Here is a 56,456-nt window from a genome sequence, read left to right as displayed (position 1 = left end):
CCCTCAAATGAGATAACACATCATAGTTATTCATGAAGAAGTCAGCAATTTCAGCAGCGGTATGTTCTGTTCGACCGTCGTTTTGCCACCCTTCCAAAATCTTATCAAGAACGGCCTCGGTCAGGTCAATTTTGTCATGAAAATAACGGTAAAAGGTACTGCGCTTTATAAATGCTGCTTCACAGATCTGAGTAACTTCGATGTTTTCAATCCGGTGAGTTTTTAATAAGGTCAGCATTGCCATCGTTATTTGATTACGAGTTCGCAAGCGTGCATATGAGACCATCATTTGACCCCCTTGGGTAATTTTATCCTCAAACTTTGTTAGTTAAATTTTATAACAAGCTATGTACAACTGTAAACGCTAACGTCTCCAAAATCACCATTATATTGGTACACTCATCATTATGTGCAATCAGTGTGAACAACAAATAATTTATGTATCTTTTATTCAAAAAATATAAACGTGGATAACACAGGTTTTCGTAACATTTACACAAACTTTACGCATTTCAAATACGGACTTTACAGCAGCCCCGTAAACTTAGTTAAAACAGAAAGTTACAACGGAGGAAATCTGTCATCGTGATTGAGATTATTCAAGCCATCATTTTAGGAATCATCGAAGGTGTCACCGAATTTTTACCAATTAGCTCCACTGGTCACCTTTATTTAGCCAATGAATTTGTCAAACTCAAGGAACCCACCGCGTTTATCAATATGTTTATGGTCGTCATACAACTCGGGGCTATTATGGCAGTTGTTGTCATTTATTTCAATAAATTGAACCCTTTATCTTTCAGCAAGACCGTATTTGAACGTCATCAGGTTTGGGTGCTATGGGCTAAAGTGATCGTTGCAGTGCTCCCATCAGTGATCATTGGGCTGCCACTGAATGATTGGCTGGACGCCCACCTAACTAGTTGGCAAGTCATTTCGGTAACGTTAATCGTTTATGGGGTGTTGTTTATCCTCATTGAAAAACTTAATCAGCATCGATTACCGCGGTATTCAGAGCTGACCCATTTACCCATGACAACCGCTCTTTTAATTGGTATTTTTCAAATTCTATCACTGATTCCCGGTACTTCCCGTTCCGGCGCAACCATTTTGGGTGCCATCCTAGTTGGCACCTCAAGATACGTGGCCACGGAGTTCTCATTCTTTTTAGCCATTCCTACCATGTTTGGCGCGTCTGGTCTAAAAATCGTCAAATACTTCATGCATGGCAACTCTTTTACCGGTATCCAATCGGCAGTGCTGTTAACTGGCGTACTGGTTTCCTTCATTGTGGCCTACCTGTCAATTAAGTTCCTTCTTGATTATATCAAACAAAACGACTTTAAAGTGTTTGGATGGTACCGAATTATTTTAGGCATCGTGGTTATTGCTTATTTTGGACTAGTTCACTAATCGTTCACTGCTGCATTGATCGTGCACAATTGATTTTGCCTTCCCCTCAGCGTACACTGCTAGCTAAAAGGAAGTGTTACCCAATGAATGAAATTACAATAACGCCCGCTGTCGTTGACCTGTTAAAGCACAAACAGCTGCTATCCAAAACCCTGTTGTTGATCACTGATGACGCCGGCGGTAAGTACTCACTTCAAGGTGGTGCCTGCAGTATCGGTACCAAGTTCACCATTGTGGTCTTAGATCAACCGGATGCTGAATATCACGTTGCGCTTAAAAACAATGCTGGTCTGTCACTTTATACCTCTGATTACGATGTCTACTTCTTAGGTCAGGGCTTGAAATTAGATTATCAAAAGGCCATGCTCAGCCTCACTAACAACGGTCAATTACTGGATAACAACGTCCAAATTGCTGACGGTAAGGCAATCTTAGCGGCCTTTAAACAAGGTATTTTCGTAAACAGTGGTAATTGCTAACTTAAATTTTAAGTAGATACACGCCAAAAGCCCATAGAACAGGCATCAAAATGCTTGTTCTATGGGCTTTTATTATCTGAATTTATTTAACTGCTAAGATTCCTTGCTTGAGACGGTTTAAACCATCCATCAGCCGTTCTTTAGGACAGGCAACGTTCATTCTTAAGAATTCTTGACCATCACCACCGTACACCGTACCGTCTGATAAGTACAGTCCAGTCTCCTGTCGAATAAATTGTTCAAGTTTGTCGGAAGCCATGCTAATTTCACTGGTATCCAGCCAGACCAGGTAAGTAGCATTGCCGGCAACGGCCTTCACGCCCGGCACATTTTCAGCCACAAACTTAGCAACGGTCTGTTTATTGTTTTCAATGTAAGCACGCATCTCGTGAACCCACTGATGTCCCTGAGTGTAGGCCGCAATCGAGGCTGGAATCGCAAATGAATTAGGTTCGGCCAGTTCATCCGTATTGAGCCCCCGCTCCACAATTGCATGTAACGCTGCGTTAGGAATAATCACCGTAGCGGCGTGCAAGGCTGCCACGTTAAAGGTCTTGCTGGGCGACACCGCAGTCACACTATTTTGTTCATTGGTTTTATTCACTGACGCAAATGGCGTGTAACCCTTATCCGGTGCCGTAATATCACCATGAATTTCATCTGATAAGACCACCACATGGTGCTTAGCTGCCAGTTCACCGATCCGTGCTAGGGTTTCCGAAGACCAGATCATGCCAACTGGATTATGCGGATTACATAGGATCATCAAAGTCGTCAATGGTTCGGCCATTTTGGCTTCCAGATCGTCCCAGTCAATGTGATAAGTCTCTTGATCATCCAAAACGAGGTCACTAGAAAGGACGTGCCGACCGTTATTTAAAATAGAGTTGTAGAAAATATTGTACACGGGGGCTTGGATCAACACGTTGTCGCCAACGTTGGTTAACCGTCTGACTGATGACGAAATCGTGGGCACTACACCAGTTGAAAAAATCATCCAATCGGTATCTGGCCGCCAGTTATGTTCACTGGCATACCAGCCTTGGACAGCATCAAAATAGTCCTGTGGCACTTCTTCATAGCCGAAGATGCCACTTTTAGCCCGTTTCTGAATGGCATCCGTGATTGCAGGAAGCGTGCGAAAGTCCATATCGGCCACCCACATCGGCAGTTCGTTATCCTTAACGTCCCACTTCACTGAATTAGTATGCCGCCGATCAATTAATTCTGAAAAATCTGTCATGCCGATTGTCCCCCTACGTTAATTTTAATCGCTGACTTGTCAATGTCCGGGTCATCTTGAATGACCTTGCCGATTGCTGGTGCGTTGATCACGCCACTAATCGGGTTTTTCACGCTATCGATCGTGGTGGTCACATCCGCGTTAATAGCCGTACAATATTCAAACGCCAAATCAGTATTCACTAATGAACAGTTCTCCAAGGTCAAATCGTCCACGTAACACAGTCCCTGGTCACTTTCAATCCAGCAGTTCACAAACCGAATGTGCTTGGTATTCCAGGCGAGATATTCGCCAACCAAAGTTGAATCGTACACGGTGACATTATCGCAATTCCAAAAGGCATCGTGGGTCTCAAAGGTGGAATTGTGCACTTCAATGTTCTTACTGCCGTCAAAGGCATAGTTACCGCTTAATTTTAGATGGTCAACGACAATGTTTTCACAGTTTTTGCCAAAATAATCACCGGTGGCCGTAATGTGATCTAGCTTAACATCGTTGCACCACCACAGGGTTTCAGCCGCGTTACTCATGGTGATATTTGACAACTGAGAGTGACTCATATGACGGAACGTTTTGGTGGCTTCCACCATCACGTTATCCATTGTCAGGTTCTTGGTGTACCAAATACCGGCATGGGCTTCTAGCTTGATAGTACTTTGGGTCACGTTAATGTTGTCGGCATACCACAGCGGATATTTCCACTTGAAAATATTATGTTCAATGTTCAGATTTTTGCTGTGCTTTAACGGTGATTCACCGTTTTGAAACGTACTGTTTTTAATGTTGAGGTCGTGGGCTTTAAATAGCGCTCGTTCACCTTCAAAGACTTCCTGGTTGATTTCTTTCACAATAGTATCCTTCCAAATTCTTGTCGTATAGTTATAGTTTAGTTTTAAACCTTGATGATGTCTAATATCCATTAGAGGATCAATTTTAAAATTGTCATGAATCAATCATACAACTTAAAGTCCACTCGAAGCCAAGGAAAAGTTCGGTTTTCCTCAATGGAAACATTTTTAAGCTATCAAAAGAGGCCGTGACATAAGTCTATATTGGTAAGTATTTTAACTGTCTTCTTAACTGAAAATAGCAAAAAAATGATCATTTGTTCAATACTTCAATATAGTCTAATCGTGTTCTAAAACTCAGATTCCGGCCATTTAACTCAAAAAAGCCTGTTCCGACAAAGTTCGCCGGAACAGGCTTTTTTGAGTTAAATTCTGGAATCTACCGAGTTTTATCACACACTCTTTAAAAATCTATCAAAATTGTGATTAACCTGCAGCGTAAACCTTATGCACATTGATTCGCATTGGCATGGCAGCCATTAAACTGATGATATGATCATGATTTTCATCAATGGTATCATCATCGAAGTGACGTTTGAATGACGCTGCATCCTTGTAGAACTCAAGCGCGTATAAGGTATCGGGATCATCCTTTGGTCGGCACATGATCCAATCCGTTGGACCATCGGGATCCTTTGAAGTCGGGTCATCAACGGTCTTCATGTAATGCAGCTTGTTGGTGAGTTCAAATAATTCGTCACCCTTACCAGGCTTGGCTTGAAACTTTAACATGGTCGCTGGTTGTGAAAGATCAATGTCCGCGAAACTGCCTTTTTGCGTGTTGGAATAGACCGGGTAAACAAAACTCCGCATTGGGGCGCCACCCATGACACCGATAATATCATCGTGGTTTTCGTCAATCACTGGGTCGCTAAAGTGACGATTCATTGAGTCATCATCCTTGTAAAATTCCATTGCCCACAAAACATCTGAATCATCATCCGGTCGGCATAGAATCCAATCAGTTGGGCCATCCGGATCTTTTTGCGTTGGGTCAGCCAACGTCTTCATGTAATGTAATTTATTGGTGAGTTCAAATAAATCATTACCCTTACCAGGTTGTGCTTGAAATTTCAAAACGGTACCAGGTTGAGTCGTTTTAGCCAGTTCTTTAATGTTTTCAGTCATGTTAATTGCCTCCAAATATTGGTTTGTAATTGTGTGTGTTTATGCGTTTCTAACAGCGAGTTTCTTTAAAATTCGAATGTAGTCTTTAGCGTCTTCTTCGCCTAAATAGTCAACTAAATCAATCAAATCATTATATCGATTCTGACTTAGTTCAGTGACTTTTTGCTTACCAAGATCAGTTAACGCAAAGATAAATTTGCGTTTGTCTGCCGGGTTGATGGTTCTGGTAATAAGCTGTTTGGCTTCTAAATGTTTTAATACAGTGGATACCCGCGCAACGGTAATATTGAAACGCTGACTAATTTCACGGGGCGTCGCGTTGTCCGGGTGCTCACCAAGATAGGTCAAAATGAAGTTTTCGGTACCCATAAAGGCCTGTGATCTTTTTGCAGACGGATTGTTTTTCTGTGATGCGATAGTTGCTAGCAGCTGGTCAGCTAATTGTTTGGAATTAAATGCGATATGACCGCCCTCTTTCTTAATGAAGTTGATATTAAACCCTATTAAATAAAATAGCAAGTGAAATTTGGCAATAAATTTAAAACGTGTGCTGATTGCCTATATATCAGCAATCAGCACACGTTCAATTTTAAAATTCTTATTTATTTCGGGTCAAACGGTGCACAATCAGACTGATACCCTCATGAAAAACACCTGGGTGATTTCGCGCGAAACGTGACACCATTCTGTCCGTTAAAGAGAAGTAATAGCGTCGCTTCGGATGCCGATCCGTGGCTGCCCGGTAGAAGACCTTCGCCAAATCTTCGGAAGTCGCTTCGGAATTAGTCAGCATCCCATTAAGCAGCTTCCGCGTGCCTTCTACTAATGCTGTATAGGGTGAATTTGGCGTTAAATTATGAAGCGCATTGTCAACTGCAATATCCGTCCAAGCTGATTGAGTACCACCGGGTTCAATGATCACTGAACGCAAGCCAAACTGGCGAATTTCGGTATCCAGTACATCTGACCAAACGTTCAAGCCGCGTTTAGTGACGTAGTACCAACCACCCAGCGGTGAGTAGATATCGCCACCAATTGAAGAATTATTGATGATTCGGCCAGTACCCTGCTGCCGCATCTGCGGTAAAACTAATTTGGTTAGTTCAGAAGCACCGACTAGATTAGTATCTAATTGCTTATGAACCTTATCAACACCAACTTCTTCCAGTGGTCCAAATTCACCGTAGCCAGCGTTGTTGAGCAATACATCTACCCGCAGCCCATCTGCCAGGGAAGCTTCAACAAACTGTTCGCGAGAATCGGCATCCGTCACATCTAACCGCATTGGGTGAATTCCTGCACCCGTTGGAATTTTTTCAACCCGCCGAGCACCGGCATAAACTTTCCAGCCATGGCCGGCAAATAATTTTGTAGCAGCGTAACCCATACCACTTGAGGCACCGGTAATAAATACGACCCGCTTTGACATACCTAACGCTTCCTTCCAAATTGAAACCGCTTTTAAGTTATACTTTAAAGCTTTATTTTAAGAAATACAATCATTATCAGCAACCATGATCAGCCCCGAACACGCTGATCAGTTGCCTGCCAAGTTTCTGGATTCAGTCGATCACTGTCATGATCTGCCAGATCTTCTTGATACATCTGCACTTTTTGATTTAAGAATTTCATCCGTTGCTGGGCAGCTTCTAATTGGCGCTTGGCATCTTGCTGCTGCGCTAAAACGATCTGGTAGCGTTCAGTAATCGTACTTTCGCCTTCTAGACACATACTGACGTATTTCTTTAACTGTTTGATCGACATCCCCGTATTTCGGAAACACAGATCCATTCTTAACCAGTTAACGGCATCTTCATCAAATAGCCGCTGGTTTTGAGCGTTACGTTTCACGGCTGGCACTAGTCCCTGATCGGTGTAATAGCGCACGGTGTACGCGGTTATGTTTAATAATTTAGCAACGTCTTTTACTAACAATTCCGTCTTGGTTTCTCTGATCATCTTAACCGCCCCTTCTCGTTCACAGATCCATCTGAAAGCTAATCTTAAACTTTTAATTTAAATCCTACAAGTTAATTTTCTACTACTAATGCCAGCCGCTATGAGACTAGCATTTCAAAAAAAGTTTCAAAATTCAGTTTACAAATTATGAAAAGATGATAAGATACTGATTAGAGATTAAAAAACGTAGGAAAGACAAGTAAGTTAAGTCAACCTGTCAGTGAGTTGGGAAATGGTGTGAACCCAATCAGTGTTTGGCTTTTCTGAATAACACTTTCTCAGTTGCGGGCTGAACCAGTATGAAGTAAGCCTCGCCGTCACCGAAACGTTACCATCGGAGCGTATGTTTGTACGTGTGAGGTGGCTTATCTACGGATAGGCAACTTGGGTGGTACCGCGAAATGAAGTCTTTCGTCCCTTGATTATGGGATAGAAGACTTCTTTTTTTATCCCAAATCTAATCTAGAGGAGCGGTATCATGCATTTAATTATTCCAAAATCTTATGAACCAAAGTTGACGGTTCGCGAAACTCAAACGGCAATCAGATACATTCGGGAAACTTTCCAGGATGAATTCCGTAAGCAATTAAACCTGTCACGGGTCTCAACCCCCATGTTTGTTGAAAAGAAGACTGGTCTTAACGATAACTTGAACGGTGTTGAAAAGCCCGTTTCATTTACCATGAAAGACATGGGCGACGAACCAATTGAAATCGTCCATTCACTGGCAAAGTGGAAGCGAGTTGCTTTGAAGCGCTACGGTTTCAAGCTTCACGAAGGCCTCTATACCAACATGAACGCCATCCGTAAAGACGAGGCATTGGATAACTTCCACTCCGCTTACGTCGATCAATGGGACTGGGAGAAGATCATTACCAAAGATGAACGGACTGTTGATACGTTAAAAGCCACTGTCCGTCAGATCTTCAAAGTTATCAAGCACATGGAACACGAAGTCTGGTACAAGTTCCCACAATCCGTTTATCATTTACCAGATGAAATTCACTTTGTCACCACGCAGGAACTTGAAGACCGTTGGCCAGACAAAACACCGATGGAACGCGAAGATTTGATTGCTAAAGAACTTGGCTGCGTCTTCATCATGCAAATTGGTGGTGCCTTAAAGCGGAGCGGCAAGCGTCATGACGGCCGTGCCCCTGACTATGATGACTGGAAATTAAACGGTGATATCATCTTCTGGTACGAACCACTCAACCAAAAGATTGAAATCTCCAGCATGGGTATCCGGGTCGATGCTGAATCCATGAAGAAACAACTCAAGATTGCCGGCGCTGAAGACCGTTTGAAATTACCATATCACCAAATGGTCCTCAACGAAGAAGTCCCTTACACCATTGGCGGCGGCATTGGTCAATCACGGCTGTGCATGCTGTTATTAGGTAAGGTCCACGTTGGTGAAGTGCAAGCCTCACTCTGGCCTCAAGATATGATTGATAAGTGTGAAGCGGCAGGGATACATCTGCTGTAAGATGTGGAATCAGGCGGTTAGAGACTGGAACCTAAGTCTCTGCCTGCTGGAACCCGTTTCGACTATATAAAATGAAAAGAATCAAAAACTGATTTGCCATTAAAAGTGTACCCTCAGAAGTCATAATCAACTTCTAAGGGTACATTTTTATGCTTTAAATTATGAGCTTCCGCCCATTCCGTTTCGCGAAACCGGCCACTCGTCGTGGGGTCGCTCCGGAGCTAGCCCCCGCGCTTCGCTTGTGGCGGATCTCCTCCGTCTCCCGTAGTTATAGGCAAGCAAAAAACACTTGCCAACAACTACTCTCACCACGATTGGCCAGTTTCGCTCCACTTCATTTACATTAGTCCATTATTACTACCAAACTTGCTGGTTGCTGTCGCAAATGATTCTATATCAAGAAATCGTTACTGCAACATTTTGCTTTTCTCAATCCGTGTCCGAATCTCATCTCTCACCTGACGAAACGCACGCAGTTTAGTTTCCTCATCCCCCACAGCCTGTGCTGGATCTGGTAGTGGCCAGTGAACTCGGTGAACCTGTGGTGGCGTTACTGGGCACCTATCCCGCGCATCTCCGCACAGCGTCACAACCACATCACAGTGAGTTAAATAGTCTGGATCAATCAGCTTTGAATACTGCTGTGAAATGTCGATACCAATTTCTGCCATGACTTGGACCGCCATTGGGTTTAACCCATGTTGCTCAACGCCTGCACTGCGAATCTCCCATTCAGAACTCAGCAGCGCCCGGCCTAAGCCCTCAGCCATTTGACTGCGGCAGGCATTACCGGTACACAGAAAATAAATACGCTTCATTAATGTCACTTCCGTTCGTTGGTCTTGCTCCAAATTATACAGTGAATGCTAATTCAAAACCAGATAGCGTTTTTTTCGGCTATATATTACGTTATACTATAGGAAACAATTCCATCTCAATCCACCAGCGAGGTGATTTTATGAGTCAGGTCAAACTGCAAGCAGCCTACTATCATAAACCGGATAAACGCTTGCGCGAAACACAAGCTAAATTAATGACGGCACTGCGCGAATTTTTTAAAACTGGACAAACTTTCGACACGATTCAAGTCACTGCCCTCTGTCAGTCAGCCCATATCGCGCGACAAACCTTTTATCGCCACTACACCACCATTGGTGAAGTGATCGAACTAGACATCGCCTGGGTAGCTAACAGCTTCCTAGAACAGACTGATAAGATCCATGATTCAACGCGCTCTGCCCCACGACTGATGGTGGACTTGATCGACCAAAACCGGGTCTCATTTGCCATGATTTTTTGGAGCCATACAGAACAGCCCGTCATTGAATATCTCATCCGCGACATGCGACGGGTCAATGCCATGCGGTCAACGAATAACCCGCCAGCGGTATTCGCCATCGAATTATACGCCCGCATGCTGATCAATTTCGTCCAGCTCATGCTTAATCATTCTGAGCTTAGTCGAGATGACTTACTTAAATTGTATCAGCAGCTGATTCCAGCCCCGGAAACCATTTTTCACAATGAATAATTTAATTATCTGTGACATAACACCCTATTTTGACAACAAAGTAGGGTGTTGTTTTTTTAACTGACCGTCTACAATAGGAACCAATAAATGCGGGAGGTAATTCACATGAAATTTATTACGCTAGAAGAACACTGGGAATCACAACGGGTCAACGACGCAGCTAAGCCTTACATGCCTGCTCCGGTTAATCCCCATAAGAATCCGGACGATCACAGTATCGAACGGTTTATGGCGAAAACCCAACGTGATAATACCGAACTGACAAGTGTTGGGGAAAAGCGCTTATCATTCATGGACGACAACGACATTCAAATGCAAATTCTAGGTTACGGTGACGATTCACCACAGAACTTAGATCCAAAGATTGCCATTGATCTTTGTAAGATGGCTAACGATGACATGGCAGACGCCATTGCCACTAACCCGACCCGTTTCGGTGGCTGGGCAGCCTTACCAGTTGGTGACCCCGAAGCCGCAGCCGCTGAGCTGGAACGGGCGGTTAAGGAAAAGGGCTTAAACGGCGCCATGATCCATGGTTACTACGACGGCAAATTCTTTGACGATCCAATGTATGAACCAATTTTGGCTAAGGCTGAAGAACTGGATGTACCGCTCTACTTCCATCCCGTCTTCATTCCTCAAGAAATCAGCGAACACTACTACGAAGGCAAGGGCTGGTCAGAACTAACTGCCTTCACCTTTGCCGGCGCTGGCTGGGGCTGGCACGAAGACCTGGGTGTTCAAATGATCCGGTTGATCTTAGCTGGTGTGTTTGACCGTCATCCAAAGCTAAAGATCATCACTGGTCACTGGGGCGAAATGGTACCCAACTTCTTGGAACGGATGGATCAAACCATTGGCCTGACTGTTAACTTGGACCGCAGCATCAGCGAAACTTACCGGGATAACTTCTACATCACCCCAAGTGGCATGTTCTTCCCAGCCCAACTGCAGCTGGACATGACTGAAATGGGTGCTGACCACTTGATGTACTCACTGGACTACCCATACAACCACCCCAAGGATTCTGCCAAATTCTTGACCGACTCTGATTTAAGCAAAGAAGATCAAGAAAAGATTGCTTATGGGAACGCTGCTAAAATGCTCCATTTAAAGTAATTACCGACAATAAATTACATCATGACAAAATACCACCCGATCACTAACCAGCTGGTTAACGATCGGGTGGTATTTTGTCATGATTTTTCACGCTTTTCGATATCCTGAGATGACTAACTGATTATTGCGGAATTCGGCTAAATAAACGTCCTTCACACTATCAACGCCTTGCCGTCTCAGGTTCTCATCTAACCAGTCGACATCCTTGCCCATCAGATCCAGCACGTCCATATCCACGGTGCCATCCGTGATCACTGGGAACTTGACGTTGGTATCGCCCTGATGGATCACCGTCAGCGCACCGGACTGTTCCAAAATGGCCCGCTTGACTAAGGAAACATCGACCACCCCAGCCGTCCGTAATTTAAGCGCCACGTCCTTAGCCGATAAATTAGCTTTCAAACAATTATCCACCAGTATCTCACCGTTGCGAATGATCGTCACCGGTTCACCGTTCAGGAACTTCTGCACGCGCTGACTGTGAATCGTCAGGTACCGCATGATCAGGATCATTAACGACCAGATCAAAAGCACCATGATGAACTGAATCAACGTCATGTTGGGATTGAACAGTACCCCGCCGACAATGCCACCAAGCACGTAGTTTTGCACCTGATCCATGGCGGAAACGGGTGCCAAATTCGTCTTGCCCATCAGGTTGATCAGCACCACGATAAACAGGAAACCGACAAATAACTTAACCAAGATATCCCCGTATGTAAACATATTAATCACCTACCACTTTAATTTTTGTCTGGTTCATCTGGACTGATAGTTTTTCAGTAATAAAACTGGCCGAATCGCTGTTATAGAGTACCCGATAGTACTGATGAGTTTTCGCGTTTCGAATCAGCATCTGGTCGTTCACCGCTGTGGCGTTAGTCTGCAAATTTTGCGGTGCAACATGATTACGTTTAGCGACCGTTTTGAGAACCCCCACCACTGTGGAAGTTTTGCTCTGATTAGCGCGCAGTGTGGAATACGACTGGAACTGAAAGCCAATCACTAACGCACTAGCCATCAGTAAAATAACTGAGAGATCACGATACTTAACTAACGTCCGGTTACGCAGGTACCGGAACAGGACAAAGAACGCCGTCAGCAATAGCACGATAATCAGTCCAATTCTCAATGCTGTGCCAGAATAGTTTTGATGTGTTAAATAACCATAAGTATAAAAGGTCATTCCCCCGCCTCCTAAAATAATTTCTGCAACCATCGTATCACGAGGACGGCATCATTTAACAATAAATCTAAAAAAGCGCTTCCAATGTAAAAAATTGCGTTAACATTTAGTTGATGGCAAAATAGTGCGGTTAAATTAGCACTTTACGAACAAAAATTACTAATATTTAAATAAGCTTCGATACTATCTTGTTTTACGGTGTTATTTTAGTCTTTTTTTAACAGGTTTATGTACATTGCTCATTAAAATACTTTATCAATATGGTATCCTTGTTTGTAGACTATTTTCACTAAATAACGAGTGAACATCCTGGAAGGAGGACTTAACGATGACTGATCGTTATATCCTGTCGTTAGATGTTGGTACGTCGAACGTTTCAGCAACTTTACTGGATCATGACTGTAACAGCGTCTCCACAGAACAAAAGCCAATTACGCACTTTTCTCCTCATCCCGGCTGGTCCGAGGAAGATCCTGAGGAGATCTGGCGCAACCTATTATCCTGCATCACTAATATTTTAATTATGGGCAAAATAAAGCCCGTCAACATTGCGGGTATCGGTATTTCAAATCAGCGTGAAACGACCATCATTTGGAACCGGCACACCGGCAAACCGATTCACCGTGCGCTGGTGTGGGAATCGCGGCAGACGGAAGACATTGCTAAAAAACTGATCAGCAGCGGTTATTCCAATATGATCCACGAAAAAACCGGTCTCTTCATCGATTCCTATTTCTCAGCTACCAAAATCACTTGGCTATTGTCAAACGTGGAGGGTGCCCAGCGTCAAGCCGAACAAGGTGACCTTTTGTTTGGCACTTTGGATACGTGGATCATTTGGAAGTTAACTAACGGTCACGTCCATGTTACGGACTACACCAACGCTAGCCGGACCATGTTGTTTAACATTGAAACGCTGGAATGGGATCAAGATCTTTTGACCCTGTTTAACATTCCTAAAGAACTGCTGCCTGAGGTAAAGTCCAACTCAGAGATTTACGGCTACACTGATGAAAAGACGTTCTTTAATGCCAAAATTCCAATTGCCGGTATTGCTGGCGATCAGCAGGCCGCCCTCTTTGGTCGCTTCTGTACCAACCCTGGTGACGTGGTCGGTACGTATGGCACTGGCGCTTTCATCATCATGAATACTGGCTCGGACATTAAGCTCTCTGATCGTAATCTGCTGTCCACCATCGCCTATGGGATCGATGGCAAGGTGACCTACGCCCTTGAAGGCAGTATCTTTGTCGCCGGTGCCGCCATGGAGTGGCTAAAAAACGGCCTGGAAATGATCGATAATATCGAAGACGCTGCTTCAATGGCTGATCAGTCAGCCGATGACGGACGACTCTACGTGGTTCCGGCTTTTACCGGTCTCAGCGCGCCGTACTGGGATCCCAACGCCAATGGTGCGTCCTTTGGCATCACTCAAAAAACCACCAAGTATGACTATATTCGGGCAACGCTGGAATCAATTGCGTATCAGACCACTGATATCATTTATAGTATGAAAAATGACACTAAACTTGATGTTCGCAATCTTTACGTTAACGGCGGTGTTTCAACCAATAACTACCTGATTCAATTTCAATCTAATATCTCCGGTATCGATATTTATCGTCAAAATACTTCCGATGCGGATCTACGGGGTGTCGGCTTCCTAACCGGGCTAGCAGTTGGCTTTTGGGACGACCTCGATGAGATCAAGCGTCATTCAGGACAGGGCAAACTGTTTACCCCTGAAATGCCGCAAACGCGCAGACGCAAGCTTTACCGTGGTTGGCAGCGTGCAATCCGGGCCGTTAGAGAATACACAAATGATATAGATTAGACAAAATGCTACTTTTATTTGTGATTTGTGTAACAAATCGTCTTAATTCGCAAAATAGTGTTACTGATTACTAAATAATATTAGTAATATTTTGCAATAACATTTTTTTGCAATCCATTAGTACATTTTTCTGCTATAGTTAATTGTGTAAGCGATTTATTAATCAGATTACGGGGGGTAAACAATGAAAGAGGTTCTTTTGGATAAGCCTTCACTCTCCCAATATAGGAGTCTAGGCAGTTATTTACAGTCGTTTTCAGATATTACTCAAATCGATGCCCTATACTATAGTCTTTCGGGGGTTTTAGTGCACCACGATCACGTCTATACAGATGAAAAACAGATTCAGTTGCAATTAGACATCCACGAATTTATTAATTACACCATTTTTCCCGTAATCTTAGACTATAAATTTTCCGGCTTCATCCTGTGTAATTCTGCAAAGATCTCACAGCAACGGGTGAAATTATCTAAAGATTACATTACCAATATCTTTGAAGAAGTCTTTGATAGTGAGCCCGAGCACGGCGTTCATACCAGCGTTCTTGATTCGCTGAACACTCAGGAATTCAACCACATTAATTACCTCAGTATCCTGTTGAAAATATCGCCGCAGTACCATAACTTTGATGAAACGAATCCTAATCCAGTGGCAGAACACCTGGAAAATGATTATACCGAGTCCTTTACCAGTTTAAAAAAGGCCAATGCCTACGTGGTCAAAAACATTACGAAACCATTGTCATTAAATGAGGTTTCTAACCGCGTTTACTTATCGCCATCATACCTTAGCCGATTATTTAAAAAGTACCTCAACATTACGTTTATCGACTATATCAACCACCTTAAGATTGCTAAGGCCAAGGAGCTTTTAGCCCTGTCAACGCGGCCAGTAAACATTATCGCAAACGACGTTGGTTTTTCTCAAACCAGCTACTTTACCAAAACGTTCAAAAAAATGGCGGGCACAACGCCATCATTATTCAGACGGCGTCACGCGGCCACCACTAAAATCTTCACGATTCCCCACGTCGTTAGCTGGAGCGAAGACGATACCGTGTTCGACGTTTCCAAACGCTACTTTAAAGATAAAAAAATTGATTTCTTTTACCAAACGGCAAACGACTTTTTGTACGTCAACAGTATCGACGGCCTAACCGATTCAACCGAAAATCGGGGCTGGCTGTTCACCGTTGACGGCAATCAGCCAACTGAATCAGCCAATCAAATTAAGATTGACAGTATTGCAGAGATTCAGTGGATCTATACGGACCTAGGTCGTCTATAACTTAAAAGATAAAAAACGAAGGCTAATTTCCGTTCAGAAAATTAGCTTTCGTTTTTTATCTTTTATTGCTTAACATCCCAATCTTTGGACGTTAAGTGCGCATGAATCTGCTGTGACAATTGGTCAATATTGGTGGCCTTTAAAGCCGATACCGGAACAATTGTTGTGGCACCCGCGCGCTTCAACTGACCAGCTACACGCTGAAAATCCGCTGACTTGGTATCATTATCGATCAAGTCGATCTTATTAACGACCCCGATTGCCGGACTGCTGAACATGGTGGAGAAGCCTTCAGGAAAAATCAGCCGGCTATCGTTGACCGCTTGAATAATCACGATCACACTGGCTTCCATTCCGGTAGTAGCAATGTTGGTGTACATTCTCCGGTGTTCAATGAACTCACCTGGCGTATCAATGTAGTCTTGAATATATTCAATTGATTGCGTCTTATTGTAATGGTACGTCTGGTCCGTTAAGCGCTGAATAAGGGAAGTCTTACCGCACCCAATCGGACCTACAAACATTGGTCGTTTACCCATTTTTCTGCCTCCAAATAATGACGTTTATATAGATAATAATAAATGCATCCACAGTTAATGTGAATGCATTTTTTAAACCTAATTCTGTAAATAAGTGATATAAATTGCTATTTAGTTAAAGAAACTTCGAGTAATGAGGCAATAATACCACCAACAAGTGGTCCGCACATTGGAACCCATGCATATTCCCAGTGTGTGCGCCCACGGTTAGGAACAGGCAAAACCGTGTATGCAAACCGTGGACCCCAGTCACGAGCTGGGTTCAAGGCGAATCCGGTAGTACTACCAAGAGCAGTACCAACGACGGTAATGACTAACCCAACAATCAGCGGCTTGAGACCTTGAGTAAAGTTACCCAAGTTCAGGAGGATAAAAACAAAGAAGAACGTTGCAATAACTTCTGATAAGAAGTTCCAGATTGGTGCGTTGATTGCAGGTACAGTAGCGAAGATCCCGACTTGGTTACCTTCCTCTTCCGTCTTAGTTGCCTTAAAGTGCGGATAAAAGTGAACTATCACAATTGCCGCCCCAACAAAGGCGCCTAAAAATTGTCCCAGAAGATAAGGAATAACTAAGCTCCACTTAAACAATCCAGCACAAGCAAAACCAATTGTTACTGCAGGGTTAAGGTGTCCGTCAGACCCCAAAACACCAGCAGTATAAACACCCATGGTTACAGCCAGACCCCAGGAAAGAGATACATACAGCCAGTTTGCACCTTGAGCATAAGCTTTGTTCAAGTTAAAACTGGCACCGGTACCTGCACCAAGTGTAATCAGGACCATTGTCCCGAAAAACTCTCCAATAAAACCATTCATGTTTTCACCACGTTTCTTAGTCTAGTTACTAATCCAACAACTAATCATTTTAAAAATGCATCGCATATCGCGTTGATATCAGAGTCACTAAGTCCGATCTCATCTTTAATAAAAGCGGTCATACCACCGAATTCGTAGTTGATCAGCGACAGCGGTTGTTCAATGTAATCCAAACTGACAACAGCTAAATCATGTATAGAAGTCACAAAACACTGTCCTAGCTGCTTACTTTTAGCTTCTTGCATCCGCGAGTTGATACGGTCTTTCGAAGCGGGATTGCTGTCTAGGTAATCCTGCAGGTTCCGCTGAGGATTCACTCCCAGTACTGCCAAAAGCAAATAGCTGCAGATGCCTGTCCGATCCTTTCCAGCTGAGCAGTGAAATAAAATCCCGCCGTCAGCTCGATGATCAAGGATTGCTTGAAAGAATGCACGATAGCCACAAATTGCGTGCGGATCAATTACCATCCTCCGATATGATTGCAACATACGCTCGTAGCCATACTCCGAATCGCGAGCGTATCGAGTATTAATTTCATCCAATGTCGACGTACTAGCCGTGACATCGTCGGGAAAAATAGGAACTTTAAGATAGTTAAATTCAGAGGATATCTTATCGGGATAAGTCGTCACCTCATCTGGTGAACGCAGATCAATGATCGTTTTCACCCCATAATTTAACAGGTTTTGATTCCCCGTCTCGTTAATATCCGATAAGTACCCAGCACGAATCAATTTATGGTTAATAATTTTTCGATTGTCCCGGCCCAAGATACCACCTAGGTCACGCACGTTAAATGCGCCAGGGACCGTCAACAAATTCACCATGCCTTACAACCCCAATTTTTTAACCCAATTTGGATCATCTATCAGTGCAGATGCAACACCAGCCAAGTCAGCCTGGTTCAGTGCATCAGTTAAAGTGTCGACTGAGTTGATCCCGCCAACCGTAATAATCGGACAGTGGACCACCTTAGAGAACATCTTGACGACGTTAGTCACTTCAGGCAATACAAAAGCAGATTGCTTATAGTTCTTTAACGATAAGCTCAAATAATCAATTCCGAGGTGGCTCAGCACTGCTGCTAAACCAATCGTGTCACTTAATGATATCCCCTCGGCTTGGTGTTCTTCTGGGCTTAAACGATAGCCAACCACAAAGTTTGGTGATAACGACTTAGCTAACTTAACCAGCTTGGTCACTAAGATAGTTGCAAACCGTAAGCGGCCAACCAAGTTAACACCGAACTGATCACGTCGGTGGTTGGACATTGGTGACAGGAACTGCTGAAGCAAGAACGAACTTGCCCCGTGCAATTCAACGCCATCAAACCCAGCCTTATAGGCCCGATCCGTCGCGGATAAGAAGTCCTTAATGATGCGGTTAATGCCATCTTCATCAAGGGCGGTCGGCTTTGGAAAGTCACCATAACCGGCAGCAACCGCGCTTGGCGCCACGATTGGTGTATCCGTGGTCGCCTTGGTCGTCATTCGACCGGCGTGAACTAACTGCAAGATGGCCTTAGAACCATCACCGTGAATCGTTGCCGCTAGCTTCGTTAATCCCGGAATATCTGCATCCCGCGAAACACTCAACGAGTGCTTCCCAGGTTTGCCGTCCTGCGAAACGTACGCAGAACCGACAACGTCCAAACCAACGTCACGTGACCGGCCACGATGAAAAGTGATTGCGCGTTGACTAACCCGGCCATCAGACAGTGCGTTCTGCATATCGAGTGGCGCAAGCACGATGCGATTTTGTAATTCTAATTTGTTACTAATTTTAAACGGTTTCAAAATGGGCGATATGTCCATGCTAATCACTCCTAAGTTTTAGTAATGTTAGGTGTATCAAAGCCTAACATATCACCAAGTGTTGCAATCACTTGCTTTAGAGCCGACTCGACTTCAGATACTTCACCTACAATCACAACTGAACCGCTAAACCGATCAATGAAGCCCAGTTTAACATTGCCAGTCTTAGTGGCAATATCCCCAGCAATGATAGAGGTTTCAGCAGGGGTAATGGTCAAGATACCAAGTGCATTTTTAGGTGTTTGAATCCCAAGTTTTTCATAAATATCTGGGGTAGGATTAGCAATAATGTGCGCTAACGTCACCTGCTTACCTGGAACATATTCCTGAATCGTACGTTGAATGTCTCTAGCCAAGGTAACACCCCCTTTTTAAAGTCCTGCGATGCTCATCACATCTCTTGCAATAACAAGCTCTTCATTAGTTGGAATGACTGCAACATGAACCGGAGTGCCATCCGTGCTAATTTTTAGAGTATTTTGGGCATTTTGGTTGATTAACGATAATCCCCAATAGCCTGATTTACGGTATCATCTTGCAAATCAGATTTGAATGCTCACCGAAGCCGGCTGTAAATACCACTAGCTTAGACTAAATAGCGTCCTGGTAAATGGCAGCTAAGTCTTCGTCAGTCGGTACAACAGGATTGCCAGGGAAAGTAGCATCCTTCTTAGCATTTGCAACAATGGTTGCGCACTTCTTATCGGCTTCACTAGGATCAACACCAAATGCAGTCAATGATGCAGGACAGTGCATCTCACGCATCATTTGTTTGATGTAGTTAGTCAAATGGTGAACCGCAATCTTATCGCCCATACCGTGAGCAGCCAAACCAGTCTTACGAGCAACACCGGCGTACTTCTTCAGTGCTTCGGGACTCTTGCTGGCATTGTAGCTGACAACGTAAGGCAACAGAATTGCACATGCTAAGCCATGCGGAACATGGAACTCGGCACCTAATTGGTGAGCAATTGAGTGGCAGATTCCAAGGCCGGCATTATTGAAGGCCAAACCAGCTGCACAAGAAGCTTCATGCACGATCTGACGTTCGTGAACGTCAGTACCATCATTTACACAGCCAACTAAGTGGTGTGCGATGACGTCAATGGCCTTTTCAGACAAGGCTTCAGTGATCACGTTAGCATCACGGGCAACTAATGATTCTAGCCCGTGAGTCATAACATCCAAACCGGAGTAAGCGGACACACTCTTAGGTGCCGTCATAACCAGTTTAGGATCCAAAAGTGCGTAGTCTGGTGTCAGATGATCGTCCAAAATAGGGAATTTACGCCCTGCTTCAGGATCAGAAATGACACTGGTATTAGTAACTTCTGAACCAGTACCACTAGTAGTTGGAATTGCAAAGAAGCACTTAACTTCTTCACCTAAGATCTTTTCACCAAAGAACCGAATGGCTTTAGCAGTATCGATTGCTGAACCACCACCAATGGCTACGATAACCGTTGGCTTAACACCGATATACTGCTTAACACCTTCGATAATATTTGGCAGCGGTGGGTTAGGTTTCACATCTGAAAAGATGGAGACTTCGTTAGAACCGTTAACCTTACCAGTAATTTCCTTAAGGGTTGGTGTATTTGGCAAAAATGCGTCACACACCATAAAAATCTTTTCCTTTGAAATGGTTGACAGTTGATTTAGGCTATCAACGCCGGAAAAAATCTTTGTAGGAACTGAAAATGTTTCCATATCTTATTATGCCTCCCATATACGAGTAAAAATACTTCTGGTGAAGTGAGACAACGCTGACGTGCGTAACAACATCATCACTACTTTTCACCAGTGGGTGCTGCTATTAATACTGACGCACCTAAGCGTGCCCCATTAACAACAGCACCCGTACCAACGTAAGATCATCTAGAATTTTGAGTGGCTAAAACAGTCTCATGAGTTCATCGACAGTCTTGAAGATTTTTCAATCATTATTTGCTGGCTGGCTTCTTATCGCCATCAGTTACGAGATGGGATAATTCCTCAGCCAAGATCTGTTTGATCTGCTCTTCAACTTTGTCCATGCTAACCCAGCCTCTTCATAAAGGAAGCGACCGTGGCTTCACAGATGGCTTCGTCTTCTTCGACTAAGCCGCCACTGACACCAACCGCACCAATGAACTTATCGTTGATCTTCAATGGAATACCGCCTGGGAATGATACTAACTTACCACCCAAGCTGGTTCCCATTTCGTACAATGGGCCACCTGGTTGAATGTCTTTGCTAAAGTCTTTGGTTGGCATCTTCATTGAAAATGCTGACCAAGCCTTCTTAGGAGCCAATTCGCTACTTACCAAGTTGGCATTTGGCATGTGGTAAAGCATCCGCTCTACACGACCTGAGTCGAGAAAGCAGAACGTTACGCCGACACCTAATTCGTTAGCTTTAGCGATCCCATCATTGATGGCATCTTCCATCCGCTTTTTATCGAAAACTGGATCGGCACTTTGATCTTCTGCCAAAATACCCTTAATAATTTCGCCAATGTGTTCTTCATTCATCGTATTATCCCTCTTTACATGCTTTATATCGCTTGAAAACTTCATCTACTAACTCATTAAGTTCGGCCTCATGATCCTCTGACCGCGCCATGATGTAGAAAAAGTCAGACATGCGATTGACGTATCTTTCTAGTTCTGGACGAGTCTTGTTCTCCTTTGAAAAGCGAACAAATTGTCGCTCAGCACGCCGACAGACTGTTCGACAAACGTGAAGCTGAGCACCTGCTAAACTCGTTCCGGGTAAAATGAAGCTGGCAACTTTGGGCAGTTCTGCCGTGTACTGATCAATGACTGACTCAAGATACTTGGTATCCTTATCAGTAATTGACTTACTATTTTGCAAGAACTTCTTCGTATCAGATGTGGCAATTTCACCCTGCAAGAAAAACATCTTATATTCCACTCGTCGTAGAATCTCCTTGTTTTTCTCCGAGACACACATCTTTTCTGCCAAACTAACATTTGCATTTAACTCGTCAAACGAGCCGTAAGTTTCAACTCTAGTAGAACCCTTGTCGACTCTCAGCCCATCATACAGGCTGGTCTGTCCTTTATCGCCACCCTTTGTATAGATAGCCAAGAGATCATCCCTTTCAAGAATCAAATGTATCTATAATTCCAACAATTGCGCAATCAACAACATCGCGTTGCGTGCGTTCACCGACGTTAGCTTTACGGGCACCGGCACCATGTACTAATAGTACGAACTCGCCAACTCCCGCACCAACTGTATCAGCAGCAACTTCCTGAGAACGCGTAGATTTACCTTCAGCATCAATTGGTTGGACAATCATCAGTTTACGACCGACGAGTGATTTATCCTTTTGAGTTGAAACCACGCTGCCAATCACTTTTGCCATATACAATCTACATCATTCCTAACTTGTAATTGAATGTCTTTGAATCTCGCAATTTCTTCTGCATCAGCAGTTAATCTTTGATCTTGTGTCAATACAACGACGGATTTATCAGCAATGTCGGCTACTGCGGCACGTGAGACATAGTGCCGTCTGAATGAATGGACTGGCCGCTTCGCGTCAACCACGAAGAGTACCGGCCAGTCGCGGATCATCTTAACGGGAAGGAACTTGGCAACTTTCGCAGAAACTTCAAAGCGAAAGTTGATATCATATTCAAACCCTTGAGCGATCCACTTTACCCACTCATTTTCGGTGTTCATACTGTATAAATCTTTCAGCAATTGCAATGATATATTCATGATGTCAACGGTTGCATTATTGACAAAAACCTCAGAACCTGGTGCGCTGGAATTATTGAAATAAGTGATTTGAATAGATTGTGTCTGGCGGTCGCGAATCTTTTTAATAACTTTCGCCATTAATTCATCCACTTAATCACCCCACATTCTCATTCGCACACATTCGATGATTTTACCGGCTACGTCTGTACCAACGTTAGCTGCATTGACCTGAGCTGCCTTAACTTCAGCAGTTATGGCCCAATGCTGTTAATGTTTGTTGATAACAATTAAGCCTTTGGTAAAATGTTTTCAACTTCTGCGTGTGGACGAGGGATGACATATGAGCTAACAACTTCACCAATGTTTTCAGCTGCTGCAACACCGGCATCAACTGCGGCTTTAACGGCACCAACATCGCCACGGACCATAACAGTAACTAATCCGCTACCGATCTTTTCTTGGCCGACCATAGTGACGTTAGCAGCTTTAACCATGGCATCTGCACCTTCAATAGAGGCTACTAAACCTTTAGTTTCGATCATTCCTAATGCATTGTTCATAATTTTTTCCTCCAATTTATTATTTGTCGTTATTATTGTTTCTGTTGTTCTTACTGTTGTTTGCTTTATTGTCAGTTGGTTTGTTCCCAGTTGACTTTGTGTTTGGCTTCGAACTTGGCTTAGCATTCTGCCGTGAACTTGGTTTCGTGTTAGTCCTAGTCGTTGTTGATGAAGATCTCGGCCGTGTAGGCGCAACAGACTCAGACTTTTTGGCAGATTTATTAATTGGGTAAGTGGTCTTCTTTGGTTGAGGCTTGGTGTTACCTAAAATGGCATCATCGTCGCCAAGACCTGGAATACCTTCAGCAGGATTAGGAATCACTACTGAGCTAATCACGTGATCACCAGCTGCTTCTTTACCAGCTTCAATTGAGACTTGCACCGCGGCAACATCGCCAGTGATACTGATCATTGACCAGCCACTGCCCATGGCACTTTGAATCGGTTGCAATTCAACATCAGCTGTTTTGAGCATTTTATCCGCTACAAAAATCCCGGTTGTTAAACCCTCAACTTCTAGATATCCTAATGATTTCATTCGGTTTCACTCCCTTTGAACAGTTTAAATGGCGTGCCTTTCACTAATCGAGCAGCGTTAGCGCCCAGTGCGCGAAGTTGAGCATTATTTTGCATTGGGACGGTAAACAACGGTTCGCGTGGCTGCAGGTTTTTATAGTGCAAGACGACTGATTGTGAATCATACGCTATTCCGACTGCCAGTTTAGAATGAAGTGCCGCTTGATAAGCATTGTCAACGTTGTCACCCTCATTAATGACGGCAACGGAGAGGGGGATTTCCTCCTCTTCGACACCGTTTAACAATTCGGACAGGTTAGTCAGATCTTCGTCCTTTTGGGGGACAGCCAAAACAATCGACGGAATATGACTATCAGTTTCGATCATGACTGAGCCCTTCTTTCACGGGCGTAAGAAATAATTAACCCCGTTGCCACAGCGTTTCGTGGCCCTTCAATCGAGCGAATGTTGCCTCGACCGGCAACTAAGCTGTAATGTGATAATTCATCGGTGACAAATTGTGGAATTTCAAAGTCCAATGCTGAACCACCCACAATAACCACGAATGGAATGTCACGAATGTTACCTGTTGGGCTCACGTGCTTCAATGCCCGGATAGCGTTTTCAACGAAGACCCGCTTCTTAGCACTTTGGCGAACCATCTTAATCTGTTCAATATTGAGATTATTCGGAACTGGTGTGAAACCATCAGGCTTAACAACAACAACTTTTGCAAAAATATCAGATGGTAACGGTTTTTCGAAGAATTGAACGGAACCGTCTTCGTGACGAATTTGGAACAAATTCTCCACTTTAGCTAACGGATAGCGTTTAATTTCTTCAGCCAAACTTTCGTCATGCAATCCGAGCTCGGAGTTGATGATCATGGTAACCATGTCACCAGCACCTGCCAGATGAATGGCAACGATGTCATTTTGCTTGTTGATGATCGAAGCATCGGTTGAACCGGCACCTAAATCAAGAATGGCAATTGGCTTAGTCGTCCCTGGGGTAGTCAAAGCACCTTGAATCGCAGCTTCAGCTTCAGCACCGCCAATTTCAACTTGAACACCCATTTGAGCGTGGATCAAGTCCGCAATGCGTTGCATCTGCAGGTGATCTGACTTAACCATCGCAGCGATCCCAACGGCTTGTTCGTTGGAGAATTCACCAGCAAGACCACCCTGAACTTTAACGGGAACGTTGGTATCAACGGCTAATAAATCTTGAATAGCAATTTGCTTATTCTGTTTACCAGTCAGATCCGCCATGGTTTGACGAACCTTTTCAAGCATGCCGCCAACGTTGGTACCAGATTCACCAGTAATATCGGTAATACTGTGAAAATCGCCGACCTTCTTCATGATGGCATCAGCACCACCAGCCACGTCAACGCTTTCACTGCCGGTATCACCTTTGATATTGATACTCCCAGCAGGAATGATTCTCGCTTTAACATCACCTTCAGGCGTCTTAATGACAACCGCAGAACGGTTGCCAATTAAGGCACGTGAGACAGGCACGATATTTTTAGTTTCTTCCGATGTCAGATTAAACAGCGTTGCAATACCGTATGGGTTGGATAGTTGGGAAATGACTCGCCCTTTATCAGCAACTTCAACGGCCGCTAACATGTTAATCGGCACCTTATCGATCAGTGATACTTCATCGACAATCGGAATCCTGTGTTCCAGTCGATTATCAACCAGAACACCATCATCGTTTTGAAGAATTGCCGCCGTAATCTTAAAACCAGAATTAACGTACATATTGATCAGCTTAGCAACATCAGCAAAATCAATGCCACCAGGTACCACCACAATGTATGAACGTTTGTGATCGGCTTGTTTAACCAGATCCAATAGTCCAATGGTATAGCCGGCACCAATGCCGAGGCCGCCTGGAGTATTGGGGTTATGCCCAATCATCGTTGACTCAGTGATAATCGTTTCAGAAATGGTTTCCATCGCCACATCACCAATAACTGGTGTGGCTTCATTTACCCGGATCAGGTCAACATCGTCAATTTCGAACTTCGTGGGTTTCAGCAACCGGCTGATTGATTCTCGAATACCAGTCATATTTTGCTTAGTCCCTTTGATGCCAGTTGTTGCCGCTATCCCTGAACCAATAAAGTTAATTTGGCCATCATCTGAAACTTCGGCTAAGGCAGTTTCCGTCGATGAGTTCCCGATATCTACACCGATAACTCGTTTCATCGCGTCCACTCCTAACTAGTTATCGCCTTTCAGCTTCTTTCTGGTTTCGTAGTTGTCAGCTGCTTCTTTGAACCAGTTTGAACATACTTTGGCGTTGTATTTGTTTAATAATTCATCTGCAATATCCAATAATTCCTGTTTAGTTGACCGGTATGGACGTAAGGCACCGTACATTTCCAGTAAACGAGCATCAGGGATCTTGGTTAATTCAGCGGCCCGTTGCATGTTACGTTGAATAGCAGCACGACCAGCATTCTTAGCGATTTGACCTTGCATCCGTAAAGTATTTGGTGCAATCCGCAGATCCTTTGGTCCGATCTTGTTGTTTAAGACGTTATCAAAGGTAATGTCCTTTAGATCTTCACCTGATGCTGACTTTACTAAGTCTGGGTGCTTCTTATATAGTGGATAGTCGCTGGCATCAAGTTCTTTAGATGGCAGGCTTGAAGTATTATCAGTGTCTGTATTAGATGAACTTGAGCTTTGGTTTACTTGTGCACCGAGTTGACTAGCAACTTTTGCGACTAAATCATCAATCTCACTCATTCTGATACCTCCTAATCAAAGTTAACTTCGATTTCTTCAGCAGGTTTACCAACAACAACCTGTTTCGTCTCTTTAATATGCAACAATGCTGAAATAGCTTGGTAAGCCACACGTGCCATTTGGTCGTTGACCGTTGGTACAGGGCTAGGTGACATACTCTTTGCATATTGAGCAGCGTTCTTACCGATCTGACGGTAAGTATCCAACGTCAAAACTGGAGCTTGTGGGAACAATTCCAAGTTTGACAGTGGGTCTTGGTCCTTTTGGTGAATAACAGTCGTACCCTTTGATTGGATACCAATTGCGATTCCAGAACCAGAAAGCTTATCACCTTCAGCGGCACAGAACGAAACATCAGAAGTCCGGTAGACCTTAATGATACGGGCCTTGAGTCCTTCTTCTTCGATCCCTGCAACAAGCTGACGCAAGATATCTTTATGAGCTAATCCGGTCATGTTCTTGGTTAAGACTTCAGCAAAGGCTGGAGCAACCGCGATGACAACTTCATCTTGAGAGAAGCCTTGTTTAGCGACACCGACATGTTTGAACCAATCTAATTTTTCTTCAGGTACAGCGTGATCCAAAGTTGAACGGTCCTCAGCGGTCTGAGTCCCAGTTGGTGTTCCACCTGCAGTAGCAGTTGCAGAACCCTTGTCGTCTTTAAATGAAATTGGCTTATCAGTTGTTTTAACACCTGATTCGACCAGTACCTGTTTAATAATTCGTTTGAGTAAATCTTCATCAATAGTATTTGACACAGCACTTACCTCCTTAGCTGGCTAGAATTGCATGTGTCCAGGATCCATAGCAAATGGCACATCTTTGATACGTTCCCATTCATCCTTATCGTTTTGTAGACGATATCCAGTACCAGGACCTTGGTAATCATTAGGGTTGTTTACAGCTGAAATGATGTTCCAATTCTTGTCGAAGATGGATGATGTTTGCAGGAAGTCACCGCAAACCTTTTGCTTTTGAAGGTTAAGAACAGCTTGGGCAACGTCTTTGAAGTCTGAGTCATTCAAAGCCTTAACGATATCAATGGCAGTAATACCACGATCAAGCAATTCTTGAGCGGCTTTCATATCTTCAACCATGTTACGATCTGGCATATCCTTTGAACTGTTAGCATAGGTAGCAGCTTCAACTTCTTCATCAGTGATCTTTGGCAGACCTAACTGATCAAAGACAGCTTGGATAGCATGAGCAGCTTTGCTACGGATCTTAATGATATCTTGTTCGTTAACTGGGTGAATACCACCGTTGACAGCTAAATCACGTTCCATGATGTAGTAGTCATCGTAGTCGTAAGCATCAGTGTTAGAACCAGCAAAGGTGTTATCGTAGTTAGGTGTTGATGAGTAACCAGATGAAATGTAGTCAGTACCAGCAACGAATTGACCGATCATACGTTCAGTACGACGCATGTCTGAGTGTGAGAAGGATTGGTCACAGCCAGAAGCACATTCGATATCCATCATCATGCATAAGAGGTTTTCACCTAATACTGAACGGATACCTGAAGGAACGGCACCTGGAATACCAATGCAACTAACACCACCGTTTTGCAGGCCTTGAACACCTGAAGCTTTGGTGATGAAGATGCATCGTGATTCAAGGTAAAGCATTGACTTGCCTTCGGTGTAGCCCATCATAACTTCAGAACCTGAACCGGAAGTGAACCGCATCTTCAAACCACGTGAAGCGTAGCAAGATGCCAAGAATCCTTTAGACCATGGTGTATCATCACCATCGGTAAAGACTTGGTCAGTCCCGTAAACAGAAATGGTTTCAGCGTAAGCAGTGAAGCCTTTCATACCTAAGTTTAATTCGGTAGCTTCCTCAACAGAGCATTGAGATAAGACACCTGGACGACCAGTTTGAGCACCGACTAACAATGAAATGGCGTTGAATGGCGCGTAACGAGCAACCGCAGTGGTGGTTTCAAGTTCAGGGAACCCACGTTGAGCGGCATCGGCAGCATCGGCAGCAATCAAAACTGGGTTATCACGAACGTTGGTAACGTGGGCTTGTGTAGCTGGTGTACGACGAGCACGCATCTTTTGAACGGCCATGATCATTTCACCGAAGTTCAACTTACTAATAACCTCTTCAGCCTTAGCTGGGGTTAATGATAAGGTAACTTTGATAACATCTTTACGTGAGACGTTGGGATCAACTAACATATTAGCAATCTTAGTAGAATCCATGGCCATAACCTTTTCGGCGTTGTCCAAAACGATCCCATATTCAGCAATATATGAATCAATCAAATCAAAGTCTTCGCGCTTCTTACCATCAAGTTCAGTAACTACGCCGTTTTCAATCTTGATACTTGGCTTTGGATCGTTAGGACCCATCATAGCAACTAAACCTTCGCTAGGCCACTCTTTAACAAAACCATCTTGATGAATGGGACGCTTTTCTAGCATTTCAAATCGTTTTTGTCTTTTCAAGATTTTTGCCCTCCCTACTTAATGTAAGATGGAAAATCAGCAACTGGTTGTTTGCCTAATTCAGCTAATAACTTCAGTCCGACTTCACGGCCGGCCATAACAGCTTGACGAACAGCTCCTGAATCACCACTCATGTGAACCATACCTTCATTAGAGAAACTGGTACCATGACCTGGTGAAGCAAATGATAAGACGTCTACTGAAGCCGTCTTGATTGCTGTATCAGCCATGACAACACCAATACCTGAAGGCGCGCCACAAACTAAACCATATGCTTTTCCAACAGGTGCACCAAATGCCAAGTGGCATGCGCCCGCTGCACTAGCAGTAAATTGTAATTCCAAATGTCCTGCTGGTGAGTTATAAACATCACCAAAGTGCTTTGGCAGACCATCCAAAGCAACCTGAATCGCTTGACGGCAATCTGAAGGATCATAGCCACCGATTAAGATCAAAGACCCATGACCGGCACCGCCTTTAGTATCACGAGGCAATTCAATATCAATTACTTCAGTGTTGGTTGCTTTAACGGCATCGTCCATTGAAAGAATCTGTGGACCGGCACCTGAACGAGCACTTAAAATACCAATTACTGAATACTTTTTCGTTAAGGTCAATTTATCCAGTAACATTTGATCAACAGCTGGGATAACCATCCCAATTGTGTCACCAATATGACTTGCACCAACGAACTCAGAAATGGAGCTCGTTGAATTTAGAAAATCATTCATGTCTTCCCTCCTGACTTGTTAAGTAATCTCTATCGCAGTAGCAATAAAGGTTACGTCATTATCGTTCCATTCTCTACTTCTTTTCAGCAGGTGATGGTGTTGTTGGTAAAATCTTTTCAACATCTTGATGTGGGCGAGGGATTACGTAACTCGAAACCACTTCGCCAATATTTTCAGCTGCCGCAACACCTGCTTCTACAGATGCGTTAACGGCGCCAACGTCGCCACGAACCATAATTGTTACCAGCCCGTGTCCAATTTTTTCCTGTCCAACCAAGTTAACGTTTGCAGCTTTAACCATGGCATCGGCAGCTTCGATTGACGCAACTAAACCTTTAGTTTCGATTAATCCAAGAGCTTCTTGTCCCATAATTGTATAGCCTCCTTAAGTTTGTGAACTTGTTCGCTTTCCTAATCTGAAAGCACTTTCATTATATAAAATTTTGCTAGCACTATCTTAGAGAATCCTAGCTTTTTTATGATTGATATGAACATCACAAGGTCACAATATTGATACTTTTTGCATTAAAGTATTATTTTCACAATACAACTTCCCATACTGTCAGGTGTCAAGCCAATTATCAAATTCATGTACACAAGTTGGTTTTCATGGTATTATTTTGCTAATATTCTAATTATTCATTGACTTATATACACATATGTTATAAAAAGTAAGAAAACTTGGAGGTAAACTGATGAAAATATATACGCGACATGGTGACAAAGGTAAAACTCAAATCATTGGTGCATCAATGATTCCTAAGAGTGACAGTCGGGTTGAAGCTTACGGGACCGTCGATGAGCTTAATTCATGGATCGGCTATACTGCTTCGATCTTAACCGGCAAAACACAGGAGATGCGCGCTGAACTAGAAGAAATTCAGCAAATCCTATTTGATATTGGCCGCGACTTAGCGACCATCTCAACGGACAAAAAGCATGAGTACGTATTCACCGATGACCTGTCTGCTAAGCAAACTAAATGGCTGGAAGACATCATTGATAAGTATGTCGCAGCTGCGCCAAAAATCGACCGCTTCATTTTGCCTGGTGGTTCACCGGAAGCATCAGCACTGCACGTGGCGCGAACGATCACCCGTCGTGCAGAACGTCGAATAGTGGCACTGCAAGAACAAGATAGTATTAATTCTAATACGCTGGTATTCATTAATCGCTTGTCCGACTACTTCTTTGCGGCAGCTCGCTACGCTAATGTGAAGAATGATCAAGACGACATTCTGTACCGGAATGGTAATCCAGTGTTCAAATAAGTCGTAAACGGCACAAAAAAGCTTCGTGATGGTTAAAACAAACCATGACGAAGCTTTTTTTGGTTCAATACGCAAATAATGTCATTAAATTGACAGTTTAGTCTTTTTTGTACAAATTAAGCTTTTAGCTGTTCCGTATCAATCAACGTATAGGTTCCCGCATCAAACTGCGGCGTCCAGTAATCCACTTCGGGAAAGAAGAGTTGATTGATAATGCGCAGTGTTCCCCGGTGCGCAACGATGAGCACAGCTTTTTGACTGTGATCATTGATAATTGGTTTGACAGTTTCAATCACTCGCTGTTTAAACGCCATAAACCCTTCTGCCTGCGTTGGCACGACCTTAAAGGGACTGTCGAGCCAGGCCTGCCATTTAACCGGGAATCGTGCCTGGATCTCATTGGCATTCAGGCCTTCCCAAGCCCCAAAGTCCATCTCGTTAAGCCCTGGTTTTCGAATCACCGGAACGGGTGCGTGCTGGTTTAAAATAATCGTTGCCGTTTCCAGTGATCGTTTCAGGCCGCTGATATAAACGGTGGTAAACTGCTTATCAGCCAACTGCTGAGCAACTGAGCGGGCCTGCTTGACCCCCGTTTCATCGATTGAGACGTCTAAAGAACCATAGAATTTTCTTTCACGGTTAAGGGTGGTTTCCCCATGCCGGGTTAAATATAATTTCATCCGAATAGCCCCTGACACTTCAGCTGCAGACCGACATACACCAGTAGAAAGATTGCCTGACTGAGTTCGGCGTAGCAGCCGACCGTGTCGCCGGTCAGCCCGCCGAAAAGCTTATAGAAAAAGTGGCGGTACCCAACCGAAACGATGATCACTGCAGCGTAGCTCACAATGCCACTTAAGCCAAGCAGCCAACCGATGAGCAGCAGCGCAATCACTTGGTTGACGAGCAGTCGCCAGGTTTTAATGCCTTCCCAGATACTAGCGAGCCCACCGCTTTTTCCAGCGTAATGCATGTGGAAGAAAAGCAGTGAGATACCACTTTTAGTGATCATCACACAGATAATGGCTAATTTGGTAATGGCTAAAACATTGGGTTGGCGGTTAATGATCGCAATTCCAGCCCCAATGACGATCAAATAAAAGTAAACTAGCGCCAAGCTGCCCATGGTGCCCAGTCGGCTGTCCTTCATAATGGCTCGCATCTTCTCGACTTTACGAGACGAAAACAGCGCATCCGCGGTGTCCGCTAGGGCATCCAAGTGAAAGCCGCCAGTGATCAGACCGTCACCGATCCAAAAGAGCACCCAGGCAAACCACAGCGGAAAGATCTGAGCCCACACAAAGAACAGTGCGCCTTCAAGCAGCCCCAGTAACACGCCAAAAATAGAAAAGAATTGCATGTTATTTTTAAACTGATCACCGGGATTGTTAATCTCTACCGGAATTGGCAGTCGGGTAAAAAATTGCGCGTACAGTATTAATGCCTTGATCATAGAATAATCCCAGCTTTTTTAAATAGTTATTTAAGCTTTCAAATCAGTGACGTAAACGGCATCGGGAAAGGCGTGAACGAACGCCTCACTGGCGCTTTTCTTAACGCCCACTAGGATAACCGTTGCCGGCCCAGCCGATTGACTGTAGTAGTCATCTGCTAAAGCCTCACGATCATAATTTAGCAGCTGATTTGTCTGCGCCATTTGGCCAACCTCGTAGGCAATGCCCTTGGAGCCCACCGGCAGCATATCGATTACTTCTGGTCGCTGGCGAATACGGCGTACCTCGTCATACGAAACCAGCGTTGCGAGGCTAGTAAGACCAACGCGGGGTTCACCAAACTGATAAACGCTTACGGTCCCATCAGCTTTGCGAGCGACACGTTCATTTTGCGCAATCGCGGTAATCCCCACCGACGTGGTTAAGGTCGCCATGTTGTCTTCGGTACTGCCGTTTATCGGCACGTCTGACAGACCGGCTGAAGCCAGCTCAGCCTTCAACGCTTTGATCACTTGAACGCCAGTTGGATCCATCTCATTGCCTAAGGTGTCCACCACGCAAAGCAGTTTAGCGCCAAAGCAGATCAGTTCCAGTAACACCACTCGTAGCGAGCCGGCAGCCACAACGTTAATCGGTGACGTCACGGCATCGTCTTTCTTAGCACCAATGCCGGCACTGACATCACAGGCGATCACTAAAGAATCGCCCGATGGCAAGTCAATGAGTGTTAAATCTCGGAAGCTATTCATTCCGTTCACCACTTTAAGATTGTTTTTCATCCAAATACATCTGGTGCAGTGACTGAACCAGCACCCCTTGCCGCTTAGCCGGACAGAATGCCGCATTGTGATCAGCCTGAATGACGTTTTGTGTACTTGACCCCAGGGTGTAGTAACGCTGCACGTCAAAGTTTTGCGGCAGCTGGCGCATGATCTGCGTCAACCGCTGATAACTAGACGGGCTAGTTACTAGCACCCGGGTGATCCGATGCTGACCGATCAAAGCCATCACCTGCGCCATCAGGTCAGCATTCCACTCATTTCGATACAGTTGAACCGTCTGAATGTCGGGAAAAATGGTTAGTAAATTATGCTTCACGCTTAAATTACCTCTTAACCAAACGACGTCGTGACCGGGTACCTGTGCCAGTAATGGCTGCAGACCAGCCTGGCTTTCGGTTTCGGCAATTCTGACCCGGTCAAAATGGTGTTGTTTGAGTTGACCTGCCATCTTTTGACTCAGTACCAGAACGGTACCGGTTATCGTAGTCGCCGGAAACTGGTCCAAGAGGCATTTAAGCGCAAACGGACTGGTCACAACGACGTACGGAGCATTTTCAATCAACTGCCGATCTTCGCTAGAAATGGCAACCGCTTGTAAGTGACGTAACGGGATATACAGTGGCTGAGCAACTTGCGCTAATTCACGTTGCGATGCCGCCGGAACCTTTTCTTCAGGATAAGTAATTAAAAAAGCCAATGTTACAACTCTCCTCTCCAGAAGATCACTTCAAACGCTGCGGTAACCCGCTGATCACAAAATAGACGCTGTCAGCCGCCTGTGCCAGCCACTGATTGACCTGGCCATAAAGATCGCGGAGCACCCGCGTCTGCTTAGTTGCCGGCACGATGCCCAAGCCCACTTCATTAGTAACGATAATCATCTTTTGATCCGTTTGCCGGAGGGCGTCAACAATGTGCTGCCATTCAGCGTGCATCCGTTCGGTCACCGCGTTTAATTCATCACGACTCAGCGACTCAATTAAGGCATCCAGTTCAACGTGCTGCTGTTTTGCCCGCGCTATCATGTCATCATAGAACAGATTCGTGATCAGCATCGTGGCATCATCGAGTAAGAACCCATCGAAGCGGTGTGCCGTGATAAAACCTGCCACATCACGGTAGCGTTCCTCCGTGTGCCAAGTATCTGGCCGGCGTCGTTGATGCGTCATAATGCGTAACTTCATTTCCGGATCGGGACGTTTCATCACACCGGTTGCCAAGTAGCAGATATGCTGGCTGGTCGATAATTGCTTTTCGGCAAAGACCGACTTGCCGCTTTTAGCGCCACCCGTAACGACCATTAGCTGTGACATTTATGACCCTCCTCTTAAATCCGTTTAGCCCTGCTTTTGAACCGCGTCAAAGGCGTTGTTGAAGGCCTGAATCGTTTTATCAATTTCAACATCCGTATGCTTGCTGGACATGAAGTTCGTTTCAAATTGTGACGGTGCCGTGTAGATGCCCTGTTGCAGCAACTGCTTGAAGAACTTAGCAAAGTAGGCAGTATCACTTGCTTTAACGTCATCAAAGTTATTGACTGGCCCAGCGTTGAAGAAGTAGCTCCACATCGTCCCAACGGAATGAACGGTCATTGGTACACCGTGATCATCCGCAGCCTGCTTAATGCCAGCCATCAAGCGTTTCGTGTTCGCCGTCATCTTAGTGTAGAGGTCTTCTGATAGTTGGTTCAGCGTGCTGAGTCCACCAGTCATCGCTAGCGGGTTACCGGATAACGTCCCGGCGTGATAGATCTTACCAGCTGGGGTAATGTTTTCCATGAGGTCTCGACGACCGCCAAAGACCCCAACGGGCAAACCGCCGCCAACAACTTTACCCAAAGTCGTCAAGTCTGGCTTAATATGGTACAAACTCTGAGCACCGTGGTAAGCAGCCCGGAAGCCGGACATCACTTCATCAAAGATCAGAAGTGAGCCAGACTTGGTGGTTTCATCTCTTAAAGTCTGCAGAAATTCTTGGGTCCCTGGAATGACACCCATGTTACCGGCAATTGGTTCAACGATTACACAGGCAATTTCTTTGCCGTGTTCCTTGAAGAGTGATTTGACCCCTTCAACGTCATTGTAGGCAACCGTTAAGGTATCGTAAGCCAAGGCATTCGGGACACCCGGTGACGTATTGATATCAAAGGTGGCCATCCCAGAACCAGCATCCACTAGCAATGAGTCACTGTGGCCGTGATAGTTCCCAATAAACTTCACGATCTTATCGCGTTTAGTCACCCCACGTGCCAAACGAATGGCACTCATTGTGGCTTCAGTCCCAGAAGAGACCATCCGCATCTCTTCCAATGAAGGAACGATGGCTTGAATCTTCTCAGCCAGTTCCGTTTCTAATTCAGTTGGGGCACCGTAACTGGTTCCGCGAGTGGTGGCGTCTTGTAAGTCTGCAACCACCTTGTCGTCAGCATGGCCTAAAATCAATGGGCCCCAAGACAACACGTAGTCAATGTACTTGTTGTGGTCAATATCTTCAATGTAAGCACCCTTGCCCTTAGCGATGAACAGCGGGTCGCCGCCGACATTCTTAAAGGCACGAACCGGACTGTTGACACCACCCGGCATGTATTTATCTGCTTCTGCAAAAGCTCGTTTTGAATTACTAAAATCTCTCACGTTTTTTCCTCCAGCTAGTTCATTCGTTTAGCAACATCTTTGGCAAAGTAAGTGATGATCAGATCAGAGCCAGCACGCTTCAGGCCAACCAAGATTTCATTAACGATCTTTTCTTCGTCGATCCAGCCGTTTTGGGCTGCAGCCTTGACCATGGCATATTCACCGGAAACGTTGTAAGAAACCAGTGGCAAATTAGTTGAGTTACGGACATCACGGATAATATCAGAAAAGGCCATGCCGGGCTTCACCATCACGAAGTCAGCCCCCTCTTTTTCGTCACTGGCAACTTCACGCAGTGCTTCCAAGCGGTTAGCAGGATCCATCTGGTAGCCCTTCCGATCACCAAAGGTTGGCGCACCATCCGCTGCGTCTCTGAATGGACCGTAGAAGCTAGAAGCATATTTAACCGCATACGACATGATTGGCAGCGTCTTAAAGCCGGCTTTATCCAAGCCTTGACGAATAGCGGCCACGAAACCGTCCATGGCGTTAGAAGGTGCAATAATATCAGCACCCGCTTTAGCTTGACTAACGGCCGTCTTAGTGAGGTATTCAAGTGATTCATCGTTGATGACTTCACCGTCCCTAACGATACCGCAGTGACCAGTAGACGTGTATTCACACATGCAGGTATCGGCAATCACGATCAGATCCGGATAAGCCGCCTTGATCTTGCGGATGGCTTGCTGCACGATGCCGTCGTCTTCCCAGGCACCAGTACCCTCGTCATCCTTGTGATCCGGAATACCGAAGATAATGATTGATTGAATGCCAAGGTCAACAATCGTTTTCACTTCATCCAAGATCGTATTTAGACTGAAGCGGTAAACGCCGGGCATGGACTTGATTTCTTCCTTGTCCGTAATGGTGGCATCAACGAAAACTGGCATGATCAAATCGGATTTCTCCAAGTGGGTCTCACGAACCAGATCCCGCATTGCTGCACTGCTTCTTAAACGACGGTGACGATCAAAAGTTAACATAGTTAATATATCCTCTTTCTTAAAAATTATTTGATTAAATCTAAAGCGCCTTCATCAATTAACGACTGCGCGACCTGCGTCCCAACTGGACCGTCAATTGCGCCCTGCTGAGCCTTTTTAAACAGCTTGTGACCATTGGTAGAAGCCACTAAACCGGTAAACTGAATCTTAGTATCTTCCTCATAGGCGTAACTGCCGATGGGATAGTTACAGCTACCGCCCAGCTTACGCAGGAAGGCTCTTTCTACCGTAACACACTCGCGGGTCTGCTGGTCATCGATCGTTGCCAATAAGGCTCTGGTGTCCGCATCCGCTTGGCGGCATTCAATTGCAATGGCGCCTTGACCAGCAGCTGGCAGGATTGTTTCCTTCAAACTCAATTGATAGAAGTCCGACAGGTCAACACCTAACCGGTTAAGCCCGGCTTCAGCTAGGACCACACCGTTCAGATGCTCAGTGGCAATTTTTTTGAGTCGGGTATCAACGTTGCCGCGAATCGGCACGATTTCTAGATCCGGCCGCAGGTAAAGCAGCTGCCCCTGCCGTCTCGAACTGTTCGTCCCGATCCGGGCGCCCTTTGGTAAGTCGTCCAAACTTTGATAGGGCTGCGCAGAGACTAGACAGTCATACGGTGATTCCCGTTTTGGATAGGCACTGATCATTAAACCATCTGGTAGGACGGGTGTAACATCTTTTAGACTATGAACCGCAAAGTCGATTTTTTGATCGATCATTTCCTGTTCAATTTCCTTAATGAAAACACCCTTACCGCCGATTTTTTGCAGGCTATCCTTGAGGTTCCGGTCGCCTTCCGTCACGATTTTCTTAACCGAAAAGGAAGCTTTGGGAAACTTTTTTTTGAGCAGTTGAACCACGATCTGCGTTTGCCGCATCGCCAGTTTGCTTTGTCGCGTCCCAACGATAAAATCAGTCTTCATGGACGCCAGCCTCCTCTTTTTTCTTCTCAATTTTTTTCTTCTCAACCGCTTCTAGCCCAAAAATTTGGCAGAAAAATTCCAGATCGACCTGGGCATCTTCTTGTGCGGAGAGTTCTTTCACTTCTTTAATGGGTTCTTTGATCATTTGGTTAATAATGCTCTTCATGTGCTTACTGATCACTTTACGTTGGTGGGCGTCCAGCTCAGGCAACTTATGCAACAGACTGTCGTAGACCTGCTTCTCGGTTGTCAGCGCCGATTCGCGCAGTTGCCGAATAACTGGCACCACGTTGAGCTGCCGCTGCCAAGCGTAAAAGTCAGTCACTTCACTCGGCACGTGACTCGCCATTTGCCGCAGCATCTGCTGGGTCAGCGCGTGATTGCTGGAAATGATCTCTGAAAGATGATCGATATCGTAGTAATCAACGTTGACCGATAGTTTCTTTGACGCCACGTTTCGTGGTACACCCAGATCAGCAATGATCTGTAGACGGGCATCACTGAGATCACCGTCTTGCAGTAACGGCTGTTTGGCTGAAGTTGCCATGATCACGGCATCCGCCTGGTTCACCGTCTCCTGCAGCGTTTGCCACGGCTGCATCTGAACGTTGTCTTCGTACTGCTGAGCAAGCTCTTCAGCTTTCTCGTTCGTACGGTTCATAATGATGATTTGGTCAAACTTCATCGTGCTGGCGTTTTTCAAAACGTGCTGCCCCATTTGGCCCATACCGACAATGACCAAGGTTTTATCTTCTAAAGTCTGCAGCTTAATTTTGATTTGATGTAACGCGGTCTGGCCCGACGTTTTCGACAGTTCGCTGACCCGGTATTGCGTATGCATCTTCTTGGAAAATGAAATGGCCTGCTGGAAGAGATGATCTAAAATCACACCGGTTGTGTGGAAGCCCTGGGCCGCAAAGAAGGCCTGTTTAACTTGGCCCAAGATTTGAGGTTCGCCCCGGTCAAGTGATTCAAGACCAGTTGATACCCGCATCAAATGCGCAACGGCGTCTTCCTTTAAGTCGATCACCGCCCAATCACTGATCTGATCGAGGTCAATATGAAACCAGTTAGCTAAGAAGCGCTTAATGTAATAGCGACCAGTATGAATCTGGTCAACTACCGCGTACACTTCCGTTCGGTTACAAGTTGACAGAATCACTTCTTCAAGAATACTTTTTTCTGAGCTCAGTAATTTATTCGCTTTTTCAAGCTCTTTTTTGCTGAACACCAGCTGCTCCCTCACATCAATGGGAAGTTGCTGGTAGTTCAGACTCACGCATACGACGTACATACTAACTTTCCTTTCCGTTAAACCAATCGTTTTGGTTTAGCCATTCTTTTAATTTGTTTTTGATGAGTTTAGCCTTTGAAGGTGAAGCGCCCTTGGTCGATACCGTTAACAGCAAGTCTGACGACTCCACTCGCGCAACGTTATAAAAATCCGACCGCGATTTATCACTGGCATCATTGACCAGTTGAAAGTGCGTGGCGGCTGCCACCACCATCCGGTTAACGGCACTATCTGACGTACAGATAATGATCATATCCATGTTCTTGATATCGGCCGGCTCAAACTGCTTAGCCTGCCACGTCACAGCGTTCTGATCAATGGCGGCATCCAGTTGCGGGCTGATCACCGTCACGTTAGCGTGGGCTGCCAATAAGCCCTTAACTTTGCGCACTGCCACGTGACCGCCACCGATGACTGCCACCTGTTTTTTAGATAAATCGATCACCACCGGATAGGGGTGTTCCATTGCGCTCACTTCCTTACATCAGTATCAGAATCTGCGATAATTTGCTGAATTTTTTGCATATCAACGTGCTGCTTGAAGACCTTAGCCAATTTTTCATACTGCTGTTCCTTGTACTCAGCCATTGACTGATGAACCTCCGTCAGCGACTTCAAGCCCTTTTTATGCCGCAGTTGATCCAGCAGCTGCCGGGCCCACACGGTATTGTCAAAAATGCCGTGCAGATAAGTTCCCCAGACACTGCCATCCGCGTTAATAGCGCCATCTTCACGCTCAGTCGCCTGGCCGTTGTTTTCAGTGATTACGGAGAACGGCTTGGCCTGACTGCCTAACGTGGTCTCACCCATATGGATCTCATAGCCATATAACACTTGATCATGGCGCTTAGCTACCGCCTGAGTCGTGGTCTTTTCTTGAGTAAAGACCGTCTTGGTATCCAGTAAATTCAGTCCTGACTGAACTTTCCGGTTGGATTCAACGTGGTGCTTATCGACCATTTCAGTCCCCAGCATTTGATAACCGCCGCAGATACCGACGATTTGCGTCCCCGCTGCGTGCAAGCTTTGAATAGCTTCCACGAAACCGTGGGCTTTCAAGTAGGCCATATCCTCATTGGTATTCTTGCTGCCGGGTATGATCAATAGGTCTGGCTTCCCCAGTTCACTGGTATTTAAGACGTAGCGAACCGACACGTCTGGCTGAATCTCCAAACTATGAAAATCAGTAAAGTTGGACAATTTTTGTAACGCCAGCACGGCCACGTCAAGGTCCTTCGTATCATCTTTGACCCGTGATTTCCGCTCCAATGCCACACTGTCTTCTTCGTCCAGATCAATGGTCGTCATTGGCAACACACCGATCACTGGTACACCGGTCAGTTTTTCAATCATTTGATTGCCTGACTCCAGCAGCGATTCATCGCCACGGAACTTATTGATGATGATGCCCTTGACCCGTTTTTGGTCTTCCGGCGGCAACAGTTTAATTGTACCGTAAATAGCAGCAAAGACGCCACCCTTATCGATATCGGCAACTAAAATAACTGGGCTATTGGACATTCTGGCCATCCCCATATTAACGAGGTCCTGGTCGTTCAGATTAATTTCAGCAGGACTGCCGGCACCTTCCAGCACCATAACATCGTTTTCCGCTGCCAGATCGTCATAAACTGCTTTCACCTTGTCTTTGAGCTGCGGCTTAAAGTTTTGGTATTCGACCGCACTCATATTCTTAAGAACGCGGCCCATAAAGACCACCTGCGATTCAGAATCCGTCGACGGCTTCAGCAACAGTGGATTCATCCGCACGTCTGGCGCGACACCAGCTGCTTCAGCCTGAAAAACTTGCGCCCGGCCCATCTCCTTACCATCATCAGTGATATAGGAATTCAGCGCCATGTTTTGCGATTTAAACGGTGCCACCTTTAAGCCCTGCTGTTTTAATATTCGGCAAAGTCCAGCAACGTTCCAGCTTTTACCAGAATCCGAAGCGGTTCCCTGAAACATAATCGATTTTGCACACATGTCATATACCTCCCATAACGCGAAATTCGCAGAATACTCTGCTTCATTATGTATTGACCAATACCCGCAGCTACAGCTACGAGTATTGGTGCACCACCTATTCTAACTTCGCTAGCTTAGCTCTTAAAACCTTGTCAGCAAACAGTTCTGCTTCATTGGAATAGAGTGGTAGATGCAATTTTTGATGGACTTTAACCAACCACGGCTGGTCAAGCTTGGTCTCCAACAGCATTTTTTCATCGTCAAAAACGGTTTCTTTTTTACCCGACTTCGCAATCTGACCATCGCGCAAAATGTAGAAGTAATCGCAGACCTCATACATAAAGTCAATGTCATGACTGGACAAAATGATCTTTTGACCCCGGCTGACCAGGTGTTTGATCAGTTCAACCATGCGCCGTTTACCATCCGGATCAAGCCCAGCGGTCGGTTCATCCAATAACAGCCATTCCGAGTTTAAAACCAGAATACCGGCAATGGCGACCCGCTTTTTTTGCCCGCCGCTGAGATATTGAATCGGCCGGTCCTTTAGTTCGCTAATATCGAGTTCCCTTAAGATCGTATTCACCCGGCGCTTGATTTCATCTTCAGGCACGTTTAGATTATGCAAAGCGAAGGCCACATCATCTTTGACGATCGAGTAAAAGATCTGCTGGTCGGAGTTTTGAAAGACGATGCCAATTTTTTGACGCAGTTGATTCAAGCCCTTTTTGGAATAGTTAATGGGCTGATCATCCACCAGAATTTGCCCGCCAGTGGGTTTTAACATTCCCACCAAGTTCAAAAACAGGGTCGACTTACCAGTCCCATTCGGACCGATAACACCCACGACATTGGAACCAGCCTCACCGAATTTAGCCGAAAGATCCGTTAAGATCGGATGATTTTTTTCATACGCAAAATCAAGGTGTTTAAGTTCGATCATCAGCTAATCATCCTCTCCAACTTTAAATTCACCATCGTACAGCTTCGCATCCAGCGCGTACACCATTTGCTGGTAATCGATCATGACTTGCTCAAACAGCATTTTGACTAACACGCCTACTGAATGCATGGATAAGCGAAAAGTGCGGTAACCTAAGCGTAATTTTTGCGCCCGGTAGATCTGTTCGCATGCTTCAATAAAGATAAAGATGAACCGGTACATCAGCATGACCTCTTCAATCATCAATGATGGCATATGAATCGCCTTTAAGGTTAAAATAATCTGCTGAAACGGTGTGGTTAGGGCAAACCAGTACGTGCAGACAACCGCTGTGGATACTTGCACACCGAGTCGCAGCCCCTTAGGCAGCATTACTTTGGAAACGCCAAAGTAATTGCCAAACATGTGAATCGGATAGTAGATCTGACTGGCTTTCGGTGCCATGGTGAACACAATGCCAATAATACTCAGTAAGAGGAAGGGCAGTATCGCGTAGAACCAATGTAAGTAAACTCGACCCGACATTTTTGTCGCGTAGAGGGTATGCCAGACGACCACCACGATCAAGACCAGCTTGATCGGAATAATTGGCTGAAAGGCTAAAACAATGCCAAGCAGCCAAAGCAGTCCCTTTAATTTCGGCGACCACTTTACGATTCGGTTTGAATAGGCGTACTTATCGATTACTAACATGTTATCACCTTACTCTTAACGACCATTAGCTGCACTGGTTTCAGTTCGAGCTTTACCAGCTTCATTTTGGGTGTGAATCTGACGTGCACGTTCCTTTTTACGGCCATGCGCACTGCCCAGAATATAGGCGATCACACCGGTACCAAAGCTGCCTTGAACCGTGAACAGTAAACTTTCAATTTCGGCTGAAGGCGGGGTCCATAACGGATGGATCCAGACTTTATAGTGCGGATCATTCTTTTTGATTTGGGCAGTTCCTTCGTCATCACTACCAGCAAATGAACCGCCTTTGGCAACAACGAACGGTACTAACACGAGAATCAATACTATCAACAACATAATAATATTTTGTTTCGTCTTTTTTTTCATCCCAGAGCCGTCTCCTTCCAAAGGTTATTACTAATAACCAGGTTGTAGATGATAACGGTCAGGAACCCTTCAGCAATGGCCAATGGAATCTGAGTCACCGCATAGATTCCCAAGAACTTAATGACCGCACCACCGACACCGTTGGTCGGATCAGGGAAGACAACTGCTAACTGGAATGACGTGGTCACATACGTTGACCAATCAGCGAGTACCGCGCACAAGAATAGTGAAACTGAACGGTTCACTTTAAATGCCCGGCAAATCTTATATACAGCAAAGCCAACAAATGGACCGACAATCGTCATTGAAAAACAATTGGCACCAAGGGTCGTTAACCCACCATGGGCAAGCAGCAGCGCTTGAAATAGCAAAACGATCACACCAAGCACTGCCATCACACCTGGCCCAAACATCACGGTGCCTAACCCAACACCCGTTGGATGTGAGCACGAACCCGTAACGGAGGGCAGCTTGAGTGACGAAAGAACGAACACGAACGCCCCGCAAAGTGCCAGCATGATCTTAGCATTTTGGGTCGTTGACGTGACGATCTTCTTCATCCGGTATAACCCATAAATGAAGAACGGTGCGCTAACCGCGAACCAGAAGATGCACCACTTTGGTGGCAGCATCCCTTCCATGATATGCATTGCGTAGGCATCACGAGGATACAGCGCAAAGAATAATAATGAACACAGGCCGATAATAGCACTTACCTTTGGTACCATATGTTTTTTAAAGACTTTTTTCATTTGTTTCACCCCATCTGATGTTAATCAAAATTGGTATTTTTTCTTCAATATCAACGTTGAAAAGTAAGGCAATTTGGTCTCTTTGGTCAGCTCAGCCACCTTAAACGATTGCTGGTTGGCCATTGAAGCATTTGAAATCACAATTGCCTGACCCAATAATTTTTTTGATGCGAGCAACCCAAAGATTTCTGACCAATGCGTCGCCACTTTCATGAGGACTACATTGTCATTGATGTCGACTGCTTTTTCAATCAGCGACATATCCGCGGTTGCAGGAATAACTTCTAAAAGTTCGTCATCTAACACTAACGGGATTGATGTAGCTGCAGCGATTTGCTGAAACGATGAGATACCGGCAATCGTTTCTACCGGAATCCGTTTATCGATCAAATCAAGCAAATAACTGTATGTGCTGTACACTGATGGATCTCCCAACGTAATAAAACCAACATTATGACCGGCTTTAACATCATCAATAATTTCTGAAACGATCACTTTCCAGCTTTTTTCCTTTTCGGTTAAATTCAAAGTCATTGGAAAATGGCGTCTCTTAATCACAAGGTCCGCCTTAAAGTACGGCGAGGCAATCTTCTCAGCCACACTTCGCTGACCCTTGTGCGCAAATGGCGTATAAATGATGTCAAGGCTCTGTAGCGCCTTTACAGCCTTCATTGTTAGCAGTTCACTATCTCCAGGTCCCACCCCAATTCCATATAATTTAGTCATCTGCTATCACTTCCTCTCAGCATTTTTTAGATGTTCAATAAACATGTTTTGAATCGTCGGGTATGCGCCCATGCCCTGCAGCTTAGCCGAAACGCTGAAACCAGCTTGTTCCAGCTGCGACTGCCAGGAGCCGGGCCGTTCAGATGCCATGTCGCGATGGGCGTGATTACCGGCGACTAACATAAACGGGTGCAAGATCACTTTTTTGACTCCGTCTTGCTTCAATCGGCCAATTTCAAACTGAATGTCAGGGTAGCTTTCAACGGCGCCCATGTAGTGCTGGCTGCCCATTAACATGTGGTCTAAACAAGCATAAGCGGTAAAGCTGGAATGCGCGGTACCGTGGCCCATAAACAGGACGGCTTCATCAGCTGATTGCGGCTGAACCACATCCTTTAGAAAAGCGACCACCCGCTGGTAATCTTCAAAACTCGTTAACAGCGGTTTACCCACAGTGACCTGCTTAAATTGACTAGCCACCTTGTCCACTTGATCCAGCAATTGGTTATACTCGATGCCTGGAATCAGGTGCAGCGATTGAACCAGCAACGTGTCATAGCCGGCCGCAATAATCTTGGCCAGTGCTTCTTTAGGGGTATCAATTGCGATCCCCTCATTTTTTTTGATCCGCGAGATCACGATCTTAGAAGTAAACGCGCGGAAGAAGTCGGCATCTGGAAACGACTTCTTAAAGGCCTTTTCAGTTGCTTCGATTGTTTCTTGACGCGTTTGCGGATAAGTAGTTCCGAAACTAACGATCAATAACGCTGTTCGACTCATCATCCAAAACCCCTTTTAACTTAGTGATAATTTCCTTGGGTTCAGCCGACGTCAGCTGAACCTTTTTCATTCCATACTGCTGACATTGCTTGAGCACGTGACGACCCATTGCTAGACACGGCATCGTCACTAACTGCTTTTTAGCTTCGTCTGAAATACCGGCGAATAGGTCTTGAACCGCCAGCGAACTCGGGAAGACCACGCCATGGAAATCATTGAGATCAATTTCGTGGGTCACCGGTACCCGTTTATAGGTCACGATTTGCGTTTCATTTCCCGCAAATCTTTCACGGGCGAGCTGATTGGCTTCACCAATGACGATGATGGCGTCGGCCTTGGGCAGCTGATTTCTAACAATCAGGCCATCGGTAATGATGCCAAGCTGACGAATCCGGCTTTGAGCCACGGTATTAGTGACCAGCAGTCGCCACTTGCTTAACCGACGCGTATCAATGTTATGAGTTAATAAAACGTCTAAGAAGACCTTAAACGCTTCTGCGTCTTCGATCACCAGCGTTTCTGGTTTATCTAGGTCTGGAATATCAAAGGGCAATGGCTGTTTAGTGGACCGCTCAAAGTAGTCCACACTGGCGCCCTGATCCTTTAACAGTTCTGATAACTTAGAGTTGACCTTAAATGGAATCAAAATGTGCTTGCCGGCTAGTGGCAAATGCACGTTCAGCTCATCTCTCAGCTTCACGACTTCACCCACCACGATCAGTGCCGGTGCCCCGATCTGAGCTTGATTAGCGATCTCAACAATGTTACTCAAATTACCCGTGACGGTGCGTTGCTGCCAGCGGGTGGCCCACTGGACAATGGCAACGGCCGAATCGGCAGGACGGCCGTTTTTAACGAGTTCGTCCACGATCACTGGCAACTGCTTCATCCCCATCAAAAAGACTAGGGTGCCTTCCTGCTGGGCAACGTTTGCCCAATCTAGCTGACGGCCATTCGCCTTGCGATGGCCGGTAATGATGTGAAAACTAGACGCCATATCACGGTGGGTAATGGGAATGCCCGCTGCCGCTAATCCGGCAATCGCACTGGTGATTCCTGGTACGACTTCATAGTCAATGTGGTGGGCGCACAGATACTGGGCTTCTTCACCACCACGGCCAAAGACGTAAGGATCACCGGCTTTAAGCCGGACTACCCGCTTGCCCTGAGTCGCCAGTTCAACCAGCAGTTCATTGATCTTATACTGACTGAATTTATGGTGGTTGGGCATTTTACCGACGTCGACTTTATCGGCGCTGGACATCATAAACAGTGAAGGATTGACCAGCCGATCATAAACAATCACATCGGCTTCCAGCAGCCGTCTGCGGCCTAACACCGTTAACAGTTCTGGATCACCGGGCCCGGCCCCGACTAATGAAACAAATCCACTCATCTTAAGCCCTCCAATTCCTTCTCAAGCGCGGCAATCTCCGTTACCTTTTTCGGGTAGCTGATCTCTGGCCGCTTAATCACGACACAGGGAATGTTTAACTGCCGGCAGGCTTGAATTTTTTCCTGAACACCGCCCTGCTTGCCACTTTCCTTAGTCACAACGGCAACGGCCTGAGCGTGCTTAAATAGTTCAACGTTCAACTCAACTGAAAACGGTCCTTGAATAGCATCGATCTGGTTGGCTTGATACCCGGCATCCGTCAGCAGTTTCATGACCCGTTCCGTTGGTAAGACGCGGACGTGCAGCCGACTCACATCGAGCTGCTTAGCGTAATCCGGTGCGGTCTTACTGCCCGTAGACAGATAGATATTCCCTTGAAATTTCAATAAGTATTGACAGGCTTCTGCGGTTGACCGAACTAACTTGAGTCCCTCTTCTTGACCTAGAAGGCCAGTTCGTTCGTATCTAATGTATGGAATACCCTCTTTTTTGGCCGCTTCGATCACGGTCTGCGAAATGACCCGCGCAAAGGGATGGGTCGCGTCTACGATGACTTTGATGTGATTTTCAACAAAGAAGTGATGAAACGTTTCTGGTGTTAACGTTTGTTTGCAAACGTTTTGGGCATGCTTTAAAGCCAACTCGGCACCGTAATCAGTTGTGACGGATAAAACGAATGAGTAGTGATGGGCATTTAAATCATCCGCGACCGCTAAACTTTCACTTGTGCCTCCGAGAAGCAAAATCATAGTGTATATCCCCTTGGTGTAATCATGTGGCCATCTGCAACGTAAGTGTTCTTGTTACCAACGATGACGATCGATGTCATATTGATCTCAGTTTCATCAAGATCCTTAATGGTCGTGGTCTTGATAATTTCACGTTTTCTGGCAACGTCTTTACCAATCCCGACCACCGTGTTTTCATCCTTGTATTTCAGCATAATGTCGAGGGCTTCGCGCAAGTTATTTGGCCGGCCCTTACTGCGTGGATTATACAGACAGATCACGAAGTCAGCCTTAGCAGCAGCGTCAACTCGCTCTTTAATAACATCCCAAGGGGTCATTAAGTCACTTAAACTAATGTGGCAAAAATCGTTCATCAAAGGTGCACCCAAGGCAGCAGCAGCACCGATACTTGCGGTTACCCCTGGCACGACCTTCACGTCAATGTGGACGTCTTCCTTAGCCGCTAACTCTAAGACTAAGCCGGCCATCCCGTAGATACCGGCATCACCACTGGAAATAATGGCGACGTCTTCACCAGTTTGCGCAATTTCAATGGCCTTCTTAGACCGTTCGATCTCACCGCGCATCCCAGTAACGACTAACTTCTTGCCCTTAAGCATGTCTTCAACTAAATGAATATAAGTCACGTACCCAACGATCGTATGGGTATTTTTGATGACGTCAATGGCTTCTTGGGTCATTAATGCCTTGGAACCTGGTCCTAAACCAACAATGTATAACATACCGTTAACCCTCAATTTCTATATATTTTGACGACTTAATGCGATGGTAACTTCATGTGTTGAGAAGCGTGGCGTCAAGGTCTTCGTCCCAGCCAGTACCTCTGCTGAAGTATTGGCAACGTTGCCGACCCCCACCGTCTGCTTCACGAATTTAGATTCTGGATAATGATCAGCAACCTGATTCAGCTCTGCAGCTGAATAAAAGGTCGCTGAAATGCCAAGCGTGTCCGCCAAATAATGAATGGCATTTTCATGCTGCTTACGGTCGATGGAGCTGATCCCGCAAATTGAATGCCAGGACAGCTGATACTGCGTACAAAATTCCGTGAACGCCTGCTGCATCATGTCATAGGACACCGCTTTACGGCAGCCGATGCCTAAAACGTTCACCCGTGGGACGACCTGGACACTGTTCACAAACTTATCGGTCAGTGCCTGATCAGAAACAATCACTAACGGCACCTGCGGATCACGCTGACTGAGATCAGTCAAAACGTGAAACCCGCGTAGATCTGATAGTGCGGTCTTAAAAGCCGGTGCCACGTAAATTTCAACGGATTCGCCAGCTGCCAGCAAACTATTGATCTGCTTCGTCCGATATTTAAACTCGGGGTAGTAGCCATGAACGCGCTTGGCTAAATTATCCAGTGCTTGAACGTGTTCGGTATCCGTAGCGGTTGTAATCACCGGATCTGCACCCAGCAGTTTGGCAATCTTCAACGTCCACGCATTAGCCCCGCCAACGTGACCGGATAACAGGCTGATCACGTGGTTGGCCTTTTCATCAACGACTAAAACGGCCGGATCCGAAGTCTTATCCACCAATAACGTGGAAACCGTCCGCACCACGATGCCCGTAGCCATGATGCAGACCACACAGTCCATGGTTTGAAACAGTTCACGAAAGGCTGTTTTAAACCCGCCGCGTGCAAATGATTGTTCGTGTGCCTGGGCATATTTTGCTGGTACCACTAACGTAAAGCGGTCATTTTTAGTACATAACTGACGGCCAAGTGCTGAGCCAACTTTGGTTAAGGCAATTACCGCAACCGCGCTGTTCTCAGAATCATTTGTCATCCTTGATGCCTTTACGATACGTATGGGTAAAGTGGGCGTCGTATAACTTGGAATTGTTATAGTCCTTGCCTAAGAAATCACCCACCATGATCAGAGCCGTTCTGCTGATATTAGCTTCTTTGACCTTTTTGGCAATATCGGCTAAGGTGCCGCGAACGGACTTTTCATCGGCCCAAGTTGCTTTGTAGATCACCGCTGCCGGCGTCGTTTCTTTGTAGCCACCTGCCAATAATTCACGAACCACCTTTTGAATCCGTGAGGTGGATAAGAAGATGACCATGGACGTGTGGTGACTGGCTAGTGCTTGCAAGTTTTCGCCTTCTGGCACTGGTGTCCGACCCGCGATTCGGGTAATAATGACACTTTGAGCAATTTCTGGCACGGTGTATTCAACACCCAGACTGGAAGCGGCACCCAAGAAGGCACTGACACCGGGAACGCATTCAAATTCAATGTTGCGCTTCTTCAGTTCCTCAACTTGTTCACGGATGGAACCGTAGATTGAGAAGTCCCCCGTTTGGAGCCGAACGACCTTTTTGTCAGCCTTGATACCCTTTTCCATGTTTTCAATAATGTCTTGCAGCGTCATGCTGGCACTGTCTAATTTTTCTGCTTCTGGTTTGCAGTAATCCAATAACTCTGGATTAACTAATGAACCGGCATAAATCACAATGTCGGCATCCGCTAACCGCCGATACCCCTTTAACGTAATTAACTCCTTGTCGCCAGGACCTGCACCTACAAAACTTACTACTGTCATCTCGTTCATTCCTTCCTTGTTGCACTAATGATTAACGTTGGATTCTGCGGCTTAAAGTAATGCCCTTTGCCTAATCCATGCCACTTTGAAACTCTGACCTCAGACATTTCCAGTGTCACTGCCTGGTTTTGATCAAGGTAGCTGAATGCCTGCATTGCATTTTCCTGAAGAATAAAGTTCAGCACTAAGGTACCATCAGGATTTAAATGACTGAGTGCAAAATCAATAATCTCTTCAAGGTTTGACCCGCTGCCGCCAACAAAGATGGCATCGTACATCTGATTTGGAACGTCATCCGGCGCCTCGCCCTTAACCAGGTCGATGTTGGCCGTCTTAAACTTATCCATGTTTTGCTGCATAATATCGATGGCATCATCATGGTGTTCAACAGACGTTACTTGCAGGTCAGGAAACTCTAAGGCCGCTTGGATACTGACACTGCCAGTGCCTGATCCAATATCCAGCATTGAGTGCTTGCCCTGTAGCCGTAGCTTATCAATGCTTAATGCCCGTACCTCAGACTTCGTCATTGGTACTTTTGATCTTAAAAACACTTCATCCTTCATCTTTTATAATCACCACATTCATTTGATAATCGCGTTTTTCAACCGTCGATTCGGTGTAACTCGAAATTCGTTCATCGGGATAGCTTAGCCGTTCACCCACCAGAATGGTTCGGTGCAGATGGCGCTTTTTAATCGCTTCACCAATCTCAAAGGGGCCAATCTGACTGTCAGTGACCATGCCCACTACCCGATGCGTCAGCAAGAAGTCAAAGTCTGGTACGCGGCCGTGGCTACTGGTTAAGTAAACATCGTTCATCGACAGCCCCACCGTGTTAAACATGTACTGAATGGAACTGATTCCCGGCACTAACCGCACCGCGTCACGCCCAAATTGGGCAATGGTCCAGTTGCCGATACCGTACAGGATCGGATCGCCGGAAGCTAAGATCACGACGTTTTTGCCATTGGCCAGCCAGTCATCAATGGTGGTTTTCAGCTCGCTTAATTTGGTAAACAATTTTTCAGTCGCCTGACTGGTATCAAAGGCATCAAGCTGTCGGCGCGAGCCAATCACGAGATCCGCTTGGTCGACCCATTTTTGACTGCCATTGAGCCGCAGACTGGCTCGCCCTGGTCCAATTCCTAAAACGGTTATCATTTCCACTCAGCCTCAATTTCTTCAATCGGCTTGGTTGAAGCTAACAGCTTCGTTTTCTGGGAAAAGACCACGGCGTCAATGTCTACGTGTGGCTGCCGGTGAGCCAGTAATCTGGCAGCCCGTTTTTGAATCTTATCCACGATCACTTGATAGACCGCTTGGTAGCCGGCTTCATCGATCAAATCGACCATTTCAATAGTGGTAATCGAGTCATTGACCTTTTTCAGCAGATCAAGTGGTGCGCCTAACAAAGCTAAGTTGGCCACCATGATCTCTGCCCGGGCATCCGCGTCCCGACTGTGGGTTGAGAAGATACCGCCGGCAATTTTAATGAATTTACCCATATCGCCAACTAATAATAGCTTGGTAAAACCTAGACGCTGGACTTCTTTTAGTACGTAACCCACGAAGTTGCTCATCTGAACTTGCTGCGTATTCGGAATGTGCATCTGCTGCGTTAAGAAGTCTTCACCGTAATTACCGGGGGTCAAAATGATCCGTGTATCACCGCGCTGCTTATGGATGTTCATTTCAATCGAAATCGACTTTTTCCAACTCTCCACGGACATTGGCGTCACGATACCGCTAGTGCCAAGAATTGAAATTCCGCCGACAATTCCCAGTTTGGGGTTATAGGTCATCTTTGCGACCCGTTCACCCTCCGGCGCTGAAATCACAATGTCGGCACCGGCCTGATCACCCAATACTTTGCGTACACTGGTTTTAATCATCTTACGCGGTGTGGGGTTGATGGCTGGCATACCTGGCGCATTCGCCAGTCCCTTTTGGGTCACGCGACCGATGCCCTTACCGCCATCCAGCGTGATCTGGTTATCCTCTCGCAAGGTCACGGTAGCGTAAATCAGCATGCCATCAGTGGCATCCTGATCATCGCCGCCGTCTTTCTTGATTGCCACGCTAGCTGAATGTTTATCAAAGGTACAATCCACAATATCGAACTGCACTTTTTGACCATTGGCCGCCAGCACTTCAACGGTGACCTGATCAGCCTGGTCTAAAATTGCTTTGGTTGCTGCGACCGAAGCCGCCGTAGCCGTGGTCCCGGTCGTATAGCCCTTTCTTAACTTTCGTCCGTTGTAGAAAACGAAATCATCTGCTGTATCTGCTGTTTTTGGCACATCTTCCACCACCTATTACTTTAAATCTAAGTTATAGAGCACCGCGTTGACTAATGCAGCGGCTAGATTACTGCCACCCTTACGTCCTAGAGCCACGATTGCCGGAATCTTGCTGTCGTAGAGGGCCTGTTTACTTTCAGCCGCTTCAACAAAGCCAACCGGAACACCGACAACGGCTTCAGGATCCAGCTTACCGGCCTTGGTCATTTCAATGATCTTGTACAGCGCAGTTGGTGCGTTACCAACTACGAATAATTTTTCGGTATCGGCCTCAGCCGCCATTTCAATCGCTGCCATGGAACGGGTAATTTTCCGTTCTTCAGCGATTTTAAAGGTCTCAGGCTCACTGATGTAGCAGTGATAATGACAGCCAATGGCGTTGAGCTTGCGTTTATTGATTCCCGACAAGGCCATGGTCGTATCGGTGAAGATGGTGCCGTGATGCGTTAACACGTGCTGCATTTTTTCAATGACATCACCGGAGAACTTGAGGTTCTTCAAATAGTCAAAGTCCGCGGTCGTATGAATGGCCCGCTTGATAATGGCTTCTTCAATGGGTGACTTAAACTGATAATCAGGATCGATCTTGTCAATTTCGTCTTGAATCATCTGAAAACTTTTTTCCGTGATTTTATTGGGAATCGTAATGTACTTTTCTGTCAAAAGAAATATCCTCCTAGCTGATACACACCTATCCAAATGAACGTGAAGATCAAGAAGCTTAACACTGCAACGACGTACAATAATCGCAGGGTACTGGCAATCGCCCCGACGTCAGCCGGATTGCCATTAGCATTGCCAATATAGGGTTTATCGACCCGCTGGCCAAAATAGTTATGCGGCCCGCCTAATCTCAAACTTAACGCGCCGGCAACCACTGCTTCAGAAAAGCCGCTGTTGGGGCTTTTATGGTGCTCCCGATCACGAAAGCCAACGCTGACAGCCTGCCGGGTATCAAATCGTAACAGCATGGTTGACAGGACCAGAAACAGCCAGCTTAAGCGCGCCGGAATGTAATTAAAAACGTCATCAATAATTGCGGATACCCGACCGATCGCGCGGTACTTTTCGTTTTGATAGCCGACCATGGAATCCAGCGTGTTAACTGCTTTATAGGTCAGCCCGAGCACCGGACCACCAATGAAGAGAAACATCATCGGTGCAATCACACCATCACACGTATTTTCAGCCACCGTTTCGATGGTAGCCTTGCAGACCTCTTCATCCGTTAACTGAACGGTGTCGCGGCCAACGATCATGCCGACTTGGTAACGGGCCTTGATCAGATCACCTTGTTTCAGGCTTTTCATGATCTTATGACTTTCAATAGCCAGACCCTTGACCGAAAGGCACGTATAGCATAAATAACTCGCCACGATAAACCGTAACCAGTCGTAGTCCCATACCGCCCACATGATCAGGGCCGTTACGCCAGCGGTAATGCCGATCACCGCGAGCCACATAACGGCTCCCAGCCACTGCTTAGCCTTATCCGAGTAATTCTCCCGGTTAAACCACTTGGTGAACAGGGCGATCAGCTTACCAATCAATTTCACTGGGTGCGGCCAGGTCGGCGGGTCGCCTAGTATGAGATCGGCAACCAACCCACAGCCTATCCAACTAATTAACATCAACGACATCAGCCCCTAAGTTACGCAGCAGTTTCGCGAAAAACTGACGCTTTTGGTAAAAGTGAACGTGCAGATAGCTGGCAAACGTCTGACGGACCTGATACCCGCCGGTCCATTCGTCCACTATCTTGCCATCCCTGATCTTGCGCATTTTTAAAACTGAAGTATCCTGCGCGTCATCCGGTGTAAAGATCGAATGGTGAAATTCATGGCCGCGGATCCGTTCACCCTTTGACCCTAAAATGACATCCTTAACCGGTACCGCTTCGCAGTAGCCAAACCGCTTCAAACGCGGTGTCATTTCACTGCTGCCCTTAAAGATACCGATCATATCGTAGCTGCCAGTTTTCGTGATCAATTTTTCACCCAGATACATCAGCCCGCCGCACTCGGCATAAATCGGCTTATCGGCTTCTGAAAAGGCCCGAATAGCGTCTTTCATCTCGTGATTATCGGCCAGTTCTGCCGCGAACTCTTCCGGATAGCCACCACCAAGATACAAAGCATCGACTGGTGGTAATTGCTTATCCTTTAAAGGACTGAAATAGACCAATTTGACGCCGGCTTCTTTTAGTAGCGCTAAATTGTCTTGATAGTAAAAGTTAAAGGCTTCATCGGAGGCAACTCCCAACGTCAGTTTCACTTGATGCTGAACAAACGGTTTGATCAGCGTTGATTCGGTACTGGACCCGGCCAGCGATAAGATCCGTTTTAAATCAATGTCCTCACTGGCAAGCTGCCCCAATCCCGCAATCTTCTTATCGACACTGGGAATTTCATCATCGGGAACTAGTCCGAGCTGCCGCGATGGCAGTGACAGTTCCTTCTTATACGGTAGATACCCTAAAACGGGAAGCCCGACATAACGGTCAATGGCCGCTTTAATCAGGTTAAAATGATTCTGGCTCATCACGTTATTGATCACCACACCCACGATGGGGACTGCCGGATCAAATTCCACAAACCCCTTCACGATGGCGGCAACCGAAGTGGAGGCTGACCGGCCATTCACAACCAGGATCGTTGGAATCGCTAACTTCTTGGCAATACTGGAGGTGGAATGGGCATCCTTATCCGTTCCTAAACCGTCATAGAGACCCATGACACCTTCGACTACGGCCAGATCAACGCCCTGATTATTGCGTTCAAACAGGTATTTAAGGACTTGATCATCAGGCACCAGAAAGCTGTCAAGGTTCCGTGAATTACGGCCGGTGATCCTGGAATGAAACTTGGTATCAACGTAATCTGGTCCCACCTTATAGGGTTGAATCGTATACCGGTTACTTAGCGCGGAAAGGATGCCCAGTGTCACACTGGTTTTTCCTGAACCGCTCGTCGCACCAGCAATCAGAATCTTCTTCACTTTAGTCATCCCTTTTTAACTGATTTTTATAACAGCGCTTTCAAGCCGGCAATCAGCTGCTGATTTTCTGCATGCGAGCGCACCGCTACCCGATAGTAATGCCCATCTAGACCAACATAGTCGGAGCAATCTCTGATCATGATGCCTGATTGCCATAATTTTTCCCTGAGATGCACGATGTCACTACGGAATAAGTAGTAGTTAACCCGTGACGGAAAGACGGTAAGGTAGCTGATCTGCTGTAACGCATTAAACAGATACTGTTTTTCCTGACTTAACCAGGCCTGCGTTTTAGCGATGTACGCGGTATCCTGATACATTTTTTCACCAAACCGCTGAGCAAAAATATTGACCGTCCACGGTTCTTCTTGTTCTGCCAGTTTCATCCTTAAAGCTGGGTTCTTTGTCACCAAAAAGCCTAACCGTAATCCCGGAATGGCGAAGAACTTAGTTGCGGAGCGGATCACGACAACCGGATCTCGTTCGTCTAAATGTGGGATCACGCTCAACCGATCTCCCTCCACGAAGTCCATGAACGCTTCATCAACGATCAACCAGATATGATGCGTCCGGCAATAATCCGCAATGGTCTTAATGTCTGCCGGCAGCAGCATCTGTCCCGAAGGATTGTTTGGATTACATAGGCAAATTAAATCAACTTCTGAATGTGTATTTAAATAGGTTAATAACTGATCGATATCAACTGCAAAATCATTTTCCGGTGTCAGTTTAAAATGGCTGACGTGGGCACCTGCGCGGGTCAATGAGCGTTCATATTCACCGAACGTCGGTGCCAGGACCAGCGCTTCACGGGCCTTCAGTGCCGTTGCAGCATCGAAGATCATCTGAACCGCACCGTTACCAACGAAGACGTTGTTGGCGGTTACATTAAAGTGCTGCCCAATAGCTTGTTTTAATTCTGGATAGGCTGGATTGGGATAATAAACCACTTCGTCCAACGCATCCGCTAAAACCTGTTTCATTTTCGGGGAAAGACCCAGCGGATTGATATTAGCGCTAAAATCAACTAATTGATCCGCAGCGATTCCCGTCTTTGCTGCAATCTGTTCACGGTTCCCACCGTGTTTTACTGTCATCATCTTTATCACCCCAGAAATGCTGCGTGTGTCACACGATCTGGCATTGCGACGTACACTATTTCACAAATTGCGATATTCGCGATCGTCGCAATTGTGAGTGGCACAAACAACGCCAAAATGGCCTTTCCCATAATGGGATAGAGGAAAACCGCTTCAATTGGAACGGTAATGGCATAGCCAGCAACGTCTGACAGCAAGATTCGAACCAAACCGTTCTGATCCTTATTCTTTCGAATCCAGCCAAAGACAAACATGCAGATCCCCATGATCACCGCGATGATCAAGTGAATCGGTAACGTCAGTGGGAAACCCGCCAGCGCAGCGGATACCAAGTG

67 protein-coding genes and 1 other annotated feature (2 of these 68 only partly in view) are annotated in these 56,456 nt (G+C 45.7%); of the genes, 8 read left to right on the top strand and 59 right to left on the bottom strand.

The window, feature by feature from the left end:
* A protein-coding gene (locus CES79_RS02745) for a TetR/AcrR family transcriptional regulator (RefSeq protein WP_054656326.1) crosses the window boundary here: on the bottom strand, positions 1-286 show its 5' portion. It extends 260 nt beyond the left edge of the window; only the first 286 of its 546 coding nucleotides appear in the window; its start codon is at positions 284-286; its stop codon lies beyond the left edge, outside the window.
* A gap of 299 nt (positions 287-585) precedes the next feature.
* On the opposite strand from CES79_RS02745, the gene CES79_RS02740 reads away from it, so the two are divergent.
* On the top strand, positions 586-1,413 hold the full coding sequence (locus tag CES79_RS02740; protein WP_089136236.1) for an undecaprenyl-diphosphate phosphatase: 828 nt from the start codon (positions 586-588) through the stop codon (positions 1,411-1,413).
* Positions 1,414-1,496: 83 nt separating this feature from the next.
* Complete coding sequence (locus CES79_RS02735) at positions 1,497-1,892, top strand: iron-sulfur cluster biosynthesis family protein (RefSeq protein WP_054656325.1); 396 nt, start codon at positions 1,497-1,499, stop codon at positions 1,890-1,892.
* 82 nt (positions 1,893-1,974) lie between these two features.
* On the opposite strand, the gene CES79_RS02730 is transcribed toward CES79_RS02735, so the two are convergent.
* From CES79_RS02730 to CES79_RS02705, 6 genes are all read right to left on the bottom strand, one after another.
* The gene (locus tag CES79_RS02730) at positions 1,975-3,135 is read right to left on the bottom strand and encodes a MalY/PatB family protein (RefSeq protein ID WP_089136235.1); all 1,161 of its coding nucleotides are present in this window, start codon (positions 3,133-3,135) and stop codon (positions 1,975-1,977) included.
* Positions 3,132-3,983: a DUF3737 family protein gene (locus tag CES79_RS02725; protein WP_054656324.1), complete on the bottom strand. Its 852-nt coding sequence runs from the start codon at positions 3,981-3,983 to the stop codon at positions 3,132-3,134. Before CES79_RS02725 ends, CES79_RS02730 begins: the two co-directional genes overlap by 4 nt.
* 426 nt (positions 3,984-4,409) lie before the next feature.
* Complete coding sequence (locus tag CES79_RS02720) at positions 4,410-5,111, bottom strand: putative quinol monooxygenase (RefSeq protein WP_054656323.1); 702 nt, start codon at positions 5,109-5,111, stop codon at positions 4,410-4,412.
* A gap of 39 nt (positions 5,112-5,150) precedes the next feature.
* Complete coding sequence (locus CES79_RS02715; protein WP_089136234.1) at positions 5,151-5,480, bottom strand: MarR family winged helix-turn-helix transcriptional regulator; 330 nt, start codon at positions 5,478-5,480, stop codon at positions 5,151-5,153.
* Between the two features lie 229 nt (positions 5,481-5,709).
* The gene (locus CES79_RS02710; RefSeq protein ID WP_089136233.1) at positions 5,710-6,540 is read right to left on the bottom strand and encodes an SDR family NAD(P)-dependent oxidoreductase; all 831 of its coding nucleotides are present in this window, start codon (positions 6,538-6,540) and stop codon (positions 5,710-5,712) included.
* Between the two features lie 89 nt (positions 6,541-6,629).
* Positions 6,630-7,070 carry a MerR family transcriptional regulator gene (locus CES79_RS02705; RefSeq protein WP_054656321.1) on the bottom strand — a complete coding sequence of 147 codons (441 nt, stop codon included), beginning with the start codon at positions 7,068-7,070 and terminating at the stop codon, positions 6,630-6,632.
* A 178-nt stretch (positions 7,071-7,248) separates the two neighbouring features.
* Positions 7,249-7,492, top strand: a binding site (T-box leader).
* A gap of 56 nt (positions 7,493-7,548) precedes the next feature.
* Here CES79_RS02705 and asnA point away from each other — a divergent pair.
* Entirely contained in the window at positions 7,549-8,559 is a 1,011-nt protein-coding gene (gene asnA, locus CES79_RS02700; protein WP_054656320.1) for an aspartate--ammonia ligase, read from the top strand.
* A 407-nt stretch (positions 8,560-8,966) separates the two neighbouring features.
* Here asnA and arsC read toward each other — a convergent pair whose 3' ends face one another.
* Positions 8,967-9,377: an arsenate reductase (thioredoxin) gene (arsC, locus tag CES79_RS02695; RefSeq protein ID WP_089136232.1), complete on the bottom strand. Its 411-nt coding sequence runs from the start codon at positions 9,375-9,377 to the stop codon at positions 8,967-8,969.
* A gap of 140 nt (positions 9,378-9,517) precedes the next feature.
* Between arsC and CES79_RS02690 the strand changes: the two genes are divergently transcribed.
* Entirely contained in the window at positions 9,518-10,090 is a 573-nt protein-coding gene (locus CES79_RS02690) for a TetR/AcrR family transcriptional regulator (RefSeq protein WP_089136231.1), read from the top strand.
* A 105-nt stretch (positions 10,091-10,195) separates the two neighbouring features.
* Positions 10,196-11,209, top strand: coding sequence for an amidohydrolase family protein (locus tag CES79_RS02685; protein WP_159459446.1), 1,014 nt, complete (start codon positions 10,196-10,198; stop codon positions 11,207-11,209).
* An 87-nt stretch (positions 11,210-11,296) separates the two neighbouring features.
* On the opposite strand, the gene CES79_RS02680 is transcribed toward CES79_RS02685, so the two are convergent.
* Positions 11,297-11,935 (bottom strand): DUF421 domain-containing protein, encoded by a 639-nt coding sequence (locus CES79_RS02680; RefSeq protein ID WP_054656317.1) that lies wholly within the window; start codon positions 11,933-11,935, stop codon positions 11,297-11,299.
* A 1-nt stretch (position 11,936) separates the two neighbouring features.
* Positions 11,937-12,395 carry a DUF3290 family protein gene (locus CES79_RS02675; protein ID WP_054656316.1) on the bottom strand — a complete coding sequence of 153 codons (459 nt, stop codon included), beginning with the start codon at positions 12,393-12,395 and terminating at the stop codon, positions 11,937-11,939.
* Positions 12,396-12,723: 328 nt separating this feature from the next.
* Here CES79_RS02675 and glpK point away from each other — a divergent pair, with 328 nt between their 5' ends.
* Together glpK and CES79_RS02665 are read left to right on the top strand one after the other, a co-directional pair.
* Positions 12,724-14,229, top strand: coding sequence for a glycerol kinase GlpK (glpK, locus tag CES79_RS02670; RefSeq protein WP_089136229.1), 1,506 nt, complete (start codon positions 12,724-12,726; stop codon positions 14,227-14,229).
* Positions 14,230-14,413: 184 nt separating this feature from the next.
* Positions 14,414-15,517, top strand: a complete 1,104-nt coding sequence (locus CES79_RS02665; protein WP_089136228.1) for a helix-turn-helix domain-containing protein — start codon at positions 14,414-14,416, stop codon at positions 15,515-15,517.
* Positions 15,518-15,579: 62 nt separating this feature from the next.
* Here CES79_RS02665 and CES79_RS02660 read toward each other — a convergent pair whose 3' ends face one another.
* The 19 genes from CES79_RS02660 to CES79_RS02570 all read right to left on the bottom strand — a co-directional run bounded on the left by CES79_RS02660 (position 15,580) and on the right by CES79_RS02570 (position 29,801).
* Complete coding sequence (locus tag CES79_RS02660; RefSeq protein WP_054656313.1) at positions 15,580-16,056, bottom strand: EutP/PduV family microcompartment system protein; 477 nt, start codon at positions 16,054-16,056, stop codon at positions 15,580-15,582.
* Between the two features lie 107 nt (positions 16,057-16,163).
* Complete coding sequence (locus tag CES79_RS02655) at positions 16,164-16,874, bottom strand: MIP/aquaporin family protein (protein ID WP_089136227.1); 711 nt, start codon at positions 16,872-16,874, stop codon at positions 16,164-16,166.
* 44 nt (positions 16,875-16,918) lie between these two features.
* Positions 16,919-17,701: a tyrosine-protein phosphatase gene (locus CES79_RS02650; protein ID WP_089136226.1), complete on the bottom strand. Its 783-nt coding sequence runs from the start codon at positions 17,699-17,701 to the stop codon at positions 16,919-16,921.
* Between the two features lie 3 nt (positions 17,702-17,704).
* Positions 17,705-18,688 (bottom strand): oxidoreductase, encoded by a 984-nt coding sequence (locus CES79_RS02645; RefSeq protein ID WP_089136225.1) that lies wholly within the window; start codon positions 18,686-18,688, stop codon positions 17,705-17,707.
* An 11-nt stretch (positions 18,689-18,699) separates the two neighbouring features.
* Positions 18,700-19,044: a BMC domain-containing protein gene (locus CES79_RS02640; protein ID WP_054656309.1), complete on the bottom strand. Its 345-nt coding sequence runs from the start codon at positions 19,042-19,044 to the stop codon at positions 18,700-18,702.
* A 235-nt stretch (positions 19,045-19,279) separates the two neighbouring features.
* Positions 19,280-20,398 (bottom strand): 1-propanol dehydrogenase PduQ, encoded by a 1,119-nt coding sequence (locus CES79_RS02635; protein WP_054656308.1) that lies wholly within the window; start codon positions 20,396-20,398, stop codon positions 19,280-19,282.
* 327 nt (positions 20,399-20,725) lie between these two features.
* Positions 20,726-21,202 (bottom strand): GlcG/HbpS family heme-binding protein, encoded by a 477-nt coding sequence (locus CES79_RS02630; protein WP_089136224.1) that lies wholly within the window; start codon positions 21,200-21,202, stop codon positions 20,726-20,728.
* Between the two features lie 4 nt (positions 21,203-21,206).
* Positions 21,207-21,782 carry a cob(I)yrinic acid a,c-diamide adenosyltransferase gene (locus tag CES79_RS02625; protein ID WP_054656341.1) on the bottom strand — a complete coding sequence of 192 codons (576 nt, stop codon included), beginning with the start codon at positions 21,780-21,782 and terminating at the stop codon, positions 21,207-21,209.
* Between the two features lie 13 nt (positions 21,783-21,795).
* Positions 21,796-22,068, bottom strand: coding sequence for a EutN/CcmL family microcompartment protein (locus CES79_RS02620; RefSeq protein ID WP_054656307.1), 273 nt, complete (start codon positions 22,066-22,068; stop codon positions 21,796-21,798).
* A complete protein-coding gene (pduM, locus tag CES79_RS02615; protein WP_089136223.1) occupies positions 22,050-22,541 on the bottom strand; it encodes a PduM family microcompartment protein in 492 nt (163 codons plus the stop codon). Before pduM ends, CES79_RS02620 begins: the two co-directional genes overlap by 19 nt.
* A gap of 149 nt (positions 22,542-22,690) precedes the next feature.
* A complete protein-coding gene (locus CES79_RS02610) occupies positions 22,691-22,966 on the bottom strand; it encodes a BMC domain-containing protein (RefSeq protein WP_290123441.1) in 276 nt (91 codons plus the stop codon).
* Between the two features lie 16 nt (positions 22,967-22,982).
* Positions 22,983-23,501 (bottom strand): BMC domain-containing protein, encoded by a 519-nt coding sequence (locus CES79_RS02605; protein ID WP_054656304.1) that lies wholly within the window; start codon positions 23,499-23,501, stop codon positions 22,983-22,985.
* Positions 23,498-23,866 (bottom strand): glycerol dehydratase reactivase beta/small subunit family protein, encoded by a 369-nt coding sequence (locus tag CES79_RS02600; RefSeq protein ID WP_054656340.1) that lies wholly within the window; start codon positions 23,864-23,866, stop codon positions 23,498-23,500. Before CES79_RS02600 ends, CES79_RS02605 begins: the two co-directional genes overlap by 4 nt.
* The gene (locus tag CES79_RS02595) at positions 23,863-25,698 is read right to left on the bottom strand and encodes a diol dehydratase reactivase subunit alpha (RefSeq protein WP_089136222.1); all 1,836 of its coding nucleotides are present in this window, start codon (positions 25,696-25,698) and stop codon (positions 23,863-23,865) included. The genes CES79_RS02600 and CES79_RS02595 overlap by 4 nt, the downstream gene beginning before the upstream one ends.
* 15 nt (positions 25,699-25,713) lie before the next feature.
* Positions 25,714-26,244 (bottom strand): diol dehydratase small subunit, encoded by a 531-nt coding sequence (locus CES79_RS02590; RefSeq protein ID WP_054656003.1) that lies wholly within the window; start codon positions 26,242-26,244, stop codon positions 25,714-25,716.
* An 11-nt stretch (positions 26,245-26,255) separates the two neighbouring features.
* Complete coding sequence (locus tag CES79_RS02585; RefSeq protein ID WP_054656005.1) at positions 26,256-27,002, bottom strand: propanediol/glycerol family dehydratase medium subunit; 747 nt, start codon at positions 27,000-27,002, stop codon at positions 26,256-26,258.
* A 21-nt stretch (positions 27,003-27,023) separates the two neighbouring features.
* On the bottom strand, positions 27,024-28,700 hold the full coding sequence (locus CES79_RS02580; protein WP_054656007.1) for a propanediol/glycerol family dehydratase large subunit: 1,677 nt from the start codon (positions 28,698-28,700) through the stop codon (positions 27,024-27,026).
* Between the two features lie 14 nt (positions 28,701-28,714).
* Positions 28,715-29,431: a propanediol utilization microcompartment protein PduB gene (gene pduB / locus CES79_RS02575; protein ID WP_089136221.1), complete on the bottom strand. Its 717-nt coding sequence runs from the start codon at positions 29,429-29,431 to the stop codon at positions 28,715-28,717.
* A 73-nt stretch (positions 29,432-29,504) separates the two neighbouring features.
* Positions 29,505-29,801, bottom strand: coding sequence for a BMC domain-containing protein (locus CES79_RS02570; RefSeq protein WP_089136220.1), 297 nt, complete (start codon positions 29,799-29,801; stop codon positions 29,505-29,507).
* A 325-nt stretch (positions 29,802-30,126) separates the two neighbouring features.
* Between CES79_RS02570 and CES79_RS02565 the strand changes: the two genes are divergently transcribed.
* Positions 30,127-30,702 (top strand): cob(I)yrinic acid a,c-diamide adenosyltransferase, encoded by a 576-nt coding sequence (locus CES79_RS02565; protein WP_054656011.1) that lies wholly within the window; start codon positions 30,127-30,129, stop codon positions 30,700-30,702.
* A 116-nt stretch (positions 30,703-30,818) separates the two neighbouring features.
* On the opposite strand, the gene CES79_RS02560 is transcribed toward CES79_RS02565, so the two are convergent.
* The 30 genes from CES79_RS02560 to CES79_RS02415 form a co-directional block, all read right to left on the bottom strand.
* Complete coding sequence (locus tag CES79_RS02560) at positions 30,819-31,382, bottom strand: histidine phosphatase family protein (RefSeq protein WP_054656013.1); 564 nt, start codon at positions 31,380-31,382, stop codon at positions 30,819-30,821.
* Positions 31,379-32,155, bottom strand: a complete 777-nt coding sequence (gene cobS, locus CES79_RS02555) for an adenosylcobinamide-GDP ribazoletransferase (RefSeq protein ID WP_089136218.1) — start codon at positions 32,153-32,155, stop codon at positions 31,379-31,381. Before cobS ends, CES79_RS02560 begins: the two co-directional genes overlap by 4 nt.
* A gap of 30 nt (positions 32,156-32,185) precedes the next feature.
* Positions 32,186-32,935 carry a hypothetical protein gene (locus tag CES79_RS02550; RefSeq protein ID WP_225362287.1) on the bottom strand — a complete coding sequence of 250 codons (750 nt, stop codon included), beginning with the start codon at positions 32,933-32,935 and terminating at the stop codon, positions 32,186-32,188.
* Complete coding sequence (locus CES79_RS02545) at positions 32,919-33,635, bottom strand: uroporphyrinogen-III synthase (RefSeq protein ID WP_159459445.1); 717 nt, start codon at positions 33,633-33,635, stop codon at positions 32,919-32,921. Before CES79_RS02545 ends, CES79_RS02550 begins: the two co-directional genes overlap by 17 nt.
* 25 nt (positions 33,636-33,660) lie before the next feature.
* Entirely contained in the window at positions 33,661-34,251 is a 591-nt protein-coding gene (locus CES79_RS02540; RefSeq protein WP_054656017.1) for a bifunctional adenosylcobinamide kinase/adenosylcobinamide-phosphate guanylyltransferase, read from the bottom strand.
* Positions 34,252-34,275: 24 nt separating this feature from the next.
* Positions 34,276-35,571, bottom strand: coding sequence for a glutamate-1-semialdehyde 2,1-aminomutase (gene hemL / locus CES79_RS02535; RefSeq protein ID WP_054656019.1), 1,296 nt, complete (start codon positions 35,569-35,571; stop codon positions 34,276-34,278).
* A gap of 14 nt (positions 35,572-35,585) precedes the next feature.
* The gene (gene hemB, locus CES79_RS02530) at positions 35,586-36,554 is read right to left on the bottom strand and encodes a porphobilinogen synthase (protein WP_054656021.1); all 969 of its coding nucleotides are present in this window, start codon (positions 36,552-36,554) and stop codon (positions 35,586-35,588) included.
* 26 nt (positions 36,555-36,580) lie between these two features.
* Entirely contained in the window at positions 36,581-37,492 is a 912-nt protein-coding gene (gene hemC / locus CES79_RS02525) for a hydroxymethylbilane synthase (protein ID WP_089136216.1), read from the bottom strand.
* Complete coding sequence (hemA, locus tag CES79_RS02520) at positions 37,482-38,786, bottom strand: glutamyl-tRNA reductase (RefSeq protein WP_089136215.1); 1,305 nt, start codon at positions 38,784-38,786, stop codon at positions 37,482-37,484. Before hemA ends, hemC begins: the two co-directional genes overlap by 11 nt.
* A gap of 1 nt (position 38,787) precedes the next feature.
* On the bottom strand, positions 38,788-39,252 hold the full coding sequence (locus tag CES79_RS02515; RefSeq protein WP_089136214.1) for a precorrin-2 dehydrogenase/sirohydrochlorin ferrochelatase family protein: 465 nt from the start codon (positions 39,250-39,252) through the stop codon (positions 38,788-38,790).
* A 5-nt stretch (positions 39,253-39,257) separates the two neighbouring features.
* Positions 39,258-40,772, bottom strand: a complete 1,515-nt coding sequence (locus CES79_RS02510; protein WP_089136213.1) for a cobyric acid synthase — start codon at positions 40,770-40,772, stop codon at positions 39,258-39,260.
* A 97-nt stretch (positions 40,773-40,869) separates the two neighbouring features.
* Positions 40,870-41,697: an energy-coupling factor ABC transporter ATP-binding protein gene (locus CES79_RS02505; protein WP_089136212.1), complete on the bottom strand. Its 828-nt coding sequence runs from the start codon at positions 41,695-41,697 to the stop codon at positions 40,870-40,872.
* Between the two features lie 3 nt (positions 41,698-41,700).
* Positions 41,701-42,390, bottom strand: a complete 690-nt coding sequence (cbiQ, locus tag CES79_RS02500) for a cobalt ECF transporter T component CbiQ (protein WP_054656023.1) — start codon at positions 42,388-42,390, stop codon at positions 41,701-41,703.
* A gap of 15 nt (positions 42,391-42,405) precedes the next feature.
* Positions 42,406-42,759 carry an energy-coupling factor ABC transporter substrate-binding protein gene (locus CES79_RS02495; RefSeq protein ID WP_054656026.1) on the bottom strand — a complete coding sequence of 118 codons (354 nt, stop codon included), beginning with the start codon at positions 42,757-42,759 and terminating at the stop codon, positions 42,406-42,408.
* The gene (locus tag CES79_RS02490) at positions 42,756-43,511 is read right to left on the bottom strand and encodes an energy-coupling factor ABC transporter permease (protein ID WP_089136211.1); all 756 of its coding nucleotides are present in this window, start codon (positions 43,509-43,511) and stop codon (positions 42,756-42,758) included. Before CES79_RS02490 ends, CES79_RS02495 begins: the two co-directional genes overlap by 4 nt.
* Before the next feature lie 24 nt (positions 43,512-43,535).
* Positions 43,536-44,237, bottom strand: coding sequence for a cobalt-factor II C(20)-methyltransferase (locus CES79_RS02485; protein ID WP_089136210.1), 702 nt, complete (start codon positions 44,235-44,237; stop codon positions 43,536-43,538).
* Between the two features lie 6 nt (positions 44,238-44,243).
* Positions 44,244-45,017, bottom strand: a complete 774-nt coding sequence (locus tag CES79_RS02480) for a sirohydrochlorin cobaltochelatase (RefSeq protein ID WP_089136209.1) — start codon at positions 45,015-45,017, stop codon at positions 44,244-44,246.
* The gene (cobA, locus tag CES79_RS02475; RefSeq protein WP_054656028.1) at positions 44,989-46,413 is read right to left on the bottom strand and encodes a uroporphyrinogen-III C-methyltransferase; all 1,425 of its coding nucleotides are present in this window, start codon (positions 46,411-46,413) and stop codon (positions 44,989-44,991) included. Before cobA ends, CES79_RS02480 begins: the two co-directional genes overlap by 29 nt.
* Positions 46,410-47,162: a precorrin-6A reductase gene (cobK, locus tag CES79_RS02470; protein ID WP_089136208.1), complete on the bottom strand. Its 753-nt coding sequence runs from the start codon at positions 47,160-47,162 to the stop codon at positions 46,410-46,412. The genes cobA and cobK overlap by 4 nt, the downstream gene beginning before the upstream one ends.
* Positions 47,159-47,884 (bottom strand): precorrin-3B C(17)-methyltransferase, encoded by a 726-nt coding sequence (gene cobJ, locus CES79_RS02465; RefSeq protein ID WP_054656030.1) that lies wholly within the window; start codon positions 47,882-47,884, stop codon positions 47,159-47,161. The genes cobK and cobJ overlap by 4 nt, the downstream gene beginning before the upstream one ends.
* 18 nt (positions 47,885-47,902) lie before the next feature.
* On the bottom strand, positions 47,903-48,961 hold the full coding sequence (locus tag CES79_RS02460; RefSeq protein ID WP_089136207.1) for a cobalt-precorrin 5A hydrolase: 1,059 nt from the start codon (positions 48,959-48,961) through the stop codon (positions 47,903-47,905).
* On the bottom strand, positions 48,951-49,721 hold the full coding sequence (locus CES79_RS02455; protein ID WP_089136206.1) for a cobalt-precorrin-4 methyltransferase: 771 nt from the start codon (positions 49,719-49,721) through the stop codon (positions 48,951-48,953). Before CES79_RS02455 ends, CES79_RS02460 begins: the two co-directional genes overlap by 11 nt.
* Before the next feature lie 5 nt (positions 49,722-49,726).
* Positions 49,727-50,287 carry a decarboxylating cobalt-precorrin-6B (C(15))-methyltransferase gene (locus tag CES79_RS02450; protein WP_054656032.1) on the bottom strand — a complete coding sequence of 187 codons (561 nt, stop codon included), beginning with the start codon at positions 50,285-50,287 and terminating at the stop codon, positions 49,727-49,729.
* A complete protein-coding gene (locus tag CES79_RS02445) occupies positions 50,277-50,885 on the bottom strand; it encodes a cobalt-precorrin-7 (C(5))-methyltransferase (protein ID WP_054656035.1) in 609 nt (202 codons plus the stop codon). The genes CES79_RS02450 and CES79_RS02445 overlap by 11 nt, the downstream gene beginning before the upstream one ends.
* Positions 50,882-52,024, bottom strand: a complete 1,143-nt coding sequence (gene cbiD, locus CES79_RS02440) for a cobalt-precorrin-5B (C(1))-methyltransferase CbiD (RefSeq protein ID WP_054656037.1) — start codon at positions 52,022-52,024, stop codon at positions 50,882-50,884. The genes CES79_RS02445 and cbiD overlap by 4 nt, the downstream gene beginning before the upstream one ends.
* Positions 52,025-52,039: 15 nt before the next feature.
* Entirely contained in the window at positions 52,040-52,687 is a 648-nt protein-coding gene (locus tag CES79_RS02435; protein ID WP_225362286.1) for a cobalt-precorrin-8 methylmutase, read from the bottom strand.
* Positions 52,684-53,655 carry an adenosylcobinamide-phosphate synthase CbiB gene (gene cbiB / locus CES79_RS02430; protein WP_054656115.1) on the bottom strand — a complete coding sequence of 324 codons (972 nt, stop codon included), beginning with the start codon at positions 53,653-53,655 and terminating at the stop codon, positions 52,684-52,686. The genes CES79_RS02435 and cbiB overlap by 4 nt, the downstream gene beginning before the upstream one ends.
* Positions 53,645-55,021 carry a cobyrinic acid a,c-diamide synthase CobB gene (locus CES79_RS02425; protein ID WP_089136205.1) on the bottom strand — a complete coding sequence of 459 codons (1,377 nt, stop codon included), beginning with the start codon at positions 55,019-55,021 and terminating at the stop codon, positions 53,645-53,647. Before CES79_RS02425 ends, cbiB begins: the two co-directional genes overlap by 11 nt.
* 26 nt (positions 55,022-55,047) lie before the next feature.
* The gene (gene cobD / locus CES79_RS02420; RefSeq protein WP_089136204.1) at positions 55,048-56,121 is read right to left on the bottom strand and encodes a threonine-phosphate decarboxylase CobD; all 1,074 of its coding nucleotides are present in this window, start codon (positions 56,119-56,121) and stop codon (positions 55,048-55,050) included.
* A 5-nt stretch (positions 56,122-56,126) separates the two neighbouring features.
* On the bottom strand, positions 56,127-56,456 hold the 3' portion of the coding sequence (locus CES79_RS02415) for an ECF transporter S component (RefSeq protein ID WP_225362285.1). The gene runs 174 nt beyond the window's last position; 330 of the gene's 504 nt are visible here — the last part of the coding sequence; its start codon lies off the right edge, out of view; it ends in the stop codon at positions 56,127-56,129.

Source organism: Secundilactobacillus silagei JCM 19001, from assembly GCF_002217945.1.
In the GTDB taxonomy this organism is placed as follows: Bacteria; Bacillota; Bacilli; order Lactobacillales; family Lactobacillaceae; genus Secundilactobacillus; species Secundilactobacillus silagei.
This window is presented reverse-complemented; position numbering and strand designations above follow the sequence as displayed.

Bases quoted from the DNA above. Each gene is read 5' to 3' on its own strand.
- cobJ (WP_054656030.1), bottom strand. From the start codon at position 47,884: ATGTTATACATTGTTGGTTTAGGACCAGGTTCCAAGGCATTAATGACC.
- CES79_RS02675 (WP_054656316.1), bottom strand. From the start codon at position 12,395: ATGACCTTTTATACTTATGGTTATTTAACACATCAAAACTATTCTGGC.
- CES79_RS02450 (WP_054656032.1), bottom strand. From the start codon at position 50,287: ATGAAGGATGAAGTGTTTTTAAGATCAAAAGTACCAATGACGAAGTCT.
- glpK (WP_089136229.1), top strand. From the start codon at position 12,724: ATGACTGATCGTTATATCCTGTCGTTAGATGTTGGTACGTCGAACGTT.
- hemB (WP_054656021.1), bottom strand. From the start codon at position 36,554: ATGTTAACTTTTGATCGTCACCGTCGTTTAAGAAGCAGTGCAGCAATG.
- CES79_RS02720 (WP_054656323.1), bottom strand. From the start codon at position 5,111: ATGACTGAAAACATTAAAGAACTGGCTAAAACGACTCAACCTGGTACC.
- CES79_RS02540 (WP_054656017.1), bottom strand. From the start codon at position 34,251: ATGTCACAGCTAATGGTCGTTACGGGTGGCGCTAAAAGCGGCAAGTCG.
- CES79_RS02600 (WP_054656340.1), bottom strand. From the start codon at position 23,866: ATGATCGAAACTGATAGTCATATTCCGTCGATTGTTTTGGCTGTCCCC.
- cbiB (WP_054656115.1), bottom strand. From the start codon at position 53,655: ATGTTAATTAGTTGGATAGGCTGTGGGTTGGTTGCCGATCTCATACTA.
- cobA (WP_054656028.1), bottom strand. From the start codon at position 46,413: ATGAGTGGATTTGTTTCATTAGTCGGGGCCGGGCCCGGTGATCCAGAA.
- CES79_RS02730 (WP_089136235.1), bottom strand. From the start codon at position 3,135: ATGACAGATTTTTCAGAATTAATTGATCGGCGGCATACTAATTCAGTG.
- pduB (WP_089136221.1), bottom strand. From the start codon at position 29,431: ATGAATGATTTTCTAAATTCAACGAGCTCCATTTCTGAGTTCGTTGGT.
- cobK (WP_089136208.1), bottom strand. From the start codon at position 47,162: ATGATTTTGCTTCTCGGAGGCACAAGTGAAAGTTTAGCGGTCGCGGAT.
- hemA (WP_089136215.1), bottom strand. From the start codon at position 38,786: ATGTACGTCGTATGCGTGAGTCTGAACTACCAGCAACTTCCCATTGAT.
- cobD (WP_089136204.1), bottom strand. From the start codon at position 56,121: ATGATGACAGTAAAACACGGTGGGAACCGTGAACAGATTGCAGCAAAG.
- CES79_RS02510 (WP_089136213.1), bottom strand. From the start codon at position 40,772: ATGTGTGCAAAATCGATTATGTTTCAGGGAACCGCTTCGGATTCTGGT.
- CES79_RS02445 (WP_054656035.1), bottom strand. From the start codon at position 50,885: ATGATAACCGTTTTAGGAATTGGACCAGGGCGAGCCAGTCTGCGGCTC.
- CES79_RS02605 (WP_054656304.1), bottom strand. From the start codon at position 23,501: ATGAAATCATTAGGATATCTAGAAGTTGAGGGTTTAACAACCGGGATT.
- CES79_RS02690 (WP_089136231.1), top strand. From the start codon at position 9,518: ATGAGTCAGGTCAAACTGCAAGCAGCCTACTATCATAAACCGGATAAA.
- CES79_RS02495 (WP_054656026.1), bottom strand. From the start codon at position 42,759: ATGAAAAAAAAGACGAAACAAAATATTATTATGTTGTTGATAGTATTG.
- CES79_RS02590 (WP_054656003.1), bottom strand. From the start codon at position 26,244: ATGAGTGAGATTGATGATTTAGTCGCAAAAGTTGCTAGTCAACTCGGT.
- CES79_RS02645 (WP_089136225.1), bottom strand. From the start codon at position 18,688: ATGGACATATCGCCCATTTTGAAACCGTTTAAAATTAGTAACAAATTA.
- CES79_RS02685 (WP_159459446.1), top strand. From the start codon at position 10,196: ATGAAATTTATTACGCTAGAAGAACACTGGGAATCACAACGGGTCAAC.
- CES79_RS02680 (WP_054656317.1), bottom strand. From the start codon at position 11,935: ATGTTTACATACGGGGATATCTTGGTTAAGTTATTTGTCGGTTTCCTG.
- CES79_RS02715 (WP_089136234.1), bottom strand. From the start codon at position 5,480: ATGGGTACCGAAAACTTCATTTTGACCTATCTTGGTGAGCACCCGGAC.
- CES79_RS02665 (WP_089136228.1), top strand. From the start codon at position 14,414: ATGAAAGAGGTTCTTTTGGATAAGCCTTCACTCTCCCAATATAGGAGT.
- CES79_RS02630 (WP_089136224.1), bottom strand. From the start codon at position 21,202: ATGAATGAAGAACACATTGGCGAAATTATTAAGGGTATTTTGGCAGAA.
- CES79_RS02515 (WP_089136214.1), bottom strand. From the start codon at position 39,252: ATGGAACACCCCTATCCGGTGGTGATCGATTTATCTAAAAAACAGGTG.
- CES79_RS02635 (WP_054656308.1), bottom strand. From the start codon at position 20,398: ATGGAAACATTTTCAGTTCCTACAAAGATTTTTTCCGGCGTTGATAGC.
- CES79_RS02490 (WP_089136211.1), bottom strand. From the start codon at position 43,511: ATGAAAAAAGTCTTTAAAAAACATATGGTACCAAAGGTAAGTGCTATT.
- cbiQ (WP_054656023.1), bottom strand. From the start codon at position 42,390: ATGTTAGTAATCGATAAGTACGCCTATTCAAACCGAATCGTAAAGTGG.
- CES79_RS02650 (WP_089136226.1), bottom strand. From the start codon at position 17,701: ATGGTGAATTTGTTGACGGTCCCTGGCGCATTTAACGTGCGTGACCTA.
- CES79_RS02460 (WP_089136207.1), bottom strand. From the start codon at position 48,961: ATGACAAATGATTCTGAGAACAGCGCGGTTGCGGTAATTGCCTTAACC.
- CES79_RS02735 (WP_054656325.1), top strand. From the start codon at position 1,497: ATGAATGAAATTACAATAACGCCCGCTGTCGTTGACCTGTTAAAGCAC.
- pduM (WP_089136223.1), bottom strand. From the start codon at position 22,541: ATGGCGAAAGTTATTAAAAAGATTCGCGACCGCCAGACACAATCTATT.
- CES79_RS02655 (WP_089136227.1), bottom strand. From the start codon at position 16,874: ATGAATGGTTTTATTGGAGAGTTTTTCGGGACAATGGTCCTGATTACA.
- CES79_RS02480 (WP_089136209.1), bottom strand. From the start codon at position 45,017: ATGAGTCGAACAGCGTTATTGATCGTTAGTTTCGGAACTACTTATCCG.
- CES79_RS02560 (WP_054656013.1), bottom strand. From the start codon at position 31,382: ATGAAATTATATTTAACCCGGCATGGGGAAACCACCCTTAACCGTGAA.
- hemC (WP_089136216.1), bottom strand. From the start codon at position 37,492: ATGAAGACTGATTTTATCGTTGGGACGCGACAAAGCAAACTGGCGATG.
- CES79_RS02705 (WP_054656321.1), bottom strand. From the start codon at position 7,070: ATGATCAGAGAAACCAAGACGGAATTGTTAGTAAAAGACGTTGCTAAA.
- asnA (WP_054656320.1), top strand. From the start codon at position 7,549: ATGCATTTAATTATTCCAAAATCTTATGAACCAAAGTTGACGGTTCGC.
- CES79_RS02455 (WP_089136206.1), bottom strand. From the start codon at position 49,721: ATGACAGTAGTAAGTTTTGTAGGTGCAGGTCCTGGCGACAAGGAGTTA.
- arsC (WP_089136232.1), bottom strand. From the start codon at position 9,377: ATGAAGCGTATTTATTTTCTGTGTACCGGTAATGCCTGCCGCAGTCAA.
- CES79_RS02710 (WP_089136233.1), bottom strand. From the start codon at position 6,540: ATGTCAAAGCGGGTCGTATTTATTACCGGTGCCTCAAGTGGTATGGGT.
- CES79_RS02595 (WP_089136222.1), bottom strand. From the start codon at position 25,698: ATGAAACGAGTTATCGGTGTAGATATCGGGAACTCATCGACGGAAACT.
- CES79_RS02570 (WP_089136220.1), bottom strand. From the start codon at position 29,801: ATGGGACAAGAAGCTCTTGGATTAATCGAAACTAAAGGTTTAGTTGCG.
- CES79_RS02550 (WP_225362287.1), bottom strand. From the start codon at position 32,935: ATGAAAAACAATCTTAAAGTGGTGAACGGAATGAATAGCTTCCGAGAT.
- cobS (WP_089136218.1), bottom strand. From the start codon at position 32,155: ATGATCAAGGCATTAATACTGTACGCGCAATTTTTTACCCGACTGCCA.
- CES79_RS02505 (WP_089136212.1), bottom strand. From the start codon at position 41,697: ATGATCGAACTTAAACACCTTGATTTTGCGTATGAAAAAAATCATCCG.
- CES79_RS02485 (WP_089136210.1), bottom strand. From the start codon at position 44,237: ATGACTAAATTATATGGAATTGGGGTGGGACCTGGAGATAGTGAACTG.
- CES79_RS02660 (WP_054656313.1), bottom strand. From the start codon at position 16,056: ATGGGTAAACGACCAATGTTTGTAGGTCCGATTGGGTGCGGTAAGACT.
- CES79_RS02565 (WP_054656011.1), top strand. From the start codon at position 30,127: ATGAAAATATATACGCGACATGGTGACAAAGGTAAAACTCAAATCATT.